This window comes from Streptomyces sp. NPDC089799, from assembly GCF_040684755.1.
Lineage (GTDB): Bacteria > Actinomycetota > Actinomycetes > Streptomycetales > Streptomycetaceae > Streptomyces.
Genome location: NZ_JBFBGR010000002.1, coordinates 1 through 57,671, shown reverse-complemented (window position 1 = coordinate 57,671; position 57,671 = coordinate 1). Strand labels below are relative to the sequence as shown.

45 protein-coding genes, 2 pseudogenes and 1 riboswitch are annotated in these 57,671 nt (G+C 72.8%); of the genes and pseudogenes, 26 read left to right on the top strand and 21 right to left on the bottom strand.

Annotated features, from left to right (window positions below; genetic code table 11):
- The first annotated feature begins 4 nt into the window (after positions 1–4).
- On the top strand, positions 5–910 hold the full coding sequence (locus tag AB0O36_RS01950) for an MBL fold metallo-hydrolase (RefSeq protein ID WP_365102668.1): 906 nt from the start codon (positions 5–7) through the stop codon (positions 908–910).
- 142 nt (positions 911–1,052) lie between these two features.
- On the opposite strand, the gene AB0O36_RS01945 is transcribed toward AB0O36_RS01950, so the two are convergent.
- Both AB0O36_RS01945 and AB0O36_RS01940 read right to left on the bottom strand, forming a co-directional pair.
- Entirely contained in the window at positions 1,053–1,787 is a 735-nt protein-coding gene (locus AB0O36_RS01945) for a class I SAM-dependent methyltransferase (protein WP_365103258.1), read from the bottom strand.
- Between the two features lie 56 nt (positions 1,788–1,843).
- Positions 1,844–2,149, bottom strand: coding sequence for a 4a-hydroxytetrahydrobiopterin dehydratase (locus AB0O36_RS01940; RefSeq protein WP_365102665.1), 306 nt, complete (start codon positions 2,147–2,149; stop codon positions 1,844–1,846).
- A gap of 183 nt (positions 2,150–2,332) precedes the next feature.
- Between AB0O36_RS01940 and AB0O36_RS01935 the strand changes: the two genes are divergently transcribed.
- Positions 2,333–4,282: an FAD-dependent oxidoreductase gene (locus AB0O36_RS01935; protein ID WP_365102662.1), complete on the top strand. Its 1,950-nt coding sequence runs from the start codon at positions 2,333–2,335 to the stop codon at positions 4,280–4,282.
- A gap of 34 nt (positions 4,283–4,316) precedes the next feature.
- On the top strand, positions 4,317–5,153 hold the full coding sequence (locus AB0O36_RS01930; protein WP_365102659.1) for a helix-turn-helix transcriptional regulator: 837 nt from the start codon (positions 4,317–4,319) through the stop codon (positions 5,151–5,153).
- On the opposite strand, the gene AB0O36_RS01925 is transcribed toward AB0O36_RS01930, so the two are convergent.
- Entirely contained in the window at positions 5,139–5,555 is a 417-nt protein-coding gene (locus AB0O36_RS01925; protein ID WP_365102656.1) for a hypothetical protein, read from the bottom strand. The genes AB0O36_RS01930 and AB0O36_RS01925 overlap by 15 nt on opposite strands.
- 1,924 nt (positions 5,556–7,479) lie before the next feature.
- The gene (locus AB0O36_RS01920) at positions 7,480–8,340 is read right to left on the bottom strand and encodes a bifunctional 5,10-methylenetetrahydrofolate dehydrogenase/5,10-methenyltetrahydrofolate cyclohydrolase (protein WP_365102653.1); all 861 of its coding nucleotides are present in this window, start codon (positions 8,338–8,340) and stop codon (positions 7,480–7,482) included.
- A gap of 43 nt (positions 8,341–8,383) precedes the next feature.
- Positions 8,384–8,477, bottom strand: a riboswitch (ZMP/ZTP riboswitch).
- Between the two features lie 201 nt (positions 8,478–8,678).
- On the opposite strand from AB0O36_RS01920, the gene AB0O36_RS01915 reads away from it, so the two are divergent.
- Both AB0O36_RS01915 and AB0O36_RS01910 read left to right on the top strand, forming a co-directional pair.
- On the top strand, positions 8,679–9,452 hold the full coding sequence (locus AB0O36_RS01915) for a class I SAM-dependent methyltransferase (RefSeq protein ID WP_365102650.1): 774 nt from the start codon (positions 8,679–8,681) through the stop codon (positions 9,450–9,452).
- Between the two features lie 266 nt (positions 9,453–9,718).
- Complete coding sequence (locus tag AB0O36_RS01910; protein ID WP_365102648.1) at positions 9,719–11,308, top strand: RNA polymerase sigma factor; 1,590 nt, start codon at positions 9,719–9,721, stop codon at positions 11,306–11,308.
- A gap of 83 nt (positions 11,309–11,391) precedes the next feature.
- On the opposite strand, the gene AB0O36_RS01905 is transcribed toward AB0O36_RS01910, so the two are convergent.
- The 3 genes from AB0O36_RS01905 to AB0O36_RS01895 all read right to left on the bottom strand — a co-directional run bounded on the left by AB0O36_RS01905 (position 11,392) and on the right by AB0O36_RS01895 (position 15,666).
- Positions 11,392–12,807 carry an amino acid permease gene (locus tag AB0O36_RS01905; RefSeq protein ID WP_365102645.1) on the bottom strand — a complete coding sequence of 472 codons (1,416 nt, stop codon included), beginning with the start codon at positions 12,805–12,807 and terminating at the stop codon, positions 11,392–11,394.
- A 109-nt stretch (positions 12,808–12,916) separates the two neighbouring features.
- Positions 12,917–15,016 (bottom strand): phage holin family protein, encoded by a 2,100-nt coding sequence (locus AB0O36_RS01900; protein WP_365102642.1) that lies wholly within the window; start codon positions 15,014–15,016, stop codon positions 12,917–12,919.
- A gap of 245 nt (positions 15,017–15,261) precedes the next feature.
- Entirely contained in the window at positions 15,262–15,666 is a 405-nt protein-coding gene (locus tag AB0O36_RS01895) for a hypothetical protein (protein ID WP_365102640.1), read from the bottom strand.
- A 268-nt stretch (positions 15,667–15,934) separates the two neighbouring features.
- Here AB0O36_RS01895 and AB0O36_RS01890 point away from each other — a divergent pair, with 268 nt between their 5' ends.
- Both AB0O36_RS01890 and AB0O36_RS01885 read left to right on the top strand, forming a co-directional pair.
- On the top strand, positions 15,935–16,711 hold the full coding sequence (locus AB0O36_RS01890; RefSeq protein WP_365102638.1) for an MBL fold metallo-hydrolase: 777 nt from the start codon (positions 15,935–15,937) through the stop codon (positions 16,709–16,711).
- Between the two features lie 7 nt (positions 16,712–16,718).
- Positions 16,719–17,363, top strand: a complete 645-nt coding sequence (locus AB0O36_RS01885) for a VTT domain-containing protein (RefSeq protein WP_365102636.1) — start codon at positions 16,719–16,721, stop codon at positions 17,361–17,363.
- A 159-nt stretch (positions 17,364–17,522) separates the two neighbouring features.
- On the opposite strand, the pseudogene AB0O36_RS01880 reads toward AB0O36_RS01885, so the two are convergent.
- Positions 17,523–20,929 (bottom strand): annotated as a pseudogene (locus AB0O36_RS01880) (BTAD domain-containing putative transcriptional regulator).
- A 198-nt stretch (positions 20,930–21,127) separates the two neighbouring features.
- Here AB0O36_RS01880 and AB0O36_RS01875 point away from each other — a divergent pair.
- The 3 genes from AB0O36_RS01875 to AB0O36_RS01865 all read left to right on the top strand — a co-directional run bounded on the left by AB0O36_RS01875 (position 21,128) and on the right by AB0O36_RS01865 (position 23,650).
- Positions 21,128–22,138: an NADP-dependent oxidoreductase gene (locus AB0O36_RS01875; protein ID WP_365102633.1), complete on the top strand. Its 1,011-nt coding sequence runs from the start codon at positions 21,128–21,130 to the stop codon at positions 22,136–22,138.
- Positions 22,139–22,140: 2 nt separating this feature from the next.
- On the top strand, positions 22,141–22,770 hold the full coding sequence (locus AB0O36_RS01870; RefSeq protein ID WP_365102631.1) for an NAD(P)H oxidoreductase: 630 nt from the start codon (positions 22,141–22,143) through the stop codon (positions 22,768–22,770).
- Between the two features lie 82 nt (positions 22,771–22,852).
- Complete coding sequence (locus AB0O36_RS01865) at positions 22,853–23,650, top strand: hypothetical protein (protein ID WP_365102628.1); 798 nt, start codon at positions 22,853–22,855, stop codon at positions 23,648–23,650.
- Between the two features lie 15 nt (positions 23,651–23,665).
- Here the strand turns inward: AB0O36_RS01865 and AB0O36_RS01860 are convergent, their stop codons facing one another.
- The 3 genes from AB0O36_RS01860 to AB0O36_RS01850 form a co-directional block, all read right to left on the bottom strand.
- Positions 23,666–24,862 (bottom strand): MBL fold metallo-hydrolase, encoded by a 1,197-nt coding sequence (locus tag AB0O36_RS01860; protein ID WP_365102625.1) that lies wholly within the window; start codon positions 24,860–24,862, stop codon positions 23,666–23,668.
- A gap of 48 nt (positions 24,863–24,910) precedes the next feature.
- Complete coding sequence (locus tag AB0O36_RS01855; protein ID WP_365103256.1) at positions 24,911–26,158, bottom strand: aminotransferase class I/II-fold pyridoxal phosphate-dependent enzyme; 1,248 nt, start codon at positions 26,156–26,158, stop codon at positions 24,911–24,913.
- A 78-nt stretch (positions 26,159–26,236) separates the two neighbouring features.
- Positions 26,237–26,821, bottom strand: a complete 585-nt coding sequence (locus AB0O36_RS01850) for a TIGR03086 family metal-binding protein (RefSeq protein ID WP_365103253.1) — start codon at positions 26,819–26,821, stop codon at positions 26,237–26,239.
- 236 nt (positions 26,822–27,057) lie between these two features.
- Between AB0O36_RS01850 and AB0O36_RS01845 the strand changes: the two genes are divergently transcribed.
- Entirely contained in the window at positions 27,058–27,894 is an 837-nt protein-coding gene (locus AB0O36_RS01845) for a methyltransferase domain-containing protein (RefSeq protein WP_365102623.1), read from the top strand.
- A gap of 31 nt (positions 27,895–27,925) precedes the next feature.
- On the opposite strand, the gene AB0O36_RS01840 is transcribed toward AB0O36_RS01845, so the two are convergent.
- The 7 genes and pseudogenes from AB0O36_RS01840 to AB0O36_RS01810 all read right to left on the bottom strand — a co-directional run.
- Positions 27,926–30,370 carry a UvrD-helicase domain-containing protein gene (locus AB0O36_RS01840; protein WP_365102620.1) on the bottom strand — a complete coding sequence of 815 codons (2,445 nt, stop codon included), beginning with the start codon at positions 30,368–30,370 and terminating at the stop codon, positions 27,926–27,928.
- Between the two features lie 113 nt (positions 30,371–30,483).
- Positions 30,484–31,281, bottom strand: a complete 798-nt coding sequence (locus tag AB0O36_RS01835) for an SGNH/GDSL hydrolase family protein (protein ID WP_365102617.1) — start codon at positions 31,279–31,281, stop codon at positions 30,484–30,486.
- Positions 31,268–31,837 carry a PadR family transcriptional regulator gene (locus tag AB0O36_RS01830; RefSeq protein WP_365102614.1) on the bottom strand — a complete coding sequence of 190 codons (570 nt, stop codon included), beginning with the start codon at positions 31,835–31,837 and terminating at the stop codon, positions 31,268–31,270. The genes AB0O36_RS01835 and AB0O36_RS01830 overlap by 14 nt, the downstream gene beginning before the upstream one ends.
- A 73-nt stretch (positions 31,838–31,910) precedes the next feature.
- Positions 31,911–33,869, bottom strand: coding sequence for a DUF5107 domain-containing protein (locus tag AB0O36_RS01825; RefSeq protein ID WP_365102612.1), 1,959 nt, complete (start codon positions 33,867–33,869; stop codon positions 31,911–31,913).
- Between the two features lie 163 nt (positions 33,870–34,032).
- On the bottom strand, positions 34,033–34,515 hold the full coding sequence (locus AB0O36_RS01820) for a RidA family protein (protein WP_365102610.1): 483 nt from the start codon (positions 34,513–34,515) through the stop codon (positions 34,033–34,035).
- A 113-nt stretch (positions 34,516–34,628) separates the two neighbouring features.
- Positions 34,629–36,245, bottom strand: a complete 1,617-nt coding sequence (locus AB0O36_RS01815) for an alpha/beta hydrolase (protein WP_365102608.1) — start codon at positions 36,243–36,245, stop codon at positions 34,629–34,631.
- Positions 36,246–36,395: 150 nt separating this feature from the next.
- A pseudogene (locus tag AB0O36_RS01810) lies at positions 36,396–37,067 on the bottom strand (radical SAM protein); the annotation flags it as partial.
- 200 nt (positions 37,068–37,267) lie between these two features.
- Between AB0O36_RS01810 and AB0O36_RS01805 the strand changes: the two are divergent.
- From AB0O36_RS01805 to AB0O36_RS01780, 6 genes are all read left to right on the top strand, one after another.
- Complete coding sequence (locus AB0O36_RS01805; RefSeq protein ID WP_365102606.1) at positions 37,268–37,711, top strand: SRPBCC family protein; 444 nt, start codon at positions 37,268–37,270, stop codon at positions 37,709–37,711.
- A 185-nt stretch (positions 37,712–37,896) separates the two neighbouring features.
- A complete protein-coding gene (locus AB0O36_RS01800; RefSeq protein ID WP_365102604.1) occupies positions 37,897–38,730 on the top strand; it encodes a M55 family metallopeptidase in 834 nt (277 codons plus the stop codon).
- Complete coding sequence (locus AB0O36_RS01795) at positions 38,723–40,138, top strand: M20/M25/M40 family metallo-hydrolase (RefSeq protein ID WP_365102601.1); 1,416 nt, start codon at positions 38,723–38,725, stop codon at positions 40,136–40,138. Before AB0O36_RS01800 ends, AB0O36_RS01795 begins: the two co-directional genes overlap by 8 nt.
- Positions 40,138–42,330: a prolyl oligopeptidase family serine peptidase gene (locus AB0O36_RS01790; protein WP_365102598.1), complete on the top strand. Its 2,193-nt coding sequence runs from the start codon at positions 40,138–40,140 to the stop codon at positions 42,328–42,330. The genes AB0O36_RS01795 and AB0O36_RS01790 overlap by 1 nt, the downstream gene beginning before the upstream one ends.
- A complete protein-coding gene (locus AB0O36_RS01785) occupies positions 42,331–42,807 on the top strand; it encodes a glycosyltransferase family 4 protein (RefSeq protein WP_365102596.1) in 477 nt (158 codons plus the stop codon). It abuts the gene before it with no gap.
- A gap of 50 nt (positions 42,808–42,857) precedes the next feature.
- A complete protein-coding gene (locus AB0O36_RS01780; RefSeq protein WP_365102593.1) occupies positions 42,858–43,430 on the top strand; it encodes a GNAT family protein in 573 nt (190 codons plus the stop codon).
- On the opposite strand, the gene AB0O36_RS01775 is transcribed toward AB0O36_RS01780, so the two are convergent.
- Positions 43,409–43,690, bottom strand: coding sequence for a pyrimidine/purine nucleoside phosphorylase (locus AB0O36_RS01775; protein ID WP_365102590.1), 282 nt, complete (start codon positions 43,688–43,690; stop codon positions 43,409–43,411). The genes AB0O36_RS01780 and AB0O36_RS01775 overlap by 22 nt on opposite strands.
- 160 nt (positions 43,691–43,850) lie before the next feature.
- Positions 43,851–44,411 carry an adenylosuccinate lyase gene (locus AB0O36_RS01770; RefSeq protein ID WP_365102587.1) on the bottom strand — a complete coding sequence of 187 codons (561 nt, stop codon included), beginning with the start codon at positions 44,409–44,411 and terminating at the stop codon, positions 43,851–43,853.
- Between the two features lie 568 nt (positions 44,412–44,979).
- Between AB0O36_RS01770 and AB0O36_RS01765 the strand changes: the two genes are divergently transcribed.
- The 4 genes from AB0O36_RS01765 to AB0O36_RS01750 all read left to right on the top strand — a co-directional run bounded on the left by AB0O36_RS01765 (position 44,980) and on the right by AB0O36_RS01750 (position 51,803).
- On the top strand, positions 44,980–46,797 hold the full coding sequence (locus AB0O36_RS01765; protein ID WP_365102585.1) for a 3-hydroxybutyryl-CoA dehydrogenase: 1,818 nt from the start codon (positions 44,980–44,982) through the stop codon (positions 46,795–46,797).
- 184 nt (positions 46,798–46,981) lie between these two features.
- Positions 46,982–47,818, top strand: coding sequence for a TetR family transcriptional regulator (locus AB0O36_RS01760; RefSeq protein ID WP_365102582.1), 837 nt, complete (start codon positions 46,982–46,984; stop codon positions 47,816–47,818).
- A gap of 525 nt (positions 47,819–48,343) precedes the next feature.
- Positions 48,344–49,681 carry a crotonyl-CoA carboxylase/reductase gene (gene ccrA, locus AB0O36_RS01755; protein WP_365102580.1) on the top strand — a complete coding sequence of 446 codons (1,338 nt, stop codon included), beginning with the start codon at positions 48,344–48,346 and terminating at the stop codon, positions 49,679–49,681.
- A gap of 61 nt (positions 49,682–49,742) precedes the next feature.
- Complete coding sequence (locus AB0O36_RS01750; protein ID WP_365102577.1) at positions 49,743–51,803, top strand: protein meaA; 2,061 nt, start codon at positions 49,743–49,745, stop codon at positions 51,801–51,803.
- Between the two features lie 14 nt (positions 51,804–51,817).
- Here AB0O36_RS01750 and AB0O36_RS01745 read toward each other — a convergent pair whose 3' ends face one another.
- Entirely contained in the window at positions 51,818–53,035 is a 1,218-nt protein-coding gene (locus AB0O36_RS01745; protein WP_365102574.1) for an RNA-guided endonuclease TnpB family protein, read from the bottom strand.
- Between the two features lie 143 nt (positions 53,036–53,178).
- On the opposite strand from AB0O36_RS01745, the gene AB0O36_RS01740 reads away from it, so the two are divergent.
- The 5 genes from AB0O36_RS01740 to pssA all read left to right on the top strand — a co-directional run bounded on the left by AB0O36_RS01740 (position 53,179) and on the right by pssA (position 57,568).
- Positions 53,179–54,153, top strand: coding sequence for a CoA ester lyase (locus AB0O36_RS01740; RefSeq protein WP_365102572.1), 975 nt, complete (start codon positions 53,179–53,181; stop codon positions 54,151–54,153).
- Between the two features lie 4 nt (positions 54,154–54,157).
- Positions 54,158–54,670 carry a MaoC family dehydratase gene (locus AB0O36_RS01735; RefSeq protein WP_136212900.1) on the top strand — a complete coding sequence of 171 codons (513 nt, stop codon included), beginning with the start codon at positions 54,158–54,160 and terminating at the stop codon, positions 54,668–54,670.
- Between the two features lie 2 nt (positions 54,671–54,672).
- A complete protein-coding gene (locus AB0O36_RS01730) occupies positions 54,673–55,878 on the top strand; it encodes an acyl-CoA dehydrogenase family protein (protein ID WP_365102569.1) in 1,206 nt (401 codons plus the stop codon).
- A 177-nt stretch (positions 55,879–56,055) separates the two neighbouring features.
- Entirely contained in the window at positions 56,056–56,712 is a 657-nt protein-coding gene (locus AB0O36_RS01725; RefSeq protein ID WP_365102566.1) for a phosphatidylserine decarboxylase, read from the top strand.
- Positions 56,713–56,785: 73 nt separating this feature from the next.
- Positions 56,786–57,568 (top strand): CDP-diacylglycerol--serine O-phosphatidyltransferase, encoded by a 783-nt coding sequence (pssA, locus tag AB0O36_RS01720; protein WP_365103250.1) that lies wholly within the window; start codon positions 56,786–56,788, stop codon positions 57,566–57,568.
- Positions 57,569–57,671 lie beyond the last annotated feature (103 nt).

Genomic DNA, 57,671 nt, shown 5'->3' with positions numbered 1-57,671 from the left:
CGGCATGACCAAGGAACACGTACAGCGGATCGTGCTGGGGGACGTCGAGGTCCTCCGGATCACCGAATGGCAGGGGCCGTTCACGGCCGCCCGGGACCTGGTCCCGGACTCCACGGCCGACATGTGGCGGGACAACGAGGACGTGCTGGCGCCGGACCACTGGGACCCGGCGGCCGATCAGGCGGTGGGGGCGCTGCAGAGCTGGGTGTTGCGCAGCGGCGGGCGGACCGTCCTGGTCGACACGGGGGTCGGCAACGGCCGGGAGCGGCCCGGCACGCCGTGGTTCCACCGCCAGGAGGGCGATTTCCTCGGGCTGCTGGCGCGCGCCGGGGTACGGCCGGAGGACGTGGACCTCGTGGTCAACACGCACGTCCACGCCGACCACGTCGGCTGGAACACGAGGGCCGAGGAGGGCGCGTGGGTGCCGTCGTTCCCCCGCGCGCAGTACCTCATCCCGGCCGCCGACGACTTCCACTTCGGCCCGGACAACGGCTACGGCCAGGGCCGGCGGGTGGACGACCGGCTGATCTACGAGGACAGCATCGCGCCCGTCCACCGGGCCGGGCAGGCGGTGCTGTGGGACGGCGAGCACCGGATCGACGAGCACCTGGTGCTGGAGTCCGCACCCGGCCACACCCCCGGATCCTCCGTGTTGCGGGTGGCGTCGGGGGGCGAGCGGGCGGTGTTCGCCGGGGACCTGCTGCACAGTCCGGTGCAGATCCTCGACCCCTCCTGCAACAGCTGCTTCTGCCTTGATCCCGAGCGGGCCGCGGCCAGCCGCCGCCGGATCCTCGAACGGGCCGCGGAGGAGCGGGAGCTGGTGGTACCGGCGCACTTCGGCGGGCCGGGCGCGGTGGAAGTCCGCCGGTCGGGCTCCGGTTTCGCGTTCGGACCGCGGGCGGCGGACTGACCGTACGGCACGCCGGGTGCGGGCGGACCGTACGGGCTGCCCCGTACAGCCTTCCCCGTACGCCATGCCCCGTCCGCCATGCCCCCAACGCCATGCCCCCTACGGCCGGACCCGTATGGCCGGACCGTATGGCCGGACCGGCTCAGGTCCGGACGAAGGACCTCAGCTCGTACGTCGGCTCCCCGCGCGGCGCGTCCGGGTCGGGCAGCGCCTCCAGCCGGGCCGCCAGCTCCGCCGGGGTGATGCCGCGCGGGACGATCCGGGAGGCGTAGCGGCCGGCCAGCAGCGCCTTCGCCGCGCCCCTCGGGGTGCGCCCCTGGCCGCGGCCGGCGAAACGCGCCCGGCCGTGGGGGCGCAGGCCCGCCGCGGCGGCGTGGGCGGCGACCTCGGCCGTCGCGTCCGCGGGCCGCGCGGTCAGGTGCGCGGCCAGCACCTCGTCGATGTCGCTGCCGACGTCGTGCGCCGCGTCCTTGTCGACGGTGGTGACGAACACCCCGCCGGGGCGGAGGACCCGGCCGGCCTCGGCGATCACCTCCGCGGCCGTGCCCGGTTCGCGCAGCAGGTGCAGCAGCCACACGGCGGTGACGGCGTCCAGGGAACCCGTCCGGAACGGCAGCCGGGTCCCGGTGCCCAGCAGCACCGGGACCCCGCGGGCGGCGGCCGTCGCCGCCATGCCGGAGGAGGCGTCCAGGCCGAATACGCGCAGGTCCGGCCGGTGCAACCGGGTGGTGACGATGCCGGTGCCGCAGCCGAGGTCGAGCGCGGTGCGGGTGCCGGGCGGGAGCAGGCCGAGGACCGCGGCGGCCGCCGCTTCGGCCCGCGGGACCCCACCGCGCGTGGCGTCGTAGGCCTCGGCCTCGGCGTCGTAGTCGACCAGCGGCCGGGTGCGCCGCCCGCCCGCCGGCGCCACTCCGGGTACGGGTATCCGCGGCATCAACTCGCCCCGTGCGCAGGGGCGATGTCCTCGACCCGCTGGGCCAGCTCGAAGTCCGTCTCGGTGACCGTGTCGCCCGCGCTGTGGGTGTTCACCGACAGCCGGACGGTGTTGTAGCCGAGGGTCAGGTCGGAGTGGTGGTTCAACTCCTGCTGCACGGCGGCGATGTGGGCGACCAGCGCGCTCGCCTCCATGTGTCCGCCCAGCCGGTAGGTGCGCAGGATGTGGTCGTCCTCGAAGGCCCACCCCGGCAGCTCCCGCAACCGGTCCTCGATCTCCTTCTGCGACAGCGGCTCACTCGGCATCCACCGGCTCCTTCTCCACGGCCGTTTTCATGACGTGTGGTCAAGGTTCGCACAGCGCGGGCCCGAGGGGAGCTTTCGCGCCATAGTGCGCGCGGGTTCTTCTGCTCCTTCCGTGGCCATCGGGCCACCCCTATGCTCCTGCGCCGGACGTGACTGTTACCGGCGGTAATAGAGGGGGCCGACATGGCACGCACGAGGGGTTCCACACAGACCGGCAGTCCCGGCAGCTCCGGCAGTCCTGGCAGCTCCGGGAGCACGGGCGATCGCGAGAGCACGGGCGATTGCGAGAGCACCGGAAGCAGCGCCGGCGGCGGCAGCGGCAGCCCCGGCAACTCCAGGCGTACGTTCCTCGCGGGCACGGCGGGCGCGGCCGGGTCACTGGCCGCCGCCGGCGCCCTGGCGTCCCCGGCCGCCGCCGCGGAGCCCACCGGGTCCGGGCAGTCCGGCCGGTCCGGGGCGGCCGGAGGGTCCGCGGCCCGGCGCGTCGCCGTGCTGGGCGGCGGAGTGGCGGGCCTGACCGCCGCGCACGAGCTCGCGGAGCGCGGCTACGCCGTCACCGTGTACGAGCGCCGCGCACTCGGCGGCAAGGCCCGCAGCATGGACGTACCGGGCAGCGCGCGCGGCGGACGGCGGCCGCTGCCCGCCGAGCACGGCTTCCGCTTCATCCCCGGCATCTACCACAACCTGCCCGAGACGATGCGGCGCATCCCCTTCCCCGGCAACGCGAACGGCGTCTGGGACAACCTGGTCGCCCCGCCCGAGATGATGTTCGCCCGCGCCGCCGGCCGGGAGGACCTGCGCGCCCCCATCCCCTGGCCGGGGCACACCCCCGCCGAACTGACCCTGGACGAGATCCGCCGGATGCTCACCGGCTTCCTGGAGACCCTCGCCCGTCTGCCGCTGCACGAGACGGCGTACTTCGTCGACCGCGCGCTCGTCTTCCTGACCAGCTGCGACGAGCGGCGCGAGGAGGTGTGGGAGCGCACCCCCTGGTGGGAGTTCACCCGGGCCGCCCGGATGTCCACCGAATACCAGCGGATCCTCGCCATCGGCGTCACCCGCAACATCGTCGCCACCAAGGCCGAGGAGGCGTCCACCCGTACCGTCGGAACGCTCGGCGAGGCGTTCGTCTTCAACGCGCTGGGCCGTGGCGCCGACGGCCCGCCCGACCGCATCCTCAACCTCCCCACCAACGAGGCGTGGATCGACCCGTGGGAGGCACACCTCCGTTCCCTGGGCGTCGAGTTCCGGATCGGCTGGACCGTCCGCGAGGTCCGGTACGCCGACGGCCGGGTCAGCGGGGTCACGGTCGAGGACCCGGCCGGGGCCCGGCAGACGGTCATCGCCGACCACTACGTCTCCGCGATGCCGGTCGAACACGCCCGCCGCACCTGGAGCGCGGCCCTGCGCGCCGCGGACCCGATGCTCGGGCGCTGCGATCTGCTGCAGACCGACTGGATGACCGGCATCCAGTTCTACCTGACCGCGCGAGCGCCCCTGGTCCACGGCCACCTCAACTGCATCGACTCACCCTGGTCCCTGACGGCCATCCAGCAGGCCGGGCACTGGCCCGCCCGCGACTTCCGCGCCGACTACGGCGACGGCACGGCGGTGGACTGCCTGTCCGTGGACATCTCGGAGTGGGACAAGCCGGGGATCCTGTACGGGAAAACGGCCAAGCAGTGCACCCGCGAGGAGGTCGCCCGCGAGGTGTGGGCGCAACTGAAGGCGTCCCTCAACGACACGGGACGCACGGTCCTGACGGATTCCACGCTCCACTCGTGGTTCCTGGACCCCGGCGTGGGCGGGCTGGGCACCCCGGACCCGGTCAACGAGGACGAGTTGCTGATCCACCCCGTGGGCACCTTCCACAACCGTCCGACGGCCGGGACCCGCATCCCCAACTTCTTCCTCAGCGGCGACTACGTGGCGGTGGACATCGACCTGGCCACCATGGAGGGCGCCAACGCCTCCGCCCGGGCCGCCGTCAACTCCCTCCTGGACCGGGACGGTTCGACGACCGCGCGCTGCACGATCCGGAAGCTGTACCGCGCACCGGAGGTGGAGGCACTCAAACGGCACGACCGGTGGCGATACCGTCTCGGCCTGCGGAACGCCTTCGACGTGGGCTGACCAGGGCCGACCCGGTTCGGCTAACGTCGCGTCCATGACGACTGCCACCACCGCAGGCCACGCCACCGCAGGCCCCGTCACCACAGGCCCCGTCACCGTGGGCGCCCTGCTCCGCACCTGGCGCGAGCGGCGCGGCATCAGCCAGCTGGAGCTGGCGGGCCGCGCCGATTCGTCCTCCCGCCACATCAGCTTCATCGAAACGGGTCGCTCGCGGCCCAGCGAAGAGATGCTGCTGAAGCTCGCCGACCACCTCGACGTCCCCATGCGCGACCGCAACTCCCTCCTCCTGGCGGCCGGTTACGCACCCCGGTACGCGCACACCCCCCTCGACGACCCGTCGATGGGGACGCTGCGGGAGGGCCTGGAACGACTGCTGTCGGGCTACGAGCCGTACCCGGCCCTGGTCGTGGACGCCACGTACAACGTGATCGCCGCGAACCGCGGCATCCTCATGCTCCTGGACGGCCTGCCCGAGCACCTGCTCACCGCACCGCTGAACGCGATGCGGATCACCCTGCACCCCGAGGGCCTGGCCTCCAGGATCCTCAACATCAAGGAATGGCGCGGACACCTGCTGGCCCAGATGGAACGCCAGATCGCACTGGCCCGCTCGGAACCACTGCGCGCCCTGTACGACGAGGTCGCGGCCTACCCCGTCCCGGACCGCCCGGGCGACGCGGAACCCGCGGAACCGGTCCCGTACTTCGCCCTTCCCTGCGTCATCGAACACGACGGCCAGGTGCTGTCCTTCGTGTCGTCCATCTCCACCTTCAACACCCCGATGGACGTGACCGTCGCCGAGCTGGCCATCGAGACGATGCTCCCGGCCGACCCGGCGACGGTGAAGTACTTGCGGTCACTTGGCGGTTGAGCGCAGCGCGAGCTGCTGCGCGAGGGCGAACCCGGCGACGGTGAGGGCCTGCGCCGGGATCCACACCATCCCCGCCGCGGTCGGCGAGAACCACACGACCAGCGCCACCAGACTGGCCGCGGCCCAGAGGTAGTTGGTCTCCACGACGGCCTTCACCGCGCCCGCGGCCGGCCGGCGCCGCGAAGCGAGCCAGCCGACTCCGGCGGCGTAGACGACGAGCAGCAGCCCGAGCTCGAACAACAGCCCCTCCCCCACCCCGATCAGCTCCCCGACCGGCCCGGCGAAGGCCGCGTACGCAAGCCCGTTGGCCCCGGTGACGACGGCGTCGAGCGCCAGGAACCGCCGCAGCAGGGCACGGGGCTCGGTGGTACGGGCAATACCGTTCAACAGGGTCACGGACATGGGAACCCTCCTAGGGGCCGGAAACCGAATACACACAGGTCAACCCGGGCCCCGAGACCGAGTGCGCGGCCTCGGAACCCGATGCCCCAACAATGCCGCGGGGGCGGGCGGGGGGTCGATTACCTGGCAGGTAATGCGGGGGGGGGCGGGGGGAGGGCTTCGGCGGTTGGCAGGGTTCCGGTGGGAGCGGACCATCGGACGTGGCGGGGTGCGGGTATGCCGAGGCTCCGCCTGGACGGCATCAGGGAGGTGCCCGGGGGCTGCCCGTCAGTCCTCACTGTCCTTCCGTGCCGGCCGCCGGCGTCAAGGGCGCTCCTTCGTCGCGTCGGCAAGCCGATGGCCCGTTGGGCCACCCTTGACCCCGACGACCGTCACGGAACGACAAGGACTGTCGGGCGGCCCCCGGGGGAACGGCATGGAGGGACCCAAGGCCCCATCGACTCTGGCTTCGGCGGGCACGAGCAGCAGCTCCGCTCGGCCAGCCGCCCTCCGGGCGGATGCGGGGTTGCAGTCGTCGGGATGACTGCACGCCAGCGTGTCCAGGGCGCGTCAGATCGCTACGTGCTCCTGTCTCTCAGCGGATCCGGTCCGTCGGGGGCCGAACATAAGCCGCCATCGATCACTACGCGCTTCTGTTGGCAGGCGAATGCGGGCCGTCAGGGGCCGGACACAGGCGGCCATCGATCGCTACGTGCGCATTCGGTGAATGGCGGCCGACAGGCTGTCCGTGGAGACGATCAGACGGGCGGGGGCGACCCGCCATCGATCGCTACGCGCTCCCGCCGGACGGCGAATGCGGGTGGCGGGATCCACCGGCCGTCGGCCACGGCCGCCGGAGGCGGCAGACTGCATGAAACGACGGCCTGTTCGTCACCACGAGCGGTCAGGCGGCCGCCCGGTCTCCCCGACCGCGCGTGCGCCTCCGCCTCGGACGTCAGAAGGCCCCGGCCCGGGTCGGCTTGTCTGCCGCCGTCCCGGCAGCAGCAAACGGCGATCATCTGCGTCATTTCCCCAGCCCCTGGCAGGCCGCATCCGCCGACAGAGCAAAGCGAGTAGCGGTCGCCTGCGCCGCCGTCTGCCGTCTGACATGCACCAGCCCCATCGGCCTGTCGGCCGCCGAGACCGGCTCGAACCACGTAGCGATCGTGGGCGTCTGCCGCCATCTGCATGCATCAGACCCACCGGTCCGTCGGCCGCCGGGGCGGCCCGGACCGTGTAGCGATCGATGGCGGCTTATGTCCGGCCACAGGCGGGCCGGATTCGCCTTCCGGCAGGAGCACGTAGCGATCTGACGCGCCCTGGGCGTCGTTTCGTGCAGTCATCCCCTGAACCGCGATCCTGCTTCCGCCCGGAGGGCGGCTGGCCGAGCGCAAGCCGCTGACCGGCCCGCCGAAGCCAGAGTCGACGGATCCTCGGTCCCCCATGCCGTTCCCCCGGGGGCCGCCCGACAGTCCTTGTCGTTCCGTGACGGACGTCGGGGTCAAGGGTGGCCCAGAGGGCCATCGCCCAACGGGCGACGCGACGAAGGAGCGCGCTTGACGCCGGCGGCCGGCACGGAAGGACAGTGAGGACTGACGGGCAGCCCCCGGGCACCCCCGTGACGCCGCCCAGGCAACGCCCCGGCACACCCACACCCCGCCAGGCCCGATGATCCCGTCCCGACAGAGTCCGGTCGCTGCCCCGACCCCGCCAGGCCCGATGATCCCGTCCCGACAGAGTCCGGTCGCTGCCCCGACCCCGCCAGGCCCGATGATCCCGTCCCGACGGAGTCCGGTCGCTGCCCCGGTCCCGACCGACTGCGTCGGTCTGCCCGGCGGCACGGTGCCGGGGGCGGGTGGGCAACCCCCGACCGGGCCCGGTCGGGCTGGGGGGTGGAGCGGGCCGCAACAGCAGCGCCGTAGCCCCCTCCCGCCCGTCGCGCCGGTCAGACCGCCAGGTTCGCCTGGGTTTCTGCCGCCGTTACCGTCTGCTCCAGCAGGACCGCGATCGTCATCGGGCCCACGCCGCCGGGGACCGGGGTGATCAGGGAGGCTCGTTCGGCTGCGGAGGGGAAGTGGACGTCGCCGACGTTGCCCTCGTTGTAGCCGGCGTCCAGGACGACCGCGCCCGGCTTGATGTCCTCGCCGCGGATGAAGTCGGCCTTGCCGACGGCCGCCACCAGGACGTCCGCCTGGCGCACGATCGAGGAGAGGTCCTGCGTGCGCGAGTGACAGTAGGTGACCGTGGCGTTGCGCTCCAGGAGCAGCATGCCCGCCGGCTTGCCCAGGATCGCGCTGCGGCCCACGACCACCGCGTGCTTGCCGGTCAGGTCGACCTCGTACTCCTCCAGCAGCCGCATGATGCCGCCGGGGGTGCACGAGACGAATCCCGGCAGGCCGAAGCCCATGGCGGCGAAGGAGTGCATGGTGACGCCGTCCACGTCCTTGCCCGGGGCGATGGCCTCGAAGGCGGCGCGCTCGTCGATGTGGTGCGGCACCGGGTGCTGGAGCAGGATGCCGCTGATCTCCGGGTCCTCGGAGAGGCCCGTGATCACCGCCACGAGCTCCTCGGTGGTGGTTTCGGCCGGGAGCGCCACGTGCCGGGAGGTGATGCCGGCCTTGGCGCAACGGTTCTGCTTCATGCGGACGTAGGTCACGGACGCCGGGTCCTCGCCGACCAGCACGGTGGCCAGGCAGGGGGCCTTCCCGGTGCGCTCGGTGACGGCGGCGGCGCGGGCGGCGGTCTGCTCGGTGATACGGCGGGCGAGGGCGGTGCCGTCCATGAGGCGGGCGGTGGCAGTCGTCATGGGGTCTCCTGAACGTCGCTGCGGTTTCGCGGTACGCGGTTCGCGGTTTCGCCCAGGCGCGCGGCAGTCGACGTACGGTCGTACGCCGGGCCGCTCCCCGGTGGTGATCCACCCGAACGCCAGTCACGGCCCGGCGCCCACTGTAGTCGAGTCGCCGGGCCGGACCGGCGGGCGGGCCGTCCCCGGCCCCGCCCCGGGCCCGTGCCCGCCCCTCTCCCGCCCGCGCCCAACCCCGCCCCCGGCCGGCCCCCGGCCCGCGCCCGTCCCCCCTCCCCGTCCCTCCCCCGCCGGTCCGATAAGCGGTGGAAAGCGGGTATCCCGGCTGGGACGATCAAGACATGACGCGCACATTCGACGATCTCGTGGCGGAAGCCGAGTCGGTCTCGGTGGACGGATGGGACTTCTCCTGGCTGGACGGGCGGGCGACGGAGCAGCGTCCGTCGTGGGGCTACCAGCGGATGCTCGGCGAGCGGCTGCGCGGTGTGCGGTCGGTCCTCGACATCCAGACCGGCGGCGGTGAGGTGCTGGCCGGCGCGCTGGCCGGCGCCGGTCCGCTGCCCCCGCTGATGGCCGCCACGGAGTCCTGGCCGCCCAATGTCGAGCGGGCCACCCGGCTGCTCCACCCGCTGGGCGCGGTGGTGGTCGCCGACGCCGACGAACCGCCGCTGCCGTTCGGCGACGGCGCCTTCGAGCTGGTGGTCAGCCGGCATCCGGTGACCGTCTGGTGGGACGAGATCGCCCGGGTGCTGAGACCCGGGGGTACGTACCTCTCCCAGCAGGTGGGGCCGTCCAGCGTGTTCGAGCTGGTCGAGTACTTCCTCGGCCCGCAGCCGGAAGAGGTCCGGCGGGCCCGGCACCCCGACGACGCGGTTGCCGGGGCCGAGGGGGCCGGGCTGGTCGTCACCGATCTGCGCTCGGAGCGGCTGCGTACCGAGTTCCACGACATCGGGGCCGTGGTCTACTTCCTGCGGAAGGTGATCTGGATGGTTCCCGGTTTCACGGTCGGTGCCCATCGGGACCGGCTGCGTGAGCTGCACGAGCGGATCGAGGCCGAAGGTCCGTTCGTGGCGCACACCGCGCGCTTCCTCATCGAGGCCCGCAAGACCGGCTGAAACCCGGCCCGGCGGGCCACCGCGGGTCTCTCCGGCGCAGGCCGGGGGGCTGTTTCGGGGCGTACGCGCCCTGGCGCGCACGCCGTGGCGCACACAGCGTGGCGCAGGTCACTCAATTCCGCGCGTAACGAATCGACTCGGGCGGCCGATGAACCGACAGGTGTCCTCGCGCGGCACCGGAATACCGACCCTGGTGGGGACGTTTCCGGAAGTCCGCGCGATGATGTCCCGCCCGTCCTTTATCTGTTCGCAACGAGAGGCTCCTTGTGTCGCTCAGCCCGTCCCGTACGTTCCCTCCGGAGATCGCCGAATCCGAGGCCCTGGTCGCGCTCGTCGAGCGTGGCCGCGAGCAGGGTCACATCAACGGTGACGACGTGCGCCTGGCCTTCGAGGCCGGCCGCATCCCGGTGGACCAGTGGAAGCGGGTCCTGCGCAGCCTGAACCAGGTCCTGGACGAGGAGGGTGTGGCCCTGCACGTCAGCGCCGCGCCCGCCGCCAAGACGGCCGCGAAGAAGCCCCGCAAGGCCGCGGCGGCTCCGGCCCGCACCACGGTGAAGAAGACCGCCGCCCCGCCGCGCCCGATCGGCGCGCGCAAGACGTCGGTCGCTGCTCCGGCTTCCGCTGCGGCGATATCGGCTCAGCCGACCGCGGCCGCCGCCGGGTCCGTCACCGAGGAGGCCGCTGCCACCGCCTCCGTCGCCGCCGAACCGAAGAAGCGCGCGACGAAGAAGACCACGACCGCGAAGAAGACCACCGCCAAGAAGACGGCGGCGAAGAAGACCGCCAAGGACGCCGACACCGACGAGGCCGTCGACGTCGAGAACGACGAGCTGTTCGAGAACCTCGACGAAGAGACCGAGGAGGAGCCGGCCAAGGGCGCCCAGGGCTTCGTGCTGTCCGACGATGACGACGACGACGCCCCGGCGCAGACGGTCATGGTGGCCGGTGCCACCGCCGACCCGGTCAAGGACTACCTGAAGCTGATCGGCAAGGTGCCCCTGCTCAACGCCGAGCAGGAGGTCGAGCTCGCCAAGCGCATCGAGGCCGGCCTGTTCTCCGAGTACAAGCTCGAAGAGGAGGAGGACCTCAAGCCCGCGTACCGGCGCGAGCTGGAGATCCTGGTCGAGGACGGCCGCCGGGCCAAGAACCACCTGCTGGAGGCCAACCTCCGTCTCGTGGTCTCGCTGGCCAAGCGCTACACCGGCCGCGGCATGCTCTTCCTGGACCTGATCCAGGAGGGCAACGTCGGTCTGATCCGCGCGGTGGAGAAGTTCGACTACACCAAGGGCTTCAAGTTCTCGACCTACGCGACCTGGTGGATCCGGCAGGCGATCACCCGCGCCATGGCCGACCAGTCCCGCACCATCCGCATCCCGGTGCACATGGTCGAGATCATCAACAAGCTCGCCCGTGTACAGCGCCAGATGCTGCAGGACCTCGGCCGTGAGCCCACTCCGGAGGAGCTGGGCAAGGAGCTCGACATGACCCCGGAGAAGGTCATCGAGGTCCAGAAGTACGGCCGTGAGCCGATCTCCCTGCACACCCCGCTGGGTGAGGAGGGCGACAGCGAGTTCGGTGACCTCATCGAGGACTCCGAGGCGGTCGTGCCGGCCGACGCGGTGTCCTTCACCTTCCTCCAGGAGCAGCTCCAGTCGATCCTGGGGACGCTCTCGGAGCGCGAGGCGGGCGTGGTCTCCATGCGCTACGGCCTGAACGACGGCCAGCCGAAGACGCTGGACGAGATCGGCCGGGTCTACGGCGTCACCCGTGAGCGGATCCGCCAGATCGAGTCCAAGACCATGTCGAAGCTGCGCCACCCGTCGCGTTCGCAGGTGCTGCGCGACTACCTCGACTGATCACCGGGCCTCCGGCTCATCGAGGCGAAAGCCCCGCGGGTACTCCCGCGGGGCTTTCCGCCGTTCAGGCTCCGGGAGCGCGCTCAGGCGCGCCGGGCTTCGTCGCGCTGGGCTTCGGCCCGCTTGCGGCGGGCGGCCATCAGCGCGTATACCGGCACTCCCGCGAAGAGGAAGAGCACGCCCTGGTAGACGGCCGCGTAGCCGGATCCCGCCACCAGCCACATCGAGAACCCGAGGGCCAGCACGGCGAGCACGCCGTCCCGGACCAGGCGGCCCCGGTCCACGCGGTCGGTCTGTCCGGCGGCGAGGAAGTGGATCTGTGCGGCGGCGGACAGCAGGTAGGGGACGGTGGCCGTGAAGGTGGTGACCAGGACCAGGACCTCGAAGACGCGCTGTGAGCCGGCCGTGTAGTTGTAGACGGTGAGCGCCGAGGCGAACAGCACCGTGACGATCACGCCCGTGACGGGGACGCCCCGCCGCCGGGTCTCGAAGGCCTTGGGGAAGAGGCCGTCGCGGGCGGCCGCGTACGGGGTCTGCGCGCTGAGCAGGGTCCAGCCGTTGAGCGCGCCGATCATCGAGACCACCGCCGCGACGGCCACCACGGTGCCGCCCCAGGTGCCGCCGAACATGGCGTTGACGGCGTCCGTGAAGGGCGCGGTCGAGCCGGCCAGCCTGTCGTGCGCGACCAGGCCGAAGACGGACAGGGTCCCCAGCAGGTAGACGAGGGTGGCGCCGGCCGTGCCGAGGACGGTGGCCCGGCCGACGTTGCGGCGGGGGTCCTTGACCTCGCCGGCGCTGACCGCCGCCGACTCCACGCCCAGGTAGCTGAACAGCAGGATCGCGGCGGAGGCGGAGACCGCGCCGGTGGCGGTGTGGCCGTCGGCGAGGAAGGGGCCCAGGTTCGCCGGGTCGAAGAAGAAGAGGCCGCCCACGGCCACCAGCAGCAGCGGGGCGAACTTCAGGACGGTGGCCACCACCTGGACGGCGCCGACGTACTTGGTCCCGGCCAGGTTCGCGGCCGCGGGCAGCCACTGCACGGCGAGGGCGGACAGGCACATCGCGAGCTTGTGCTCGCCGATGGCCGGGAAGAGGACCGCGAGGTAGCCGACGGCCGCGACGGCCAGGGCCGCGTTCGACACCCAGGCGGTGACCCAGTAGCTCCAGGCGGAGAGGAAGCCGGCGAAGTCGCCGAACGCCTCGCGGGCGTAGACGTACGGGCCGCCGGTGCGCGGGTGGCGCTCGGCGAGCCGGCCGAAGACCAGCGCGAGGGCGAGGGCGCCGGCGGAGAGGATTCCGAAGGCGACCAGGCTGATCGTCCCGAAGGGGGCGACGGAGGCCGGCAGCATGAAGATGCCGCCGCCGATGATGTTGCCCATGACCAGGCACGTGGCGATGGGGAGCCCGAAACGCGGCGCCTGGCCGGCGGGCTTCGCGGAAGGGGACGGGGCCGGAGCGAGAGCGGAGGGCGACGCCGGGGCTTTGCGGGTGGTGGTGCTCACAGGTGGTGCGCCTCAGGGGTTTCGAGGGTGTCACGGGGCCACGGGCGAACGGGTGTTTCACATCGTGGACGGTCGCCACATCGTGCGGCACCGCGGGAACTGCACCAAATCAGCGTTCTTCGTCCGGCGCGAGGGCGTGAACGATGGGAAAGGTTCCGCCCTGAGGGGCCTCCGGCCGGTGATCCTCCGGGGCCGTCCGCAGCCAGCCGCGCAGTACCCCGTGCACCTGTTCGGCGCCCACCAGGGACGCCGGGGGCGGGGCCAGCACCGTCGGCCACATCAGGAAGGGGTGCGTCTGCTCGCCGCCGAGGCCGCCGTGCGAGCCGATCTGCTCCTCGAAGGCGTGCACCTCGCCGGTGGCCGGGTCGTACATCGAATTGACCATGATGTCGGCGGCGTGCGGGAAGGTGTCGGTACGCCGTACCGCGTCCGCCGCACCCGGCCCGTACGCGGCGAGCAGCGCCTCCGCCGCGCCGGGCTCGTCCAGCGCGGCCTCCGCACCGTCGGGTCCCAGCACCGTTCCGTCGACCAGCAGGAACCCGATGCCGGGGTGGTTGGCCAGGGTGGCCAGCAGGGCCGGGTGGGCCCGGTCGATCTCCTCCCGGGTGGCCCGGCCCGGCAGGTCGGGGAAGGAGACCAGGCCGAGGTTCCCGGAGGCCAGCACCACCGGGTCGGACCCCCGTTCCTCCCGGTCGCGGACGGCCTCCGGTTCCTCCTCCACCGGCCGGTGCAGGGCGGCCCGGACGGCGGCCCGGGCCTCGGCGCCGCTGCGGGTGCGCCCGGCCCGGCGGGACACCGGCAGTCCGCAGCCGGCCCGCACCAGGTCCTTCAGGGACAGCCCGTAGCGGCCGAGGAACGTTTCCCCGGGACTCTGCCCGTGGTCCGACAGGAGCACGATCCCGTAGTCGCGGGGGGCGTGCTCGGCGACCCGGGCGAGCAGTGACAGGCTCCGGTCGAGCCGGGCCAGCACCCGGTCGGTGTCCCGGCCGCGGGGCCCGGAGTGGTGTGCGACCTCGTCGTAGGCGACCAGGTCGGCGTAGACGGCGGTGCGTCCGGCCAGCATGTCGCCGATCACCGCGGCCACCACGACGTCCCGTTCGACCACGGTGGCGAAGGCCCGGACGAAGGGGTACGACCCGCCGCGCGACACCCGCGGGCCGCCGTCCCCGGCCCACCGGGCCCGCAGTGACTGACCGATCTCGCGGAACACCTCGGCGACGAAGGACACGGCGGTGCGGACGGCGTTGGCCGGGTCGGAGAAGTACGCGAAGTAGCCCGCGCGGGACCGGTTGGCCCGGCCGCGCCGGGCGGCGACGGACAGGACGAGGGCGAGCTGGTGGGCGCCGCCGCCGAACAGGTTGCCGCGGCTGGCGCCGTCGGGGGCCAGCAGTCCGGCGTGCCCGGTGCGCTCGGCGGCGCGCCGCTGCAGTTCGGCGGCGCTGGTGGGCCGGTTGCAGACCATCACCGTGCCGCTCTCCTTCTCGTACCAGCGGAAGGCGGGCACGTCGAAGTTGGAGCCGTGCAGCAGGCCGAGCTGGCTGGCGCCGGTCTGGCTGGACCAGTCGGTGCGCCAGGCGGTGAGCTCGTGGCTGTGGTCCAGCCAGCCGGCCACGGTCGGCATCAGCCCGATGGCCGCCGCGTGCCGGAGCACCTCGTACCCGACGCCGTCCAGCTGGAGGAAGACCAGGCCCGGGGCGGGCAGGCCGGAGCCGCCGGGCCGGTCCTGCGGGCCGCGGCGGCGCCGGCGGCGGGCGGCCAGCCGGTAGAGCCGCCTGCGGTACGCCTCGTCGTCGCGGACGGCGAGGGCGGTGGAGGTGGCCGAGGCGACCGCGGACATGACGGCGGCCACCACGACGGCGGTCTCCGGGGCCGCCTCTCCGCGGCCGTCGGGGATCAGGTCGAGGGCGAGCAGCAGCAGCGAGCCGTTGAGGAAGAACACGAGCAGGCCGAGGACCAGGGCCGGCACGAGCAGCAGGGCCCGTACGATCAGCGGCCACACCAGGGCGGTGAGCAGGCCGAAGGCTCCGGCACCCAGGGCCGCGGTCAGCGCGATCTCGGTGAGGCTGTCCCCGCTGCCGGGCTGGTCGGCCTGCAGTCGGAAGTCCGGCAGGACGGCGGCCAGCACCAGCATGGTGAGGGTCGAGACCGCCCAGACCACCAGGACCCGCAGCACCGCGCGGCTCGTGGTCCGCCAACGCCCGTGGAGCACGCCGCACCCGCCTCACGTCCCGGCCCGCACCCCGTCCGCGGGCCCCCTTCCCAGCGTCGCACAGGGCTGCCGGGCGGACCGGCCGACACGGAGGGGGCGGCCGGGGTTCGAACAGGGCGCGAACGGAGCACGGGCGGCGGTCGCCGGCGGCGGGGAGGGGAAGGGGTGGGCGGGTCGGGGAGGGCGGGGCCGGGGGCCCGGGGCACGGGGCGGGGCAGGCGCGTGCCGGACCCGGGCGGCGGGGCTCAGGTGCCGTCGTAGCCCGCGGTGGGCATGGACAGCCGGCGGTGGACCTCGGCCTTCATCGCCGAGGTGTAGGAGGGTTCGTCGAGGCCGGCGGTCTCCAGGCGCACCCCGCGCCGCTCGCACTCGGCGGTGAACTCCTCCACGGACCTCAGGGCCCTGCGCAGCACGCGCTGGTTGGGGGCCACGAACAGGTCGACCCGGCCCTCGTCGACATCGCTCCACAGGGCGCAGTGGTCGGCGCGCATGCCGTAGAAGAGCAGCTGCCTCGTGACGACGTAACCCTGGTCGGCGGCCCAGCGGGCGCACATGGCCTGCTGGCTCCGGGTGTCGACCACGAAGGGGTCTGCGTCCAGTTGTTCGAGCGGGACCAGGCTGGCGATCGCGGCCACCCGCAGCTCATCCATGCCGCCCGACCCTACTCCGATCGGCCCCCCGCGAGGAGGGGGTGATCAGCCACTACGACGTATGTCATACGGGCCGCTCATATGTATTGCCCGTGGTTCGTGGCCACTGCCCCGGGGGTGTCCTCCGTGAGTGTCCTCCGTGAGTGTCCTCCGTGGGTGTCCTCCGTGGGTGTCCTGCGGCGGTGTCCTCCGGCGAGCCTGGCCCGATCCGGAAGACACCCCCTAGGCTCGGTGGGGAGAGTTCCCGTCCGCCGGAGGGAGGGGCCGCGTGCCGGTCGAGATCACCTGGTGGGGTCATGCCACGTGTACGGTCGAGGACTCCGGGGTACGGCTGCTGACCGACCCGCTGTTCGCCGGGCGGCTGGCCCATCTGCGGCGCCGCCGCGGTGCCCTGCCGCCCCCCGAGGCCGCCGAGGCGGACGTCGTCCTCGTGTCCCATCTGCACGCCGACCACATGCACCTCCCCTCGCTCGCCCGGCTCGCACCGGGCACCCGGCTGCTGGTGCCGGACGGGGCGCGCCGGGCGGTGCCGGGTCTGGCCCGGATCGCGGGCCGGCGGGAGCTGGCGGTGACCGAGGTGGTGGCGGGTCAGGAGGTCTCCGTCCGGGACGGCGTGCGCGTACGGGCGGTCAGCGCGCGGCACGACGGACGGCGGCTGCCCTTCGGCCCGCACCGGTCGCCCGCGCTCGGGTACGTCGTCCACGGCGCGGCGGCCACCTACTTCGCCGGGGACACCGGGCTGTTCCCGGCGATGGCGGAGGAGGTGGGCCCGGTGGACGTGGCGCTGCTGCCGGTGGGCGGCTGGGGCCCCTACCTGGGGCCTGGGCACCTGGACGCGGCGCGGGCCGCGGACGCGCTGGCCTCGCTGGCACCGGCCGCGGCGGTGCCGGTGCACTACGGCACGTACTGGCCGATCGGGATGGACGCGGTGCGTCCGCACGAATTCCACGCACCGGGAGAGGAGTTCGTCCGGCACGCGGCGCGGCTGGCGCCGAAGGTGGCGGTACGGCTGCCGGGGCACGGGGAGCGGGTGAGCGTCCCGTGACCGACCGGTGACGATCCTTCAGGAACTCGTGCAGCAGGCACAGCAGGCACCGAACGTGCAGCAGGTGCCGCCGGAGTCCACCCGGCAGGCGGTCGGCTATCCGACGCTGTTCCTGCTGGTGGCCCTCGGGGCGCTGGTCCCGGTGATCCCGACGGGGGCGCTGGTGAGTTCGGCGGCCGTGGTGGCGCTGCACCAGTCGCTGCCCGCGGTCTCGGTGACGCTGGTGTTCGTCGTGGCGGCGCTGGCCGCGTTCGTCGGGGACACGACGCTGTACTGGCTGGGGCAGCGGGGCGTGCGCTCCCGCAACGGTTCGCGCCGCCTGTCCGCACTGCGCGCGCGGGCCACGCCGGAACGGCTGGCGCAGGCGCAACGGCAGCTGGACGAACGCGGGGTGACCGTCCTGGTGCTGTCCCGGCTGGTGCCGGCCGGGCGGATCCCGGTGATGCTGGCCTGCCTGCTGGCGGAACTGCCCCTGCGGCGCTTCGTACGGGGCGACGCTCCGGCGTGCCTGGCCTGGGCGGCGGTGTACGGGCTGATCGGCATCCTGGGCGGGGCGCTGTTCCCGGAGCCCTGGCAGGGGGTGGCGGCGGCGATCGCCCTGACCCTGCTGATCAGCGGCGCGCCGGCGGTCTGGCGCCGGATCCGGCGGTAGGCGGCGGGGCGGGGGCGGCGGCCGGGGCGCGGGGCCGTACGCGCCGGTGGGCCGGTGCGCCCCCGCCCCGGACGCGGCCGAGGCCGGGTGCCCGCCCTTTTCCGCCCGCCGTCCGGGCGCTCTCGGCTCCCCGCGTTCCGTGCCCGTGCGGGCCGCGCGTCAGCCGGAACCCGGCCCGTCCGCGGGGTCGAGGGGCACGGGCGGGGGCAGGGGCAGGGGTGAGGCCGGGGTCGGTGCGCGGCCCCGGTCGAAGGCCGCGGCGAAGGCGGGCCCGCCGAGGGCCGCGCGGGTGCGGTCGGCCGCCCGGTCGACGTCCGTCCGCTCCGCCTCCGGCAGCGGCGTCCCGACCGACTCGCGCAGCGCCGCCGCGGCCCCGAGCAGCCGCGCCGCGTCCTCGTGCCTGCCGCCGGCCGACCGGGCGCCGGCCAGTCCCTCGTACGCCAGGGCCAGCGCCCGCGGGTCACCGGTGCGGCGGGCCGCCGCGAGGCCCTCCCCGTGCAGGGCCTCCGCGCGTTCGGTCTCGCCGCGCTGCTCGGCCACGTACCCCAGCTGTGCGAGGACCAGGGCGGCTCCGGTGTGGACCTGCATCCGCCGGTTCCAGGCCAGCCACGGCCCGAGCAGGGCCTCGGCCGTCTCCAGGTCGCCCCGCCGCCGGGCGCCGAGGGCGAGCCCGATCTCGGCGAACTGCTCGGCCGACCGGTGCGACTGTTCCGCGGCCAGCCGCCGGGCCCGCTCGTGGAACTCGGTGGCCGTCGCGTCGTCGCCGGTGAGCAGGGCGATGCGGCCCTGCCGGGCCAGCCGGAAGGAGGCGTGGGTCCACATCTCCAGCTCCTGCGCCCCGCGCACCCCCTCGCCGTGCAGGCGGGCGGCCGACTCGTAGTCCCCGGCGATCTCGGCGAGCACACCGAGGAGCTCGGACGCCTGCAACCGGCCCCACTGGTCGCCCAGTTCACCGAACAGGCGGGCGCTGTGCCCGGCGTGACGGCGCAGACCCTCCAGGTCACCCCGGTACATCGCCCGGGTGCCGAGCATGCCGACGGCGGCCGCCTCGCCCCAGCGGTCGCCGAGCCGGCGGAACTCCTCCGGGAGCCGGTCCGGGGCGCCGGCGTCCGGGTTCTCGCCGAAGCCGCAGCGGGCGTAGGCGAGCAGCCAGCGGCTCCGCGGACCGGCGTCGTCGTGGGCCTCCGTGAGCCGTACGTCGTCGCCGGTGAGGAGGGTGAACGCGGCGCGGTGGGCCCGCGCGCTCGCCGCTCCTCCGGAGTCCGGTCCGGGGGGCGGCCCGTCGGCGGCGTCCAGCGCCCGGCCGAGGGAGCGCACCGCCTCACCGAGCCGTCCGCGCAGGAACCAGTACCAGGTCAGCGCGTTGGCCAGGCGGAGGCCCTGCTCCGGGGCGCGGCCGGGGCCCGGGCCGGTGACGTGGTCCAGGGCGGCGCGCAGGTTGGGCGTCTCGGCGTCGAGCACGGCCAGCCGGCGCCGCTGGCCGTGCCCGTGCAGCCCGGCGGCGGCGCGTTCGGCGAGCTCGATGTGGTGCCGGGCGTGGCGGTCGCGGGCGGTGCCCGTCTCGCCGGCTTCGTCGAGCCGTTCCAGCCCGTAGGCGACCACCGATTCGAGCATGCGGTACCGGACGTCCCCGCCGGACCCGGCCCCGCCGGACCCGTCCTCGTACGCCGCGACGACCAGGGACCGGTCGACCAGCCGGGCGACCAGCTCCGGCACGCCCTCACCCAGGTCCACGCCGGCACCCGGGTCCACGCCGGCACCCGAGCCCTCGTCCGTGCCCCGGCCCTCCCCGACGCCCGTGCAGACCGATTCGGCGGACTCCAGGGTGAACCCGCCGGAGAACACGGCCAGTCGGCGCAGTACGGCGCGCTCGGCGGCCGGCAGCAGCTCCCAGCTCCAGTCGATCATCGCGCGGAGGGTGCGCTGGCGGGCCGGGGCGTCCCTGCGCACCTGGCTGAGCAGGCGGAACCGGTCGTGGAGCCGGTCGGCGAGCGCGTGCACGCCCAGGGCGCGGACGCGGGACGCGGCGAGTTCCAGGGCGAGCGGGATGCCGTCCAGGCGGCGGCAGATCAGCTCGACGGCCTCGTGGTTGTCGGGGGTGACGGCGAAGCCGGGGGCGGCGGCCGCGGCCCTGGCGGCGAACAGTTCCACCGCCTCGGCGCCGGCCAGCGGAGGCACTCCGTGCAGCATCTCGCCGGACACGGCCAGCGGCTCCTGGCTGGTGGCGAGGACCCGCAGGCCGGGGGCCCGCCGGAGCAGTCGGCCGACGAGCGGTGCGACGGAGTCGAGGACGTGTTCGCAGTTGTCGAGGACGAGCAGCGTACGGCGGACCGCGAGCGCATCCGCGAGCACCTCCGCCAGCATGCCGTCGGCCGCCGCACTGCCGGTCGGGGCGACCGGGGAGCCGCCGGGCGGGCCGCCCCGGGCGCCCGTCCCGGGAGGACCACCGGGACCGCCCTGGCCCGGGCCCTCCTCGCGGATGCCCAGGGCCGCGGCCACCGTCTCCGCGACCTCGCCCTTGGTCCCGGCGAGTTCCACGAGCCAGACCCCGTCCGGGAACGCCGCGCCGTCCAGGAGCCGCCGGCCGGCTTCCAGTGCCAGCCGGGTCTTGCCGACGCCGCCCGGTCCGGTCAGGGTGACGAGCCGGCCCGCGTCGAGGAGGGCGCACACCCCGTCGACGGCCTCCTGCCGCCCCACCAGGGTGCTCACCGGCGCGGGCAGGTTCGTACGGGGCCGGGCGCCCGCCCGTCCCGGTGTCATGCCGGTGTCCTCGGCCGGAGCCGGTGCGCTGCCTCCGCGCGGGGCCGCGGCCGCCCGGCCGAGCACCGGGTCCCGGCGGAGCATCGCCGTGTGGAGCGCGGTGAGTTCGGGCTCCGGGTCCGGCCGAGTTCGTCGGCGTACCGGCGGCGCAGGTCCGCGTACGCGTCCAGCGCCTCGTTCGCCCGGCCCGCCCCGTACAGGGCGCGCATGTGGGCCCCGCGGATCCGGCCGCGCAGCGGATGCGCCGCGACCAGGGCGCTCAACTCGTCCGCGAGAACGGCATGTTCGCCGAGCTCCAGCCGTGCCTCCGCCAAATCCTCGTGGGCGGTGAGCCGTTGCTCTTCCAGGCGGGCCGTCTCCGCCTGGACGAACGCGGCATCGCGCAGGTCGGCGTACGCCTCTCCGCGCCACAGCCCCAGCGCCTCCCGCAGCAGCGCGGCCCGCTCCCGCGGCCCGGCGGCGGCCCGTGCGCGGTCGGTCAGCCCGGCGAAGCGCTCCGCGTCCACGGCCTCAGCGCCGGCACGCAGCACGTATCCCGCCGGTCCGTGGGCGACCAGGGCCCGCCCGCCCTCCTCGGCCGCCGCCAGCACGCGGCGGAGGTGGGAGACCTTGGTCTGCAGGGTGTTGGCGGGATTGCCGGGGAGGTCCTCCCCCCAGAGGTCGTCGACCAGCCGGTCCGCGGCGACCGGGCGCCCGTGGTGCACCAGCAGGGCGGCGAGGAGCGCCCGCACCTTCGCCTCGGGCACCGCGACGGGACGGCCGTCGTCCGTACGCACCGCCACCGGTCCCAGCACCTCGAATCGCATGTGATCACGGTAACCCGCCGTCGTCGCACGCCCGTTCGGGAGCCTGGCTCCGGCTGACCCACGAACCCGCGTGCGTGCACGCACGGATCCCGCGGCCGGACTCACGGACCTCCGTGCGCGGACCGTCGGTAAGCCGTGCGCGGTGCCCCGCATCGTTCTTCTCGTCCGGTTCGGACCACTACGAAAGGCACCGCAGCCATGACCACCTCCCGTGAGATCCGCCTCGCCGCCCGCCCCGTGGGCGAGCCCGGCCCCGAACACTTCGCCCTCTCGACCACCGAGGTCCCCGAGCCCGCCGAGGGGCAGATCCTGGTCCGCAACACCTGGATGTCGGTGGACCCGTACATGCGGGGCCGGATGAACGACGGACCGTCCTACGTCCCGCCGTTCGAGATCGGCGCCGCCCTGGACGGCAGCGCGATCGGCGAAGTGATCGCCTCCCGCGCCGCGGGCGTGCCGGTCGGCGCGACCGTCTCCCACTTCCTCGGCTGGCGCGAGTACGCCGTCCTGGACGCGGCGGCGGCCACCGTCGTGGACACCGCCCTGGCGCCGGCCCGGGCGTACCTCGGCGCACTCGGCGCCACCGGCCTGACCGCGTACGCGGCGCTCACCCGGACCGCCCCGGTCCGCGAGGGCGACGTCGTCTTCGTCTCGGCCGCCGCCGGTGCCGTCGGCAGCGTCGCCGGGCAGCTCGCCCGCCGGCTGGGAGCCTCCCGGGTCATCGGCTCGGCCGGCGGCCCGCAGAAGACCCGCGCGCTGCTCGACGGCTTCGGCTACGACGCGGCGATCGACTACCGGGCCGGCGACCTGCCGGCGCAGCTCGCCCAGGCGGCGCCCGAAGGGATCGACGTCTACCTGGACGCCGTCGGCGGCGACCACCTCCAGGCGGCGATCGGGGCCGTGCGCGGTGGCGGCCGGATCGCCCTGGTCGGGGCCGTCAGCGGGTACAACAGCACCACCCCCGCCCCCGGTCCGGACAACCTGCTCGTGGCCGCCGCCCGGGAGGTCACGCTGCGCGGGATGCTCGTCACCAACCACTTCGACCTGTTCCCCGAGTGGATCGGCAAGGCGGCGGGCTGGCTCGCCGAGGGCACCCTGCGGACCCGGGAGACCGTGGTCGAGGGCATCGAGCAGGCTCCCGAAGCCCTGCTGGGCGTGCTGCGCGGCGCCAACACCGGCAAGATGCTGGTCCGTCTGGGGGGCGAGTGACCGTGAGCGCCCCGACTCCCACCCGTACGCGCGCCCTGCTGGTCGTGGCGCACCCCCGCCCGGACTCCCTCACCGCCGCCCTCGCCGGGCGGGCCCGGGCCCGGCTGGTCGCCGACGGCCACGAGGTCGACGTACTCGACCTGTACGCCGAGGACTTCGACCCGCGGATGACCCCGGCCGACGAGCCGGACTGGGCCGACCCGGGCAAGTCGTACTCGCCCGAGGTCCGGTCCCACATGGCGCGGCTCGATGCCGCCGACACGATCGTCGTGGTCTTCCCGCTCTGGTGGTTCGGGCTGCCGGCCATCCTCAAGGGGTGGATCGACCGGGTCTGGAACCACGGCTTCGCGTACGGCGACGGGGGCGGGGGCGGGGGCGGCAGCAGCCCGTCCCGGCTCGCCGGCAAGCGGCTGCTGTGGCTCGCCGTGGCCGCGTACGGGGAGCGGCAGTTCGCCGCACGGGGCTGGGAGGAGACGGTCTCCCGCCTCCTCCGGACGGGAATCGCCGCCTACTGCGGGATCGAGGACGCCACCGTCGGCTTCGTGTACGACTCGCTCACCGCGGGCGAGACGGCCCTCAAGGCCGGGGAGGAGATCCTGGACGGCTTCGTGCGGGCCGGTGAAAGGCACTGACCGGTAAGGGAGTCGGATCGCCGACGGGGGGTGAGTACGTGTACTCATGCAGGCCGTTCTCACCCCCCGGCACGATGCCTGCATGAGATCGAGATCCCTTCCGAAGCTCTTGCCTGCGGCCCTGCTCGGCTGCCTGCTCCTGTCCGCCTGCGGCACCAAGACCGGCACCGGCACCGGCACCGGCACCGAGCAGGTCTCGGCGGGCAGCGCCGTCTCGGCGTCTCCCACGGCGGCCGCTCCGCAGAGCGGCGACCAGCAGGAGATGCGGTTCCTCGACCTGAGCATGCGCACCCTGAAGATCTGCGCTCCGGACACGCCGCAGCCCAGCGCCACGGGCGAGCCGCCCAAGCCCGGGGAACTGCCCGGATGGGACGGTCCCGGCACACCGGGGTACGGGCCCGGCCGGACTCCGCCGGGTGTTCCGGACGCCAACGGAGACATACGGGTCCCCGTCTCGGAACTTCCGCCGCCGCCGTCCTCGAAGCCGACCCCCTCCCCCCGGCCCGAGCAACTCCAGGAGGTCCCGCTGGATGCCCTTGAGACGTGCGAGGGCCGCGAGCACGCGAAACGCATCGTCGAAGCGTTCGAGAACACGGGGGCGACCGGCCACGACGCGATGCACCGGAAGCTGACGGGCCTCGACTACCCGACGGCACGGATCCACCGGATGCCGGAGCACGCGGGCTCACCCCGGGTACGCATCGATCTTCGTTTCATGGCCGGGTACCTGGGCCTGGAGGTCACCGGCACGGGCACCGGAGTGACCGTCGAACCGTTCGGCATCCCGGACAACGCGGGTGCGGCGGACGAGGACGAGAACCAGCGCGAGTACGTGACCTCGGTGATCCGGAAGGCGACCCCGGACGGCCCCGCCTCCTGACCGGAACGACTCGCCTCACAGCAACGCCGAAGCCCCGATCGGAAGGTCCCACAGGTCCGCCCGGTCCAGGCCGGCCCGCGCCCAGGCCGCCCGTACCCGCAGCAGCGGCTCCAGGACCGGTTCGGCCGAGAGCACGAAGGTGCCCCAGTGCATCGGCGCCATCCGCCGCGCACCGAGATCCTGGCAGGCCCGCACGGCCTCTTCCGGGTCCGCGTGGACGTCCCGCAGCCACCAGCGCGGCGCGTACGCGCCGATCGGCATCAGCGCCAGGTCGATCCCCGGGTGCCGGCGGCCGATCTCCCGGAACCAGTGCCCGTAGCCGGTGTCCCCGGCGAAGTAGACCCTGGTGCCCGTCCCCGCCCGGTCGGTGAGCACCCAGCCGCCCCACAGCGACCGGCAGGTGTCGATGAGGGTGCGCTTGGACCAGTGGTGCGCGGGGACGAAGTCGAAGCGGACGCCGCGCAGTTCCACCGCCTCCCACCAGTCCAGTTCGGTGACCGTGGTGAACCCCCGGCGCCGGCACCAGCGGGCCAGGCCGGCCGGCACGAAGAGCGGGGTGTTCCGGGGGAGCCGCTTGAGCGTGGGCGCGTCCAGGTGGTCGTAGTGGTTGTGGCTGATCAGGACGGCGTCGACCGGCGGCAGGTCCTCCCAGCGGACCCCGACCGGGGTCATCCGGGCCGGGGTCCCGAGGATCCGCCGGGACCAGACCGGGTCGGTCAGGACGGTCAGGCCGCCGATCCGGACCACCCAGCTGGCGTGCCCCGCCCAGGTGACGGCCACCGTGCCGGGGCGGGCCTCCGGCAGCGGGCCCGGCTCGTACGGCAGGTCGGGGATCCCGTGGAGGCCCTCCGGAGCCGGCCTCAGGGCCCCTTCGCGGGCGAGCCGCGCGAACTCCCGCATGCCGGGCAGCGGGGTGGTCAGCCGGTCCGCGAACGACCGCGGCCACATCCGTACCTCGGCGAGGGCCCGGACCACGCCGTGGGCGGGGGCCGTACGGCCCGGGACCGCGGGCCGGCGCGGTCCCCCATCGGCTCCCTCGCCGGCTCCCCCGTCCGGTCCCCCATCGGCTCCGGCGTCGGGTTCGGCGCCCGGTTCGGCGCCCGGTTCGGCAGCGGGCTCCGTGTCGGGGCCGTCAGGGCCCCGGCCACCCGTCGTGCCCGGACGTACCGCCGCACGGCGCAGTGTGTCGGGCCTGTCCGCCTGGTCCGTCATCTGCATGGCTCCGTTCACCGGGTGACTGGACCACCGGGCGCGGCGGTCTCACAGCTGCGCGTCGACCAGGTGCGACGGGTCCGCCAGTTCGGCCAGCACCCCCGTGAGCGTCCCCAGCGCCTGGCGCACGTACGGCAGGGCGAGCGGGTCGCGTGCCGTCAGTGCGGCCAGCCGCTCCTCCTCCGTGGCGCCCAGGAGGGGTGCGGTGGCCAGCCGGAAGCGCGGCGCGCCCAGTTCGTCGGCGAACCGCTGTCCGCCGGGCGCCGAACCGCCCAGACGGGTGCCGAGCCAGTCCTCCAGCTCCATGGCGTCGGTCACGCCGCGCCGGGCCAGCCCCGCGCGCAGCGGGGTCAGGTCGGCGTACAGGTGGCGCCCGGCCTGCGGGGGCCTGGCCAGCGCACCCGCGGCCAGCAGCCGCCGGTGCGCCTCGGCGGCCACCGCGCCGTGCAGGGCGGCCTCGGCCCGGGCCCGTACGGCCACCGCCTCCGGCTCGTCCAGGGCGTGGGCCGCGGCCGCGGCGACCGGTCCGGCCGTCACGGCCCCGGTCGCGGTGAGCACGTCCAGGGTGCGGGCCCGCAGCAGGGCGCCCCGCGGGCCGGCGGGGAACCGGGCCACGGCCGCCGGCCAGCGGGCCGGCAGCAGCGACCCGGCCAGGTCGACCAGCACCACGACCTGCCCGGGGACCATCTCCGCCGGGCTGACCAGCAGGGTCTCCTGCGGCCGGTGCAGGGTGTCCCGCCAGGTCTCGTCGCTGACCACGAGCAGGCCCTCGGACTGCGCCGCCTCGCACGCCTCGTGCAGCAGTTCGGGCGGGGCCACCGTGCCGGTGGGGTCGTCGGCCGTGCTGAGCAGCAGCAGCCGGGGATCGCCACCCTCGGCCCGGGCCCGCCGTACGGTCTCCAGCAGTGCCCACGGATCCGGTACGCCGCCGCACTCGGCGGGGGTCGGCACGTGGTGGGCGCGGTGCCCGAGCAGCCGCACCTGCGGGGTCCACCAGGCGGGGGAGGGGCGGGGCAGCAGCACGTCGCCGCCGGCCGCGGCGAGCAGGGCGAGCAGCAGCGCGGGCGCGCCGGGCCCGGCGGCGATCTCGTCCGGGGCGCTGGGCAGGCCGCGGCGTTCCCAGTAGCGGCAGGCGGCCTCCCGGACCGCCGGACCGCCGCCGGGGGGCTCGGCCGGGGCGGTGCCGGCGGCCGCGGCCAGTACGGCCCGCAGTTCGGGGAGGACGGGCAGTCCCGGCTCGGGCGCGGGCGGACCGTAACGGACGGGCCCGCGGCCTTCCGGTGCCGTGCGCTGCATCCCCTCCACCGCCTCCGCCTCCTCACCCTCCGGCATGCCCGGCTTTGCCTTGACTTGCCCTTTATAAGGCCAACCGCCCTACGGCGCCCTCCCGACCATTCCGAGCAGCCGGGTCTGGGCGTCCGCTCCGGGCGGGACCTCGACCGGGGCGGCGAAGAGTCCGCTGGCCGCCAGCCCGTCCGCGTACGGCATGACTTCCTTGATCGCGAACTCGACGAGGTCGTCCGGCAGCCGGTCGTCCGCGCCGATGCCCCGGCAGAGGTCCCAGGTGTGCACCACGCAGTCGGCGGTCAGCTCCGAGCAGTACGCCGACCCGAGCGCGGGCCCGTAGGACAGCTTGACGGTCCGGTCCAGCGACCCCGGCGCGGCGAACGCGGCCCGCGCGGCGGCCGCGGCCCGGTCCCAGGCGCCCACCGGGTCGGCGCCGAGCAGGTCCCCGGAGAGCTCGTCCCCCACGTCCGCGACGGTGCGGCCCTCGGTGACGAGCGGAGGTGTCCAGAGCTGCTCCCCGGTGACGTGGTTGACCAGGTCCCGCACGCTCCACTCGGTGCACGGCGTGGGCGCGTCCCACTGGTCCTCGCGGATCGCGTGCACCCGCTCGCCGAACAGGTCCAGGGCCTTGGCGTGCCACTGGAGCAACGAGTCCGTCCGGCCGTCTCCCATGGAACCCACCGTCCTCTCCGTCTCCTGCACCCGCTCCCGCGGCACCCGCCCCTTGCGGCCCACTCTCCTCGCCTCCCCCAAACCCTGCCAGCGACACCCGCGATCCCCTTGCCCCACAAGAACTCTGTCCACATCTCAATACACGTATCTCACATTCCGACAAGATCCTCTACGGTGGTCTCAGGCCGCAGACCTCAGGTCGCAAGCCTTCGACGAAGACGAAGAGGAGTGACGCGATGAACCACGCAGACAGCCAGGGCGCACCCGCCCGCGAGACCGCCGTCTACACGCACGGGCACCATGACTCGGTGCTGCGTTCGCACCGCTGGCGCACCGCACGGAACTCCGCCGCCTACCTGATCGGCGAGCTGCGGCCGGGCATGTCCGTCCTGGACGTCGGCTGCGGCCCCGGCACGATCACCGCGGACCTGGCCGAACTGGTCGCCCCCGGCCGGGTGGTGGCGGTGGACGCCGCCGGGAGCGTGGTCGAGCAGGCGGAGGCGTACGCGGCGGAGCGCGGGATCGACGGCATCGAGTTCGGTGTGGCGGACGTGCACGCGCTGGACTTCCCGGACGACACCTTCGACGTGGTGCACGCCCACCAGGTGCTGCAGCACGTGGGCGACCCGGTGCGGGCGCTGCGGGAGATGCGCCGGGTGTGCCGGCCGGGCGGCATCGTGGCGGTCCGGGACGCGGACTACGCGGCGATGACCTGGTACCCGGCGCAGCCCGGGCTGGACGACTGGCTGGACCTGTACGAGCGGGTCGCCCGGTCCAACGGGGGCGAGCCGGACGCGGGCCGGCGGCTGAAGGCCTGGGCGCGGGAAGCCGGCTTCGAGGACGTCCGCTCCTCGGCCGACACGTGGTGCTACGCCACTCCGGACGAGATCGCCTGGTGGTCGGAGCTGTGGGCGGACCGTACGACGGCCTCGTCGTACGCGGCCGTCGCGGTGGACGGCGGCCACGCCACGCCCGGGCAGCTGGAAGCGGCGGCTGCAGCGTGGCGCGCCTGGGGCGCCCACCCCGACGCCTGGTTCTCGGTCCTGAACGGCGAGGTCCTGGCCCGCGCCTGACCCGGAACCGGGCGCCGGCCCCGGCCGTGCATCAGCGCAGGCCGTTGACCCGCAGCGGAAGGCCGGGGCACTGCCGGCCCGCCTCCCGGAGTTCGGCCTTCAGCAGCTCCCTGAGCTCGTCGACGGGCTTGCTCGCTCCGAGCAGGGCGAGGAAGTCCTTCAGGGACCAGTCGATGAGCGCACCCTGCCGGGAGAGGTAGAGGCCGACGCCGGTGATGCCGAAGGCGTCCGGGTAGTCGAGCAGGGTGTAGCCGGCGAGCTGGTGGATCTCCTCCCGGCCGATCCGGCGGGGGTAGAGGGTGGCCTTGCAGTCCAGCAGGAGCCCGTCGAGGACGAAGTCGCCGTCCGCGCCGCCGAGGTCCGCCGCGCCCTCGGGGACGGGAGCGCAGGTGATCGCCTCGGGCGGCAGCTGCCGGAAGCGTTCGAAGAGGGGCCGGGCCAGGCGCATCTGGGCTGCGGCGTCCTCCACGGCATAGCCGGGCACGCGGGCCAGCAGGCCGTCCAGGGTGACCTCCTGGCGCAGTCCGGCGAACATGCTCGTGGCCTCGACGCCGCCTTCCCGGTAGACGCGTTCGAACTGGGCCGCGACGTAGCAGAGGCGGGTCAGTTCGTCCTCCTCCGTCCCGTCGGGGTGACGGAGGCAGGCGGCGATGCGCTCCAGGAGTTCCCGGCCGGCCACGCCGAGGCTCTTGCGGGCCGCCCCGCGCGGGGCGGCCCCGAGCAGCAACTCGTTCTCGTCCTGCACCAACAGCACACCGCCCGTCACCGCCCCGCCGAGCGGGGAACCCAGCGACAGCCGCAGCCGGTAGTCGATCACGTGCCCGAGGCAGGGCCAGTTCGGCGAGCGGACGTCCAGCGGCTGCACGGCCTGGGGCAGACCGGCGACACGGCGCAGGTAGTCGTCCCGGACGGCCTGCGCTCCGGGCAGGTGGCGGGCCATGAAGCGGGAGACGGGTGCGCCCGGGTAGGCGAGCTGCCTGGTCAGCGGCAGGGCGATCAGCCCGGCGTTCAGCGTGCCGCTCCGGTCGGCGAGGGCGGCGAGCTGCTGCTCGTGCCGGTCCAGCCACGACAGTCCCGCCATGTCCAGGGTGTCGCCGGCCCGGGTGACCGCCACGTAGGCCAGCCGGGCTTCGTCGAGGCGGATCGGCTGCGGTACGTCGTGCTGGTCCGGCACCGGCGGGTGGAAGCCGGGCCCGATCCGCACCCGCGCCCACTCCCGGCCCTTGGCCTTGTGCACGGTGGAGACGATCACCCTGCCCTCCCCCCTGGGGGCGAGCCGGTCCACGGCTCGGATGATCGCTTCCGGCCCGTAGGTGTCCACCAGCTTCACCAGGGTGCGCAGATCGGCCGCCGCACGGTCGTGCTCGACGTACTCCTGCACCTCCTCCCAGGTCCTGAACAGGAACAACTCGGCGTGCGAGGTGCCCCTGCCCTCCTGCAGCTGCTGCGCGGCCCGGGCGACACGGCGCAGGGCCTCGCCCCCGCCGCACAGCTCCACCGGCACTCCGCGCTGCTGGTGGGAGACGATCTCCGCGACCGCGTCGTTGTTGCCGCGGACCAGCACCGCGTCCGCCTCCGGAAGCTGCGCCAGGCGCGAGGCCTTCGCCTCGAACCCGGCCAGGCGCATGTCCGAACCGGCGTGCTCCAGCCAGCGGTTGGCCTGCTCCGCGACGGCCGGGCCGAACCGGAAGGACTGGGTCAGCCGCAACTGCGCCGCGGGGAACCCGGACATGACGTCCTTGGCGAACCGCCATGCGTAGATCTGCTGGGCGGGGTCGCCGACGCACACCCGCTGCGCCTGCTGGTCGAGGAAGATTTCCTCCAGGACGGGGTTGGTGTCCTGCGCCTCGTCGAGCAGCACGAACTCTCCCGGCAGCACCGGCCGGGTCAGCGCCCACATCTTCAGGTAGTGGTCGTGCTCGAACCGCAGGCTGCCCTGCGGTGACCGGATGTCCTCCCACGCCCTGCGGGCGTAGGGGTGCAGCACCGCCGCCAGATGGTCCTGTTCGTCGGGAGCCAGTCCGTTGACCGGTTCGAGATGACGGCCCATGACCGACTCGGCCGTGGAGTAGCAGAAGCGCCGGACCATGCCCATCACCAGCCGGGCCTGATGGTTGATCTTGATGATGCGGCCGTTGACGACCAGGTCGCGGCGCAGGCCCAGGCGGCGGGCGGTCTCGGCCGGGGGCAGGTGCGCGGACTTCCGGATGCGGTCGGCGTACCGGCGCCCGACGGCCCGGTAGGCGAACGAATGGGCGGTACGGCACTCCACGTTGGGGCCGAACACGCTCTTCGCGTGATCGGCGATCTCCCGGTTGAAGGAGACGTACACCCCGCGCCGCCTCCCGGCGGCGGACCCCATCAGCACCAGGGTCGAGGTCTTCCCCGTACCGGCCCCGGCAACCAGCGCGAGGTCCGCGCCGGTGCCGAACGCGTCGCAGGCGGCTTGCTGTTCGTCCGTCGGCTTGAAGGCCACAGCGTGTCCTCTCCGGGCATCGCGGCTCCGTCGACCACTCCACAGAGCGTGGACGCATGATCCACCCACGGTCAACTCCGCCGGGAGAAGTTGACTACGGACGGAACCCGCTGCTATCCGGCAGTGACCGGCAGGAGGCCCGGGCGCCGGGCCGTGCGCTCCTCGCCGGACGAGCGGCCGCGCAGCCGCCGCCCCAGCCAGGGACCGAGGAAGGCGGCGGCCCAGCGCGCCTCGGCCGCGGCCGCCCGCAGGCCGGCGGGCGCGGGAACGGGCGGCGGGGGCAGCGGGCGCGTCCAGGCGTCGCTGCTGCCGGGCAGGCCGAGCGCGTCGGCCAGGGCGTCCGCGATCCGCTGGTGTCCGAGCGGGCTCGCGTGCAGCCGGTCGGGGCTCCACAGCCGGGGGTCGGTGACGGCCGGGTACGGGGCCGTGTCGGCCACGACGGTGCCGTGCCGCTCCGCCGCCTGCCGGATGCGCCCGTTCAGGGCGTGCACGCGGCCGGCCAGCGGGCGGGCCAGCGGGACCAGTCGCGTCATGTCCGGGAAGGTCGCGGTGACGACCCGGGCGCCCTGCCCGGTGAGCGCGGCGAACATCGCCTCCAGATGACCGGCGACCTCGTCGGCGTCGAAGGAGGGACGGAGCACGTCGTTGACCCCGGCGACGACGGTGACCAGGTCGGGCCGGAGGGCGAGCGCGGCGTCGAGCTGGCCCGTACGGACCTGCCCGGCGAGCCGCCCCCGCACGGCGAGGTTGGCGTACCTCAGGCCGGGGCTGTGCACCGCGAGCCGCTCGGCGAACCGGTCGGCGAAGCCCCGCAGCCCGACGGTGTCGTCCCCGTCCCCCAGCCCCTCCGTCTGGCTGTCGCCCAGGGCGACGTACCGCAGGTACCGCTGCTGCCGCTCAGTCTCCGGCACGGGCCGACCGCCTCTCCTTCAGGACCGCGGCGACCCGCTCGCACCACTCCTGGTTGCCCCGTTCGAAGGCGAGGCCGCGCAGACAGGTCAGGTAGGGGCCGACGCGTTCGCCGCGGCGCAGGAACTCGTCCTCGTCGAGCCCGCCGCGGAACTTCCGCAGCAGGCCGTCGAAGAGTTCGGCCTTGGCACGGGCGAAGGCGGCCCGTTCCTCCAGCCGGTCGACGACCGCTCCGGGGTCGATGAGATCGGATGCCTGGACCATGACGGCCAGATCGTCCCGGAGGACCGACGGCTTGGCGGACTTCGCGGCGAACTGCTCCAGCTCGGCGGTCCCGGCATCCGTCACACGGAACATCCGCTTGTTGGGGCGGGTGTCCTGGACCACCTCCCGCCCGGCCACCAGCCCGTCCGCCTCCAGCTTGGCCAGCTCGGCGTAGAGCTGCTGGGGCAGGGCGTGCCAGAAGTTGGCCACGCCCAGGTCGAAGGACTTGGCCAGCTGGTAGCCGCTGAGCTCCTCGTCGAGCAGTGCCGCGAGCACGGCATGCCGCAGGGCCATGGAAGGGCCTCCGTTCCGTCTGCTCCCTCCATCATACTCAAAAACCTGACTATTCAGATCCTTGAATAAAAACTCACGGCCTCATACGGAAGTCGTAGCGGGCCGGGACCGGTCGGTCCGTCAGGCCGGCCCACACCTCGCCGAGCACCTCGTCGCCCTCCCGCAGGTCCGGGACCTCGATCCCGTCCTCGAACAGCCGCCGGGCGGCGACGACATGGCCCTCTGCCGCCAGCAGCTGCGCCGCGAGCAGCCGGAACCGGCCCTCTTCCCGCAAGGAGGGCCTGAGGCGTTCCCAGACGGACCGCGCCTCGGCGACCCGGTCCACCGCCAGTTGCGCGGCCAGCGCCTCCTTCCCCAGCGCCGACTCCGCCGCCGTCCAGGCCGCCGTGCCCGGGCTCTCGGCCATCAGGTCCGCGAACGCCTGCGCGTACCGCTCGGCGGCCCGGCCGGCGTTCCCCGACAGCGCGTCCGCCGCCGCCAGACAGCGCAGCAGCGGCCAGCGCGACGGGGCCTGCGGCAGCCCGCGTTCCCAGCTGCGGACCGCCTGGGCGATGTCCCCGGCGTGCCACTGCGCCACACCGAGGTGGTACTCGGTCAGCGGGTCGGCCGGAGCGGTCTCCAGCATGTCCCGCCAGTGCGGGGCGACCAGGGTCGGCCCGGGCGGTACCGCCTCCGCCGCCGGAAAGGCACCGGTGCGCCACAACTCCAGCCAGGGCCCCTCCGGTTCGCCGAGCATCGCCTCCTCGAACGGGGTACCGGGCAGCTCGATCCCGCCGCACAGCACCTCCAGGGCCCCCCACCCGGAGCCGGCCGCCAGCCGCTCCCCCGGTTCCCGGTCGGCACAGGGCAGCCAGGCCGCGTACGCCGCCTCCACCCGCTCCCGGGGCAGGACCGCGGCCAGCGCCCGTTCCGCCGCACCGCGCGCCGCCCCCCAGTCGGGTCCGTGCACCACGTCCGGGTCGGCCTCCAGCGGCCCGTACGCCTCCATCCAGCTGAACTCCTCGCCCGGGTCCAGCCGTACGTGCTCCAGCTGGGTGCGCGCCAGGCCCGCCTGGATCTCGGCGTACCCGGAGGTGCCGGGCTCGGTCAGCCACTCCTGCCACCGCCGCCCACCCGGGCTCGCCCCCCACACGAACAGCTTCCGCCCGCGCAGCCGCGCCGTCGAGGTCTGCACCAGTCCCCGACCGTCACCGTCAAGAGCGGCGATCCACGGCCGGGTCCCTTCCGCCAGTTCATAGAAGAAATCCGCAGGGAATTCACTCCGCAGCGGATAGGTCCGGTCCGCACCGGCCGCCTCGGGAACGGGAATCCGCCGCAAGTCGCGCTCGTACCCGAAATGCCACGCCTCGTCGGCCGGCGCGAGCACACGCGTGCCGTTGTCCTCCGGAACCGCAGTGTTGGACCACCAGTACACCGGCACGGGCCGCTCGTGCGGATTCCGCACCCGGACGCCGACGTACAAGAACTCGGAGCCGTCCGGAAGCCAGAGGTCCACCTGGAACGGAAGGTCCCGCAACCGCTCCCACTCCCACAACCGCAGCATGTCGCCCCCGTCCGGCGCGGCCACGACCGCGGCGTGCAGAGGCGCGCAGGAGAGGGTGGTATGGCCGGTCGCACCGACGTTCCACTCGATGCCACCGGAGAACCACGCGCCGTTGAGGGCGAAGGCCGCCGGCTGGAACACCGGGTTGCGATAGAGCAGTTCACGCCCCGTGGACCGCTGCACCAGCGAATGCACCCGCCCACCGAGCCCGGGCAGGACGGTCACGGCCACATGCTCGTTCTCCAACACGACCGCATCGATCGCGGTGTCGGCCCGCTCCCGCCCGTACCCGTCACGAAGCCGTACGGGAAGCAGCGAGCGGAGCGGCTCGTAACCGATCTGCCGGGCCATGTCCCGCGGCAGACCGGCCTTGCTGCGCTCGTCGAGCTCATGCGCGTCGCCCGGGACACCGAGCGGCGGCAACGGGTTCTCCGCACCGAGCGGGGCGGCGGGGAGGGTGACGGTGGTGCGACGGACGGTAGTGGCCATGGAGGCATGGAACACGCCACGGCGGCCGGTCCACAGCGGTTTTGCGGAATCGAGGGCTTCGGCACCCCGCCGGGGCTGCGGACCGGCAGACCGGGGCTCCGCCCCAGCCCCCGCACGGCCCGTTCGACCGCACGGACGAAAGCACCTGCGCACATCGCGGCCGTCAAACCGGCAGGACCGCGAATGCCTCGATCTCCAGCAGGAGTTCAGGCCGGAACAGGGCTGCGACCTGGACCGCCGACGACGCCGGGAGGCGATCGGCCGGGATGACCGCGTCACGGGCGGCGCGGACCGCCGGGAGGTGGTCGACATCGGTGACGTAGTACGTCAGCTTGACGACGTCGGCGAACGTCGCGCCGGCCGCCGCCAGGCACCGGCTGAGGTTCTCGAAGACCTGCCGGGCCTGGGCGGCGGGGTCACCGGCTCCCACCACGGCACCCTTCTCGTCCAGGGCGCACTGCCCGGAGACGGCGATGAACCGGCCCGTTCCCCAGGCGACATGGCTGTATCCGGTGCCCGGGGCGACGCCCTCCGGAGCGGAGATCCGGGTGATGCGATCGGTCGTGCCAGTCGTGTCGGCCGCGTAGGTCGTGTCGGTCGTGTCGGTCGTGTCGGTCGTGTCGGTCGTGTCGGTCGTGTCGGTCATGTGGCCGATTTTGGCAGGCCGTTCGGCCGACCGCCCGCAGTCGGCGGGTAACGACTGCGGGCGGCTCGAAGGACGACTCGGCAAGCAACTGAGCCGGCGACTCAGCGGCCTGCTCAGCCCCGGAAGCCGAGCAGCCCGTGGAGGGCTGCGCCACCGGAGGAGGCGGGGAGGGCGCGGGTGGAGGGGGTGGGCTCCGGCGCGGGCGGGGCCGCGCACGTGGCGTCGGCCGCGCGGCCGGTGCGGAGGTACGCTGCCACCTTCTCGTCCAGGCACTTGTTGCCGCTCAGCGCCACGCCGTGGTTCCCGCCGCCTTGTTCGACCAGCAGCGAAGACCCCGCGAGCTTCTCGCGCATGCTCACCGCGCCCTCGTACGGCGTGGCCGCGTCCTCCGTCGCCTGGACCAGCAGAGCAGGCGGAAGCGCGGTGTTGGCGACGTCCGGCGCCTCCAGCGGCGCGGCCGGCCAGAACGCGCACGGGGCGTTGTACCAGGCGTTGTTCCAGGTCATGAACGGGGCCTTGGCGTGGGTCCGCCACATGTCCGCACGCCAGGTGTTCCAGTCCTTCGGCCACGCCGAGTCTCGGCACTGGACCGCCGTGTAGACGCTGTAGCTGTTGCCCGCCGCCGGGTCGACCGCGCCGAAGCGTTCGTAGGCGGCGACCAGCGGCTTCTCGTCGCCGCGCAGCGTGTGAGCGGCGAACGCTTCGGCCAGGCTGGGCCAGTAGCCGTTGTAGTAGCCGCCCGGCATGTAGGTGTCCTCCAGCTCGGAGGGGCCCACCTTGCCGCCGGCAGGAGCAGTGCGCAGCGCTTCCCGCATCGCGTACCAGCGGGATTCGACCTCGGTCGGGTCGCTGCCCAGCCGATACGTGGCGTTGTGCTTGGCCACCCAGGCCATGAACGCCTTGTGACGGGCGTCGAAGGCCACGTCCTGCGCCAGGTTGTCCTCGTACCAGACGCCGGAGGGGTCGACCACCGAGTCCAGGACCAGCCGGTGGACGCGCTGCGGGTACAGCTTGGCGTAGACGGCGCCCAGGTAGGTGCCGTACGAGTAGCCGAAGTAGCTGATCTTCGGCGTGCCCAGGGCCTGCCGGAGCAGTTCGAGGTCATGGGCGGCGGCGACGGTGCCGATGTACGGGAGCACGTCGGCGTGCCGGGTGGCGCAGGACTGGGCGAACGCCCGGACGCGGTCCAGGTTGGCCCGTTCGTCGGCCTCGCGGTACGGGACCGAGTCCGGCCGGACGGGGGTGAAGTGGCCGGGGCCGCAGTCGAGGGCCGGTTCGCTCTTGCCCACTCCGCGGGGGTCGAATCCGATGACGTCGTACTGCGCGGCGAGGTCCGCGGGCAGTGCGGAGGCGACGTACCCGGCCAGGCTGCGGCCACTGCCGCCGGGCCCGCCGGGGTTGACCAGCAGCGGCCCCTGGGAGGCGGCGGCGGTGTGCGGCACCCGGGTGAGGGCCAGGGAGATCTTCCGGCCGGCCGGCTGGTCGTGGTCGAGCGGGACGCTCAGGGAGGCGCACTGCAGGGTGGGGTACTTCGTGGTGGGGCAATCGGTCCAGCGCAACCCGGCGGCGGCCCCCGCCCGAGCGGCAGCCCCCGAAGGTGCGCCGGCGGCGACTGGGGCGGCACCGGCAACCGGCGCGGCCGCCAAGGCGGTCGCCGCGGCCGCCGCGGCGGTGGCGGTGGAGAGCAGGACGGCGGCGCGCTTCGTGAGGGCGTTCTTGGGCATCTGCATCTTCGGTTCTCCCGGCAGAGGGTTCTGGGCGGAATCGTCCCGGAACACGCAACCGGAAAGTGGGATTTCGCCCAGGCCGGTGGCCCGATCTGGCCCGATCTGATGACTTCGGGTCACCAGGAGTGACTTCGGTCCGGCGTTCCGCCCGGCTCAGAGCAGCCTGAGCTGGGTGGGGCCGTCCGGGCGGGGTCCGGCCGGCCGCTCGGGCGGCTCAGCCCCGGAGCCCCGCCCGCGCCCGCCGGGCCCGATGCCGAATTCCGCTGCCGGTTCGTGGACTTGGCGGGTGATCCGGCGCTGGTACCAGGTCGGCGCGTACGACCCGCCCGCGTACATCCGTTCGTACCGCGGGACCAGCAGCGGGTGGTGCCGGGCCAGCCAGGCCATGAACCACTCACGGGCGCCGGGCCGCAGATGGAGTACCAGGGGGGTGGCGCCGGCCCCGGCGATCGCGCGCACGGTGGCGCGCAGCTGCTCGGGCGTGTCGCCGAGGAAGGGGATCACCGGAGCCATCAGCACCCCGCAGTCGATGCCGTGCTCTCCGAGGGTCCGGACGACGTCCAGCCGGCGCGCCGGCGGGGGCGTGCCGGGTTCCACGGTGCGCCACAGGGTGGGGTCGGTGAAACCGACGGAGACGGAGATGCCCACGTCGGTGACCTCGGCGGCCTGCCGGAGCAGGTCCAGGTCGCGCAGGATCACCGTGCCCTTGGTGAGGACGGAGAAGGGGTTGGCGTGGTCGCGGAGCGCCTCGATGATGCCGGGCATCAGGCCGTAGCGGCCTTCGGCCCTCTGGTAGCAGTCCACATTGGTACCCATGGCGATGTACAGAACAAACGTTCCCGTGATCGCCTCTCCTCCTACGCTCGCCCCCATCGAAGGGGACCCGCGCGCCCCCACCCGAAGGCAGCGGCTGCGGCCCGGGCGCCGTGGGCACGGCCCCACAGCCGGACCCGATTTGGGCCGCCGCCCCGGAGGGTGATTGGCTTGCCGCCGCAAGAGCGTTCACGACTGCTGGAGGAACAGGTATGGCGCAGGTCGAGGCCACCACGGAGCGGATCATCGCGGCCGACGCGGAGACGGTGTTCGACACGCTCGCGGACTACGGCAACTCCCGCGGCAAGCTGCTCCCCGAGCACTTCAGCGAGTACGAGGTGCGCGAGGGCGGCGACGGCGAGGGCACCCTGGTGCACTGGAAGCTGCAGGCCACCAGCAAGCGCGTCCGCGACTGCCTGCTGGAGGTCACCGAACCCTCCGACGGGCAGCTGGTCGAGAAGGACCGCAATTCCTCGATGGTCACCACCTGGACGGTCACCCCGGCGGGCGAGGGCAAGTCCCGGGCCGTCGTGACCACCGTCTGGAACGGTGCCGGCGGCATCGGCGGCTTCTTCGAGCGCACCTTCGCCCCCAAGGGCCTCGGCCGGATCTACGACACCCTGCTCGCCAACCTGGCCGAGGAAGTCGAGAAGTAGGGCGGGGCGTCCCGGCGGGCGGGGCGTCCCGGCGGGGGCGGGGCCGCGCCCTCCTCACCGGTTCGAGTGGATTTCGCGGCCCGGCCGGTCCGGGCCGCACGCCACGCCGTCGGCGGCCTGGGCGGCGTACGTCGTGCTGGATAGGGTGGAGCGCAGACACCACCGCGACGCGCGACGGGGGCCCGATGAAGATCCTCATCTCCGCTGACATGGAGGGCGCCACCGGCGTCACCTGGCCCGCCGACGTGCTGCCCGGCACTCCCCAGTGGGAACGCTGCCGGGGCATGTTCACCTCCGACGTCCATGCGGCCGCGCAGGGATTCTTCGACGGCGGTGCCGACCAGGTGCTGATCAACGAGGCGCACTGGTCCATGCGCAACCTGCTGCTCGAACAGCTCGACGAGCGCGTCGAAATGATCACCGGGCGGCACAAGACCCTCTCCATGGTCGAGGGCGTCCAGCACGGCGACGTCGACGGCATCGCCTTCGTCGGCTACCACACCGGCGCCGGCACCGAAGGCGTCCTGGCGCACACCTACCTCGCCAACTCCATCACCGGAGTGTGGGTGAACGGGGTCCGCGCCAGTGAGGGCCTGCTCAACTCGCACGTGGTCGCCGAGTACGGAGTGCCTGTCGTCCTGGTCACCGGCGACGACCTGACCTGCGCCGACGCCGCCGGGTACGCGCCCCGCGCCCGGACCGTCGCCGTCAAGGACCACGTCTCCCGCTACGCCGCCGTCTGCCGGCCGCCGGCCCGGACCGCAGCCGACATCCGGGCCGCCGCCAAGGAGGCGTCCGCACTCGCGGTCCGGTACGAGCCGGTGTCCGGCGGGCCGTTCACCGTGGAGCTGGAGTTCGACGCCGAGCACCTGTCGCTGTCGGCCACCGTGGTCCCGGGCGTCGACCGGACCGGCGAACGCCGGGTCGCGTACACCAGCGGGACGATGTATGAGGGGATCCGCACCTTCAAGGCGGTCACGACGATCGTCTCGTCCGCCGTGGAGGAGCAATATGGCTGACATGCACACCGCTCCGGAGACCCCGGAAACCCAGGAATCACAGGAACCCCAGGCCCACGAAGCCCGCGCCGCCTCACCCGCCGCCGCCTCGCCCGTGGACGCCACCGCCCTCCACGAGGTCGTCGAGTTCACCTCGGGCCTGATCCGCATCGACACCACCAACCGGGGCGGCGGCGACTGCCGCGAACGCCCCGCCGCCGAGTACGCGGCCGAGCGGCTGGCCGGGGCCGGGCTGGAGCCCGTACTGCTGGAGCGCACTCCGGGCCGCACCAACGTCGTCGCCCGGATCGAGGGCACCGATCCCTCCGCCCCGGCCCTGCTGGTCCACGGCCACCTCGACGTGGTTCCGGCCGAGGCGGCGGACTGGAGCACCGACCCGTTCTCCGGCGAGGTCCGCGACGGAGTGGTCTGGGGCCGCGGCGCCGTCGACATGAAGAACATGGACGCGATGGTGCTGGCCGTCGTACGGGCCTGGGCCCGGCACGGTGTCCGGCCGCGCCGGGACATCGTGATCGCCTTCACCGCCGACGAGGAGGACAGCGCCGTCGACGGCTCCGGCTTCCTCGCCGACGAGCACCCGCTCCTCTTCGACGGCTGCACCGAGGGCATCAGCGAGTCCGGGGCCTTCACGGTGCACACCGCCCCCGGCCGGGCGCTCTACCCGATCGCCGCCGGGGAACGCGGCACGGCCTGGCTCAAGCTCACCGCGCACGGCACCGCCGGACACGGGTCCAAGCCGAACCGCGCCAACGCGGTCACCCGGCTGGCGGCGGCCGTGGCCCGGATCGGCGCGTACGAATGGCCGGTCCGGCTGACCGACACCGTCACCGCCTGCATCACCGAACTCGCCGCGCTGGAAGGGCTGTCGGTGAATCCTCGGGCCCGCGGATTCGATCTGGACGAAGTCCTCGGGAAGCTCGGACCGGCCGCCGTGCTGGTCGAGGCGACCGTCCGCAACAGCGCCAACCCGACCATGATGAGCGCCGGTTACAAACTGAACGTGGTGCCCGGCCAGGCCACCGCCTACGTGGACGGCCGGATGCTGCCGGGCGGCGAGCAGGAGTTCATCAGCACCCTGAACGCGCTCACCGGGCCGGACGTGCACTGGGAGTTCCACCACCGCGAGGTGGCGCTCGAAGCACCGGTCGACGGCCGTACGTACGCGGTCCTGCGGGAGTCCGTCGAACACTTCGACCCGGCCGGACACGTGGTGCCCTTCTGCATGGCCGGCGGCACCGACGCCAAGCAGTTCTCCCGGCTCGGCATCACCGGCTACGGCTTCTCCCCGCTGAAGCTGCCGCCGGGCTTCGACTACTGGTCGCTGTTCCACGGCGTGGACGAGCGGGTGCCCGTCGACGCACTGCACTTCGGGGTCCACGTCCTCGACCGCGCCCTGCGGGCGCTGTGATGGACGCCCCGGCCCCCTCGGCAGATCCGATCTCCAACTCGACGGAACCCTACGGGTGCTGGCCGTCCCCGATCGATGCCTCCCTGGCCGCCTCGCTGGACGGGCGGCCCGAGTACGTCGGCACCGTCGGCGACGAGGTGTGGTGGACGGAACCCCGGCCGTCCGAGGGCGGCCGCCGCACGCTGGTCCGGCTGAGGGACGGCGGGGGCGCCGCGGAGGCCGTGCTGCCGGCGCCGTGGAACGTGCGCAGCCGGGTGGTCGAGTACGGCGGGCGGCCCTGGACCGCGGCGTGGGGCGAGCGCGGCCCACTGGTGGTCTTCTGCCACTTCGCCGACCAGCGGCTGTACCTCCACGAGCCGGACGCCGGCGCGTACGGAACGGATGCCGACGGGCCGGACGGGGGCGGCAAGGACCCCAGACCGCTGACCCCGGCCGGACCGGCGGGCCGGGGGCTGCGCTGGGCCGACCCCGTCCTGCGCGACGGTGAAGTCTGGTGCGTGCTGGAGGAGTTCACCGGCCCCTCCCCCACCGACGTACGCCGCGTCCTGGCTGCCGTACCGCTGGACGGATCGGCGGCCACGGACCGGTCACGGGTGCGGGAACTGACCGACGACCGGCACCGCTTCTGCACCGGCCCGCGGCTGTCCCCCGACGGGCGGCGGGCCGCCTGGCTGGCGTGGGACCACCCGCGGATGCCGTGGGACGGCACGGAACTCAAGCTCGCCGAGGTCACCGCCGACGGATCGCTGACCGGCGTCCGCACGGTGCTCGGCGGACCCGAGGAGTCCGTCTGCCAGACCGAATGGGCCGCGGACGGAAGCCTGTTGGCGGTGAGCGACCGCAGCGGCTGGTGGAACCCGTACCGCGTGGACCCCGGCACCGGTGGCGCCGTGAACCTCTGCCCGCGGGACGAGGAGTTCGGCGGACCGCTGTGGAAGACCGGGCTGGCCTGGCTGGCGCCCCTCCCCGCCGGTCCGGTGGCCGTCCTGCACGGCCTCGGGGCATCGGCGCTCGGTACGCTCGACCCCGACACCGGCGACCTCGTCGACGTCTCCGGACCGTGGACGGCGTGGCAGCCGACCCTGGCGGTGTGCGGCTCCCGCGTGTACGGGGTCGCGGCGAGCCCGCGCAGCGGGTACGAGGTGGTCGAGCTGGACACCGCCACCGGCCGGGCCCGGGCGGTCGGCGCGCACGCAGTGGACGGGGTGGACCGGGAGGACCCGGCGAACCGGGTGGACCGGACGGACCCGGCTCGCCGGACGGACCGGGTGGACCGGACGGACCGGGTGGACCCGTCCTACTACCCCGAACCCCAGAGCCGCACCTTCCTCGGCCCGGACGACCGGGAGATCCACGCGCACGTCTACCCGCCGCACCACCCGGCCCGCCGCGCCCCCGCCGACGAACTCCCGCCCTACGTGGTCTGGGCGCACGGCGGCCCCACCGACCACGTGCCTCCCGTACTGGACCTGCACATCGCGTACTTCACCTCGCGCGGCATCGGCGTGGTGGAGGTCAACTACGGCGGCTCGACCGGCTACGGCCGCGCCTACCGGGAGCGGCTGCGCGAGCAGTGGGGCGTGGTCGACGTCGAGGACTGCGCGGCGGTGGCCCGCGCCCTGGCGGCGGAGGGTACGGCCGACCCGGACCGGCTGGCGATCCGGGGCGGCAGCGCGGGCGGCTGGACGGCGGCGGCCTCGCTGGCCGCCACCGACCTGTACGCGTGCGGCACGATCATCTATCCGGTACTGGACCTCCAGGGCTTCGCCGAGGAGACCCACGACCTGGAGTCCCGCTACATCGACGGCCTGGCCGGGCCGCCGGACACCCTGGCCGTCCGCAACCGGGAACGGTCCCCGGCGGCCCGCGCCGACCGCATCACCGCCCCGTTCGTGCTGCTCCAGGGGCTGGACGACGCGGTCTGCCCGCCGGCCCAGGCGGAACGCTTCCTCCGCGCCCTGCGGGGCCGCGCGGTCCCGCACGCGTACATCCCCTTCCCGGGCGAGGGCCACGGCTTCCGGCAGGCAGCCACGATGGTCCGTGCCCTGGAAGCCGAACTCTCCCTGTACGTACAGGCGTTCGGACTCGACCGCGACGACGTGGAACAGCTGGACCTGGGAACGGGAACGGGAACGAACAAGGGCACAGACACAGGCCCGGGCGGCTCCTCCCCACCCCTTCCGGGCGCGTGAATGCGGGTCGCCATCGTGGCGGACTCACTGCGGACAGGTGGTTCCGAGCGCCACATGATCGGCCTGGCCGCGGGGCCGGCCGGTCTCGGACACCAGGTCGGCGTCGTCCGCTCCGCAGGCGGTGACCTGCGTGCGCAGCTCGACGGGATCGGAGTCCCGGTGGTCGTGCTGGGCCGCCGTGCGGTCCGTCGCAGGCTCAGCCCGCTGCCGACGGTCAGGCTGTGGCGGCAACTGCGCCGGATGCGCCCCGATGTGGTCCATGCGCATCAGGTCGCCGGTGCCCTGGCCGCCTTGGTCGCCGGGGCGGCGCTGTCCGTGCCGGTGGTGGTGACCGAGCACACCATGGCGACGTGGCACGGACGGTGGGCCCGGCACTGGCGCAGACGGCTCTATCGGTACGCCGCCCGCTGCATCGCGGTTTCGCAGCCGATCGGTCGTGAGCGGCGATACTTCCGGACCCTCTACGACTTCCGCTGACCAACGCTCGGAGCGGCTCTCCGCGGGCGGCCCCGGCCTACGCTGGCCGGATGATCCATTCCGATGCGAAGGCGGAGTACGTGTGCACCGGGCCCCGGGTGGGCCTGCGTCCCTTCCGCCCCGAAGACGGCCCGGAGTTCACGAGGCGTGCGCGCGAGAGCCGGGAACTGCACCACCCGTGGCTGTTCCCGCCCACCGCACAAGCCGAGTACGAGCCCTACGCGAGCCGCCTGACCGGTGAGGACCCGGGCCGGGCCGGCTTCCTCGTGTGCGAACGGGACGGCGGCGCCATCGCCGGCTTCATCAACATCAACAACATCGTGCGGGGCGCGTTCCTGTGCGGCGCCCTGGGCTACGGCGCCTTCGCGCACGCGGCGGGCCGCGGCCTGATGGCGGAGGGCCTGGACCTGCTGATCGGCCATGCCTTCGGGGGCATGGCCCTCCACCGCCTGGAGGCGAACGTCCAGCCGGGGAACACCGCGTCGATCGCCCTGGTCCGCGGCCGGGGCTTCCGCCTGGAGGGGCTGTCCCCTGACTTCCTCTTCATCGACGGCGCCTGGCGCGACCACGAACGCTGGGCGATCACGCATACGGACACACGTCAGCGGTATTCGCAGAGATAGGCGGTCTCCACCTCGACCTTGAGCTGGAACGTGCTGTCGCCCGGGACGTCGAAGCGCTGCCCGGCCGTGAAGGTCTCCCACGTGTCGGCGCCGGGCAGCCTGACGATCAGGGCGCCGCTGACCACGTGCATGATTTCCCGGGCGGCTGTGCCGAACTCGTACTCGCCGGGTGCCATGACGCCAATGGTCGCCGGGCCCTCGGTCCCGGTGAAAGCGATCGACTTGACCGTACCGTCGAAGTATTCGTTGACCTTGAACATGGCCGTCCTCACTGGGGAAATCGATTTCCGGCGATCATAGCGGCCGGAATTCGACGGTCGCGGTGCAGCGCCACCATGTGGAATCGGGTGCGGAGTCACGGTACGAAATCCCGGTCCGGACTCCCGGTCCGGACTCCCGGTCCGGACTTCCGGTCCGGACTCACCGTGCGGAAGCCAGGGCCTTCAGGGCATCGGTCGCCACGACGGCGAGCCGCGGATGGGACTGGGCCCGGACGAGCAGCGCGCGGGCCCGCCCGTCACCGAGCGCCCCGAGCCCCTCGACGCACGCCAGGGCCACCCGCCCGTACGGATCGTGCGGGGTGAGCCGCCGGTCCAGGGTGGTCATCAGCGCCGGTACGGATTCCGGGGCGCGGAGGGCGACGAGGAGCCGTACGGGCTCCAGGGCGTAGGCGACGCGCAGTTCGTTCGTGGCGAGGGCCGCGGCGGCGCGGGCGGTGCGCGGGTCACCGAGCGCGGCGAGCGCCTCGGCCGCCGCCGCGCAGCGGGGTGGGTCGCGGTGGTTGAGGAGGAGCACCAGCGCCTCGAAGGCGCGGCGGTCCCCGGCGAGCCCGAGCCGGTACGCGGCGAGTTCCCGTGCCCACAGGGGCAGCGCACCCGAAGTGAGCGCGTCGGCCAGCTCGTCGGTGCCGGCCGCCACCAGCCGCGCGTACTCCCCCGCCGCCCCGCCGGCTTCGCCCCGCAGGCGATCGAGCACAGTCATCGGCCCAGCCTAGGGGGCGGGGCGCCGGGTCCGCCGCCGTTCCGGCACACCGCCCGCTCGGGCGCATCGTGCAGATCACATCTCCCTTGGTCTGGCCAAGCAGTTACCCACCGGTTAATCTCGCAGCAACGTGTCCTCGGGTCCGACAGCATCGGCTCGGGGACCGGTTTCGGGCGTGGCCTGGTGACGCAGCCCCGCTCGTGTTGGTCGGTTCGGCATGTTGTGCGGCCCGCGCCCCGGGACAGGGCTCGGCCGATTCCACCGGTTCGCCGTTTTCACCGTGTTCGTCGCGTTCACCGTGTTCGTAACGTTCGTCGCGTTCACCGTGTTCGGCGATCCGTGTTCCACCGCGCTGTGCGAAGCGCGGTACCCCGCGGAGCATCCGCATCCGCCCGTATCCGCGGGCGCGGCCACGGCGCTGCCCTGCCCCGCCGTGGGCCCTTTCGCACACCCTGCGCTCCACGCACAGCCGTACTCCTTGCACCGCGTACCCCGTGCACCCGGCGCGCCCGTGCCCGCTCCGCGACCCCTCAGCCGTCACCCCTTTCACCCTCACTGGAGTCCCGCGATGGACCGTCCGTCCACGTCCAGTTCCGCCCAGTCCGCCCCGTCCGCCCTCCAGACCGTCGCCGTCGTCGGCCTCGGCACCATGGGCACCGGCATCGCCGAGGTCCTCACCCGGGCCGGCCACGAAGTGATCGGCATCGACGTCAGCGAGGCCGCCGGCCGTGCCTGCGTCGACGCCCTCGGGGCCGCCACCGCCCGGTCCGTCGCCAAGGAGCGGCTGACCGAGCAGGAGCGGCAGAGCGTCCTGGCCCGGCTGCGCACCTTCACCGACCTCCAGGCGGCCGTGCACGCCGACCTCGTCATCGAGGTGGTCCCCGAGGACTACGCGATCAAGCAGCGGGTCTTCCGGGACCTGGACGCGATCGTCCGGCCCGACACCATCCTGGCCACCGGCACCAACGCACTGTCCGTGACCCGGCTCGCCGCCGAGTCGCAGCACCCGGAGCGGGTCCTCGGCCTGCACTTCTTCAACCCCGCGCCGGCCATGAAGCTGGTCGAGGTGGTCTCCTCGGTCCTCACCGCCCCGCCGGCCGTCGAGGCCGTCACCGAGCTCGCCCGCGCCCTGGGGAAGGAGCCGGTCGCGGTCGGCGACCGGCCCGGCTTCGTCGCCGACGGGCTGCTCTTCGGCTACCTCAACCAGGCCGCGGCCATGTACGAGTCGAAGTACGCCTCCCGCGAGGACATCGACGCGGCCATGCGGCTCGGCTGCGGCCTGCCCATGGGACCGCTGGCGCTGCTCGACCTGATCGGCGTGGACACCGCGCGCACCGTCCTGGAGGCCATGTACGCCGCCTCCGGTGACCGGCTGCACGCCCCGGCGCCGATCCTCGGCCACCTCACCGAGGCCGGGCTGACCGGCCGCAAGGCGGGGCGCGGCTTCTACTCGTACGAGCAGCCGGGCAGCGGGACCTTGGTGCGGGACGCGCACACCCCGCTGGAGGGGGCCTCCGCGACGGCCGGCCGCGCGGTGTCCTCCGTCGGCGTGGCCGGCTCCGGCACCATGGCGAGCGGGATCGCGCAGGTCTTCGCGCAGGCCGGTTACGACGTGGTGCTGGCGGCCCGGAGCGAGGAGAAGGCGGCGGCCGCGAAGGCGGCGATCGGCAAGTCCCTGGGCCGGGCCGTGGCCAAGGGCCGGCTGACCCAGGAGGCCGCCGACACGACGCTGGCGCGGATCACCCCGGCCGGGTCGCTGGATGCCTTCGCCGAGGTCGACCTGGCGGTCGAGGCGGTCGCGGAGGACCTGGCGGTCAAGCAGGAGCTGTTCGCGGCCCTGGACAAGATCTGCAGGCCGGGCGCGGTGCTGGCCACGACCACCTCCTCCCTCCCGGTGATCGCCTGTGCCCGCGCGACCTCGCGTCCGCAGGACGTGATCGGCATGCACTTCTTCAACCCGGCGCCTGCGATGAAGCTGGTCGAGGTGGTGCGTACGGTGCTGACCGCCGACGACGTCCACGCGACGGTCCGCGAGGTCTGCACGAAGGTCCGCAAGCACGCCGTGGACTGCGGCGACCGGGCCGGGTTCATCGTGAACGCGCTGCTGTTCCCGTACCTGAACAACGCGATCAAGATGGTGGAGACCCACTACGCCTCGGTCGAGGAGATCGACGCCGCGATGAAGCTGGGTGGCGGCTACCCGATGGGCCCCTTCGAGCTCCTCGACGTGGTCGGCCTGGACGTCTCCCTGGCCATCGAGAAGGTCCTCCACAAGGAGTTCCGCGACCCCGGCCTGGCGCCGTCCCCGCTGCTGGAACACCTGGTGGCGGCGGGCTGCCTGGGCCGGAAGACCGGTCGCGGATTCCGTGAGTACGCCCGGCGGTAACGCCGGCGGACACCCACGGGCACATGAGCCGGATGCGTGGGGAGGGCTGCTCGGCCCCGCCGGACCCTCACGGCGCGGGAACCCTCCCGAGCACAGTGCGGGCCCTCCCCCGCATCCATCCCATCCCGTGGACCCCTCCGGACCTCAGGCGCGCTCTCCGGCACGCATGCAGTACGTTCGCACTATGTCCCAGCCCGCCAAGACCCAGGCCCGCCCCGTCGCGGCCTCCTCCGACGCCCCGGAGAGCGCCGCCGGCACCCGGGCCGCCGCACAGCGGCTCAAGATGCGCCGTGAGCTCGCCGCCGCGGCGATGGAGCTGTTCGCGACGAAGGGGTACGAGGCGACGACCGTAGACGAGATCGCCGCGACCGCCGGGGTCGCCCGGCGCACGTTCTTCCGGCATTTCCGGTCCAAGGAAGAGGCGATCTTCCCGGACCACGACGACACCCTGATCCGGGCCGAGGCGGTGCTGGACGCCGCCCCCGCGCACGAGCACCCGCTCGACACGGTCTGCCGGGGGATCAAGGAAGTCATGAAGATGTACGCCGCCTCCCCGGCGGTGTCGGTGGAGCGGTACCGGCTGACCCGTGAGGTGCCGGCGCTGCGGGAGCGCGAGATCGCCTCGGTGGCCCGCTACGAGCGGCTGTTCACCCGCTACCTGCTGGCCCATTTCGACGAGCAGGACCACCACGACGGCAACGACGACCCGCTGCTGGCCGAGGTGGCCGCGTCGGCCGTGGTCACGGCCCACAACCACGTGCTGCGGCGCTGGCTGCGGGCCGGCGGCCAGGGGGACGTGGAGGCCGAGCTGGACCACGCCTTCGCGATCGTCCGGAAGACCTTCGGCACCGGGATCGGCGCGGGCCGCACCCCGGGCGTGGCGCAGGCCGCCCCCGTGGCCGGGCCGGGCCCGTCGGCCGCCGTGCGCTCCGAGGGCGAGGTGCTGGTGGCGGTGGCTCGGACGGACGCCCCGCTCGACGAGGTCATGCGGACCATCGAGGACGCCCTGAAGAACAGGTAGCCGGCCGGAGGCCGGCCGTGCCGGGTGACCCGTGGTGGCGGGTGACCGCGGCCGTGCCGGGTGACCGGTATCCGAGACGCCCGCGCGATGCTCGTCACATCCGCCGCAGCGGCCGCCCCCCGATCCGGGGGGCGGCCGCTGTCGTATGTCCAGCTTGCCCCTACTCGCGGGTAACTCTGATCGATCATCGCTCATCTGCGCAGGTCAATCGGCAAATGAGAGAAAGTTTTGGCACGCGGTGCCTTGTCGAGTGACACGCGGTGCCATACGTTGAAGCCGTCCGGATGTCCCCGCGGTCCACAGCCCCACCCGGCGAGGAACGCGCCCCGGACGCCTGCGTCACAGGCACCTCCCGCGCCCCACCACAGGCGCCGCCACAGCACCACCACCCGCATCACGCGCCGTATCGAGCACCACATCGAACACCGCATGACGCACACGCCGAACCGACGGCACACCCACCACTTCCACCGCACCGCGATTCCCTCAGCGCACCCTCATCCAGCGCTCGCAGGAGGCAAAACCGTGAAGGACATCCTGGACGCGATCCAGTCGCAGGCCGCGACGGCCGACGACTTCGCGGCCCTGCCGCTCCCCGACTCGTACCGCGCGATCACCGTGCACAAGGACGAGACGGAGATGTTCGACGGGCTCACCACCCGTGAGAAGGACCCCCGCAAGTCCCTCCACCTCGACCAGGTCCCGGTCCCCGAACTCGGCCCGGGCGAGGCCCTGGTGGCCGTCATGGCCTCCTCGGTCAACTACAACTCCGTGTGGACCTCGATCTTCGAGCCGCTGTCCACCTTCGGCTTCCTGGAGCGCTACGGCCGGCTCAGCGAGCTCACCAAGCGCCACGACCTGCCGTACCACATCATCGGCTCCGACCTGGCGGGCGTCGTCCTGCGCACCGGCCCCGGCGTGAACAGCTGGAAGCCCGGCGACGAGGTCGTCGCGCACTGCCTCTCCGTCGAGCTGGAGTCCTCCGACGGCCACAACGACACGATGCTCGACCCCGAGCAGCGCATCTGGGGCTTCGAGACCAACTTCGGCGGCCTGGCGGAGATAGCACTCGTCAAGTCCAACCAGCTGATGCCGAAGCCGGCCCACCTCAGCTGGGAGGAGGCCGCCTCCCCCGGCCTGGTCAACTCCACCGCCTACCGCCAGCTGGTCTCCAAGAACGGCGCCGGCATGAAGCAGGGCGACAACGTCCTGATCTGGGGCGCCAGCGGCGGCCTCGGCTCCTACGCCACCCAGTTCGCCCTGGCCGGCGGCGCCAACCCGATCTGCGTCGTCTCCTCCCCCGAGAAGGCCGACATCTGCCGGTCCATGGGTGCCGAGGCGGTCATCGACCGCAACGCCGAGGGGTACAGGTTCTGGAAGGACGAGCAGACCCAGGACCCCAAGGAGTGGAAGCGCTTCGGCAAGCGCATCCGCGAGCTGACCGGCGGCGAGGACATCGACATCGTCTTCGAGCACCCGGGCCGCGAGACCTTCGGCGCCTCCGTCTTCGTCACCCGCAAGGGCGGCACCATCACCACCTGCGCCTCGACCTCGGGCTACATGCACGAGTACGACAACCGCTACCTGTGGATGTCGCTCAAGCGGATCATCGGCTCGCACTTCGCGAACTACCGCGAGGCCTGGGAGGCCAACCGCCTGATCGCCAAGGGCAAGATCCACCCCACCCTGTCGAAGGTCTACTCGCTGGAGGAGACCGGCCAGGCGGCCTACGACGTCCACCGCAACCTCCACCAGGGCAAGGTCGGCGTGCTGTGCCTGGCCCCCGAGGAGGGCCTGGGCGTCCGCGACCCCGAGATGCGCGCCAAGCACATCGACGCGATCAACCGCTTCCGCAACATCTGAGATCCGCCGGCATCCGCCGGAACCGCTGAGATCCGTCTGAGGGCCAAAGGGAACGCCTGAGATGACAGAGCGCCAGAAGGACCGTCCGTGGCTCATGCGGACGTACGCCGGCCACTCCACGGCCGAGGCGTCCAACGAGCTGTACCGCCGCAACCTCGCCAAGGGCCAGACCGGCCTGTCGGTCGCGTTCGACCTGCCGACGCAGACCGGCTACGACCCCGACCACGTCCTCGCCCGCGGCGAGGTCGGCCGGGTCGGGGTCCCGGTCTCCCACCTGGGTGACATGCGGCGGCTGTTCCAGGACATACCCCTGGAGCAGATGAACACCTCGATGACGATCAACGCCACCGCCATGTGGCTGCTGGCGCTCTACCAGGTGGCCGCCGAGGAGCAGGGGGCGGACGTCTCCAGGCTCCAGGGCACCACCCAGAACGACATCGTCAAGGAGTACCTCTCGCGCGGGACGCACGTCTTCCCGCCGGGACCCTCCCTCCGGCTGACCACCGACATGATCGCGTACACGGTCAACAACATCCCGAAGTGGAACCCGATCAACATCTGCAGTTACCACCTGCAGGAGGCGGGGGCCACTCCGGTCCAGGAGATCTCGTACGCGATGTCCACCGCCATCGCGGTGCTGGACTCGGTCCGCGATTCGGGGCAGGTGCCGCAGGAGCGGTTCGGCGAGGTGGTCGCCCGGATCTCCTTCTTCGTGAACGCGGGCGTCCGCTTCATCGAGGAGATGTGCAAGATGCGCGCCTTCGGCCGCATCTGGGACAAGGTCACCAAGGAGCGCTACGGGATCGAGGACGCCAAGCAGCGCCGCTTCCGCTACGGCGTCCAGGTCAACTCGCTCGGGCTCACCGAGGCCCAGCCGGAGAACAACGTCCAGCGGATCGTCCTGGAGATGCTGGCGGTCACCCTCTCCAAGGACGCCCGTGCCCGTGCGGTGCAGCTGCCGGCCTGGAACGAGGCGCTGGGCCTGCCCCGGCCCTGGGACCAGCAGTGGTCGCTGCGCATCCAGCAGGTCCTCGCCCACGAGAGCGACCTGCTGGAGTACGAGGACATCTTCGCGGGGTCCCACGTCATCGAGGCCAAAGTCGACTCCCTGGTCGCCGACTGCCTGGCCGAGATCGACCGGATCCAGGAGATGGGCGGGGCGATGGCGGCCGTGGAGTCCGGCTACCTGAAGTCGCAGCTGGTCTCCTCGCACGCCGAACGGCGGGCCCGGATCGAGGCCGGCGAGGACAAGATCGTCGGCGTGAACTGCTTCCAGCAGACCGAGGAGAACCCGCTCACCGCCGACCTCGACGGGGCCATCATGACCGTCGACCCCGCGGTGGAGGCGTTCACCGTCGAGCGGATCACCCGCTGGCGGGCCGAGCGCCAGGAGTCCTCGGACCGGCAGGGGAACGGCGACCCGTTCGTCTTCCCGACCGCCGGGCAGGCCCTGGACCGGCTGAAGGAGGCCGCCGCCGGCACCGAGAACCTCATGGAGGCCACCCTGGAGTGCGCCCGCGCGGGTGTCACCACCGGCGAGTGGGCGAGCGCGCTGCGCGAGGTGTTCGGCGAGTTCCGGGCGCCGACCGGGGTCTCCTCGGCCCCGGTCGCGGTGACCGCCGAGCCGGGCACCCCGCTGGCCGAAGTCCGTGAGAAGGTCATCCGGACCGCGGAGGAGCTGGGCGCCGGGCGGCTGCGCCTGCTGGTCGGCAAGCCGGGTCTGGACGGGCACTCCAACGGTGCCGAGCAGATCGCCGTACGGGCCCGGGACGCGGGCTTCGAGGTGGTCTACCAGGGCATCCGGCTGACCCCGGAACAGATCTCGTCGGCGGCACTGGCCGAGGACGTGCACTGCGTGGGACTGTCCATCCTGTCCGGCTCGCACAGCGCGCTCGTGCCGGACGTGCTGGAACGCCTCCGCACCGCGGGGGCGGCCGATCTGCCCGTCATCGTCGGCGGCATCATCCCGAACGCCGACGCCGAGGAACTCAAGGCCGCCGGTGTCGCCGCCGTCTTCACCCCGAAGGACTTCGGTATCACGGAGATCATCGGCCGTATCGTCGACGAGATCCGCAAAGCGAACAAGCTCAACCCCCTCATCAGCACGGAGGTCCCCGCTTGACTTCCTCCCCTTCCCTAACGGGAGGGGAGCCCCACCTTCACGGGTGAGGATTCCTGATTCACCACGGACCGCCCCGACCGAGAGGAGGACTCCCGATGAGGTCTTACACCCGCTCCACAGGCAGCAACCGCCAGCCCGGCGGCCAGAAGATTCACAGCGGCGTTCCCATCCCGGTCATGGGCGGTTCCACAGCTGTGGCACGTCCACTCACGGACGTTGAGGGGCAGATCGCCGACCAGGGCTCCGCAGGCCGAGCACAGCTTGGAACTGGGAAACCACCTGTCCACGGTGATGAGCTGCCGTCCGTACCAGGAGCTCTTGTACTCCAGCATGCACCGCAGCTCATGCCACGCGGCATCGCTGATGGCACGGGCCAACCTGTGGTTTTGCAGCAGGCCGCGGACGCTCAGGTCCTCGATCACGAGCGTTTGGTTTTCACGCACGAGTCGAGTCGTCAGCTGATGCAGGAAGTCCCGACGGCAATCGGCGATCCGCGCATGGATCTTCGCAACCCGTGCACATGCCTTCGCCCGGTTTCTGCTGCCCTTCTCCTTCCGCGACAGTGCCCGCTGGGCACGCGCCAGGCGCTCCCGGTTTCTGCGTTCGTGCTTCGGGTTGGTGATCTTCTCCCCGGTGGACAAGGTCACCAGGGCCGTCAGGCCGGCGTCGATCCCGACTGCCGCCGCGGTCGCGGGCAGGGGTGCCGGGACGTCCTCGCAAAGCAGGGACACGAACCAACGGTCGGCGCTGTCCCGAGACACCGTGACGGTCGACGGCTCCACCCCGGACGGCAGAGGCCGGGACCATACGATTTCCAGCGGCTCCGCCATCTTGGCGAGTGTCAGGCGGCCGTCGCTGTAGCGGAACGCGCTGCGCGTGTACTCCGCCGAGGCCCGAGACCTCCGCTTCGACTTGAATCGCGGGTGCTTCGCCCGCTTGTTCCAGAACGCCGAGAACGCCTGCTGCAGGTGCCGCAACGTCTGCTGGAGCGGAACCGAGGACACCTCGGCAAGGTAGGCCAGCTCAACCGTCTTCTTCCAGGCCGTGAGCATGGCCGAGGTCTGCCCGTAGCTCACTCGCTCCTGGGCCACCGTCCACGCCTCGGACCTGGCAGCAAGGGCAAGGTTGTATACCTTCCGTACGCAGCCGAACGTCCGCGACAGCTCAGCCGCCTGCACGTCGGTTGGGTAGAAGCGGTACTTGAACGCCCGCTTCACCTGAGAAGCCTCCACATGCCGGAAGCTAGAGGCGGCCAAGAACCGAACACAAGCCCAGGTCACAGCATCACGCAGCGGCACCCCCGTCGTTGGGTTCCCGCCCAAGGATGCGATTCCGCCCCGGCTGAAGCCGAATGTTCCACCCAAGGAGATTTCAGATGACCACGCCCACGTCCCCGGTGAACCGGCTGCGTCCGCGCCGCTCCTGCCTCGCGGTGCCCGGGTCCAACCCGCGGTTCCTGGAGAAGGCCCAGGGCCTGCCGGCCGACCAGGTCTTCCTGGACCTGGAGGACGCCTGCGCCCCGCTGGCCAAGCCCGAGGCCCGGCACACCATCGTGAAGTTCCTGAACGAGGGTGACTGGACCGGCAAGACCCGCGTGGTGCGCGTCAACGACTGGACCACCCACTGGACCTACCGGGACGTGGTGACCGTCGTCGAGGGCGCGGGCCAGAACCTGGACTGCATCATGCTCCCGAAGGTGCAGAACGCGGAGCAGGTCGTGGCGCTCGACCTGCTGCTGACCCAGATCGAGAAGACGATGGGCTTCGAGGTCGGCAAGATCGGCATCGAGGCGCAGATCGAGAACGCCCAGGGCCTGAACAACGTCAACGCGATCGCGCAGGCCTCCCCGCGCCTGGAGACGATCATCTTCGGCCCGGCCGACTTCATGGCCTCCATCAACATGAAGTCCCTGGTCGTCGGCGAGCAGCCGCCCGGCTACCCGGCGGACGCCTACCACTTCATCCTGATGAAGATCCTGATGGCGGCCCGCGCCAACGACCTCCAGGCGATCGACGGCCCCTACCTCCAGATCAAGAACGTCGACGGCTACAAGGCGGTCGCCCAGCGCGCCGCCGCCCTCGGCTTCGACGGCAAGTGGGTGCTGCACCCGGGCCAGGTCGAGGCGGCCAACGAGGTCTTCTCCCCGTCGCAGGCCGACTACGACCACGCCGAGCTGATCCTGGACGCGTACGACTGGTGCACGTCCGAGGCGGGCGGCAAGAAGGGCTCGGCGATGCTCGGCGACGAGATGATCGACGAGGCCAGCCGCAAGATGGCGCTGGTCATCGCCGGCAAGGGCCGGGCGGCCGGCATGCAGCGCACGTCGAAGTTCGAGATCCCGGAGGCGTAACCCCATGCAGTTCGGACGCACGTACGAAGAGTTCGAGGTCGGGGCCGTCTACAAGCACTGGCCCGGGAAGACCGTCACCGAGTACGACGATCACCTCTTCTGTCTGCTCACGATGAACCACCACCCGCTCCACATGGACGCGAACTACGCCGAGAACACCACGGACTTCGGCAAGAACGTGGTCGTGGGCAACTACATCTACTCGCTGCTGCTCGGCATGTCCGTGCCGGACGTCTCCGGGAAGGCCATCGCCAACCTGGAGATCGAGTCGCTGCGGCACGTGGCGCCGACCTTCCACGGCGACACGATCTACGGCGAGACCACGGTCCTGGACAAGACCCCGTCGAAGTCCAAGAACGACCGCGGGATCGTGTACGTGGAGACCAAGGGCTACAAGCAGGACGGCACCCTGGTCTGCGTCTTCCGGCGCAAGGTGATGGTCCCGACCGAGACGTACATCAAGGAGCGCGGCGGCGAGCAGCCCGGCCGCCCCCAGCTCAAGGAACAGGGGAAGTAGTCATGGCCCGACTCGCCCAGACCGCCGGCCTGACCGAGGTCCAGCAGGAGATCGTCAAGACCGTCCGGGAATTCGTCGACAAGGAGATCATCCCGGTCGCGACCGAGCTGGAGCACCGCGACGAGTACCCGCAGCAGATCGTCGACGGCCTGAAGGAGCTCGGCCTCTTCGGGCTGATGATCCCCGAGGAGTACGGCGGCCTGGGCGAGTCGCTGCTCACCTACGCGCTGTGCGTGGAGGAGATAGCCCGCGGCTGGATGTCGGTCTCCGGCATCATCAACACGCACTTCATCGTCGCGTACATGCTCAAGCAGCACGGCACCCAGGAGCAGAAGGACCACTTCCTGCCCCGGATGGCGCTGGGCGAGGTGCGGGGCGCGTTCTCGATGTCCGAGCCGGGGCTGGGCTCCGATGTGTCGGCGATCACGTCGAAGGCGGTCAAGGACGGCGACGAGTACGTCCTGAACGGCCAGAAGATGTGGCTGACGAACGGCGGCTCCTCCACCCTGGTGGCGGTCCTGGTCCGGAGTGACGAAGGACACCCGGAGGGCACCGCCCCGCACAAGTCGATGACGACCTTCCTGGTGGAGAAGGAGGCCGGCTTCGGTGAGGTGCGCCCGGGCCTGACCATCCCCGGCAAGATCGACAAGATGGGCTACAAGGGCGTCGACACGACCGAGCTCATCATGGACGGACTGCGCATTCCGGCCAATCGGGTGCTGGGCGGGGTCACCGGTCGAGGGTTTTACCAAATGATGGACGGCGTGGAGGTCGGCCGCGTCAACGTGGCGGCGCGCGGCTGCGGAGTCGCCCAGCGCGCCTTTGAGCTGGGTGTCGGATATGCCCAACAGCGTCACACTTTCGGCAAGCCGATCGCCCAGCACCAGGCCATCCAGTTCAAGCTGGCCGAGATGGCTACCAAGGTCGAGGCCGCTCATGCCATGATGGTCAACGCAGCACGCAAAAAGGACTCCGGGGAACGAAACGACCTCGAAGCAGGGATGGCGAAGTACCTCGCCTCCGAGTACTGCAAGGAGGTGGTGGAGGACGCCTTCCGCATCCACGGCGGCTACGGCTTCTCGAAGGAGTACGAGATCGAGAGGCTGTACCGGGAGGCGCCGATGCTGCTCATCGGTGAAGGTACCGCCGAGATCCAGAAAATGATCATTGGGCGACGCCTGCTGGAGGAGTACCGGGTCCAGAGCTGAATGTCCTGATTCGCTCCCGTTTGGGAGCGAAAAGGGTCACATCCAGTCACCGGCTTGAAGGACTCGACTCGGCTTCTGGCTTGCCCAGTTGTTGTGCGCAACCGATAGCATTCCAGTAAAGCCGCCGTCCCGTCCCCCCGTTTGCGGCGCGGCAATCACCCGCTACGAAGGTCATCCATGCCCCACAGCCAAACCTCTGCACCTCGCGACAGCCTCCTCGGTGTACGCCTCGCGCGCGGAGCATCGCCGTGGCTTCTGCCGACCGTCGCCACCGCGGCGCTCAGCCTCACCCGGGCCCGCAAGTCCGGACGCTGGGCCGCGGCGGCCGTGCCCACCACCGCTCTCGCGGCGGGCATGCTGTGGTTCTTCCGCGACCCCGAGCGAGAGATCGCCCAGGGCCGGGTCATCTCGCCCGCCGACGGTGTGGTGCAGAGCATCATGCCGTGGAAGGACGGCCGGACCCGGGTCGCGATCTTCATGAGCCCGCTGAACGTCCACGTCAACCGCGCGCCCCTGGCGGGCACGGTGACGTCCGTGGAGCACATCCCCGGCGGGTTCGTCCCGGCGTTCAACAAGGAGAGCGAGAACAACGAGCGCGTTGTCTGGCACTTCGACACCGAGCTCGGCGACATCGAGATGGTCCAGATCGCCGGCGCGGTCGCCCGTCGCATCGTGCCCTACGTGCCGGCCGGCACCAAGGTGGAGCAGGGCGAACGGATCGGTCTGATCCGCTTCGGCTCGCGCGTCGACATCTACCTCCCCGAGGGCGTCGAGGTCGCGGTCGAGGTCGGTCAGGCCACGACCGCGGGGGTGACTCGCATTGACCGTGACTGATCCATCACGCACCAAACCGAAGGACGACTGGGTCCCCGAGGTGGCGGCGGACGACGAGGCCGACGGCGAGGAGATGCCCCTCTCGCTGCGGCTGTCGATAGCGGACACCCTCACCCTCGGGAACGCCACCTGCGGGTTCATGGCGGTGTACTTCACCACCACCGGGATCCTGATCCCGCACCTCACCGGCAGTGACGAGTCGGGCATGGCGCGTCACAGCGCCGCGACCGCCGTCATACTGATGCTGCTCGCCGCGGTCTTCGACCTGTTCGACGGCCTCGTGGCCCGCAAGCTGCGCAGCTCGCCGATGGGCGCGGAACTGGACAACCTGTCCGACCTGATCAGCTTCGGTCTCGCCCCGGCCTACTTCGTACTCGTGTACGGGATGGTCGCGGACGACGCCCACCAGCGGGTGTCGGCCCTGGCGGCGATCGTGGTGCTGCTGGCGGTCGTCCTCAGGCTCGCGAGATTCAGCTGCGTGACGATGAAGGACGGCATGTTCCAGGGCATGCCGAGCCCCTTCGGCGCCCTGACGGTCGTCTCGATCGTGCTGCTGGAGCTGCCGTTCGTGCCGACCCTGCTGGCGATCGTCGGCGTGGCGTGGCTGATGGTCAGCCGGGTCGAGTACCCGAAGCCGCGGGGCGTGCTGGCCGTGGCGATGCTGAGCTGGATCGTCAGCGCGATGGGCCTGCTGGCCGCGTGGGCGTTCGACGCCCCGGGCGGCCAGCTGCTGCTCCAGACGGGCTGCGCCCTGCAGATCGTCCTGGCGGCGACCATCCCGCTCTTCGCCACCACCCGCCGGGTCAACACCTTCCGGCACAACCGCCGCGAGGCACGGGCGGCACAGCTGCCGTAGCGGCGGCGCGGCGCCCGGACACGCATGCCGGTGGGCCCCGGATAACCCATGGGTATACGGGGCCCACCGGCGGTTGGGGGGGGTTGTGGGGGTGGGGGTGGGT

Bases quoted from the DNA above. Each gene is read 5' to 3' on its own strand.
- AB0O36_RS01950 (WP_365102668.1), top strand. From the start codon at position 5: ATGACCAAGGAACACGTACAGCGGATCGTGCTGGGGGACGTCGAGGTC.
- AB0O36_RS01940 (WP_365102665.1), bottom strand. From the start codon at position 2,149: ATGCCGAGTGAGCCGCTGTCGCAGAAGGAGATCGAGGACCGGTTGCGG.
- AB0O36_RS01935 (WP_365102662.1), top strand. From the start codon at position 2,333: ATGGCACGCACGAGGGGTTCCACACAGACCGGCAGTCCCGGCAGCTCC.
- AB0O36_RS01930 (WP_365102659.1), top strand. From the start codon at position 4,317: ATGACGACTGCCACCACCGCAGGCCACGCCACCGCAGGCCCCGTCACC.
- AB0O36_RS01925 (WP_365102656.1), bottom strand. From the start codon at position 5,555: ATGTCCGTGACCCTGTTGAACGGTATTGCCCGTACCACCGAGCCCCGT.
- AB0O36_RS01920 (WP_365102653.1), bottom strand. From the start codon at position 8,340: ATGACGACTGCCACCGCCCGCCTCATGGACGGCACCGCCCTCGCCCGC.
- AB0O36_RS01915 (WP_365102650.1), top strand. From the start codon at position 8,679: ATGACGCGCACATTCGACGATCTCGTGGCGGAAGCCGAGTCGGTCTCG.
- AB0O36_RS01895 (WP_365102640.1), bottom strand. From the start codon at position 15,666: ATGGATGAGCTGCGGGTGGCCGCGATCGCCAGCCTGGTCCCGCTCGAA.
- AB0O36_RS01875 (WP_365102633.1), top strand. From the start codon at position 21,128: ATGACCACCTCCCGTGAGATCCGCCTCGCCGCCCGCCCCGTGGGCGAG.
- AB0O36_RS01865 (WP_365102628.1), top strand. From the start codon at position 22,853: ATGAGATCGAGATCCCTTCCGAAGCTCTTGCCTGCGGCCCTGCTCGGC.
- AB0O36_RS01860 (WP_365102625.1), bottom strand. From the start codon at position 24,862: ATGACGGACCAGGCGGACAGGCCCGACACACTGCGCCGTGCGGCGGTA.
- AB0O36_RS01855 (WP_365103256.1), bottom strand. From the start codon at position 26,158: ATGCAGCGCACGGCACCGGAAGGCCGCGGGCCCGTCCGTTACGGTCCG.
- AB0O36_RS01850 (WP_365103253.1), bottom strand. From the start codon at position 26,821: ATGGGAGACGGCCGGACGGACTCGTTGCTCCAGTGGCACGCCAAGGCC.
- AB0O36_RS01845 (WP_365102623.1), top strand. From the start codon at position 27,058: ATGAACCACGCAGACAGCCAGGGCGCACCCGCCCGCGAGACCGCCGTC.
- AB0O36_RS01830 (WP_365102614.1), bottom strand. From the start codon at position 31,837: ATGGCCCTGCGGCATGCCGTGCTCGCGGCACTGCTCGACGAGGAGCTC.
- AB0O36_RS01825 (WP_365102612.1), bottom strand. From the start codon at position 33,869: ATGGCCACTACCGTCCGTCGCACCACCGTCACCCTCCCCGCCGCCCCG.
- AB0O36_RS01820 (WP_365102610.1), bottom strand. From the start codon at position 34,515: ATGACCGACACGACCGACACGACCGACACGACCGACACGACCGACACG.
- AB0O36_RS01815 (WP_365102608.1), bottom strand. From the start codon at position 36,245: ATGCAGATGCCCAAGAACGCCCTCACGAAGCGCGCCGCCGTCCTGCTC.
- AB0O36_RS01805 (WP_365102606.1), top strand. From the start codon at position 37,268: ATGGCGCAGGTCGAGGCCACCACGGAGCGGATCATCGCGGCCGACGCG.
- AB0O36_RS01800 (WP_365102604.1), top strand. From the start codon at position 37,897: ATGAAGATCCTCATCTCCGCTGACATGGAGGGCGCCACCGGCGTCACC.
- AB0O36_RS01795 (WP_365102601.1), top strand. From the start codon at position 38,723: ATGGCTGACATGCACACCGCTCCGGAGACCCCGGAAACCCAGGAATCA.
- AB0O36_RS01790 (WP_365102598.1), top strand. From the start codon at position 40,138: ATGGACGCCCCGGCCCCCTCGGCAGATCCGATCTCCAACTCGACGGAA.
- AB0O36_RS01785 (WP_365102596.1), top strand. From the start codon at position 42,331: ATGCGGGTCGCCATCGTGGCGGACTCACTGCGGACAGGTGGTTCCGAG.
- AB0O36_RS01780 (WP_365102593.1), top strand. From the start codon at position 42,858: ATGATCCATTCCGATGCGAAGGCGGAGTACGTGTGCACCGGGCCCCGG.
- AB0O36_RS01775 (WP_365102590.1), bottom strand. From the start codon at position 43,690: ATGTTCAAGGTCAACGAATACTTCGACGGTACGGTCAAGTCGATCGCT.
- AB0O36_RS01770 (WP_365102587.1), bottom strand. From the start codon at position 44,411: ATGACTGTGCTCGATCGCCTGCGGGGCGAAGCCGGCGGGGCGGCGGGG.
- AB0O36_RS01765 (WP_365102585.1), top strand. From the start codon at position 44,980: ATGGACCGTCCGTCCACGTCCAGTTCCGCCCAGTCCGCCCCGTCCGCC.
- AB0O36_RS01760 (WP_365102582.1), top strand. From the start codon at position 46,982: ATGTCCCAGCCCGCCAAGACCCAGGCCCGCCCCGTCGCGGCCTCCTCC.
- AB0O36_RS01750 (WP_365102577.1), top strand. From the start codon at position 49,743: ATGACAGAGCGCCAGAAGGACCGTCCGTGGCTCATGCGGACGTACGCC.
- AB0O36_RS01740 (WP_365102572.1), top strand. From the start codon at position 53,179: ATGACCACGCCCACGTCCCCGGTGAACCGGCTGCGTCCGCGCCGCTCC.
- AB0O36_RS01735 (WP_136212900.1), top strand. From the start codon at position 54,158: ATGCAGTTCGGACGCACGTACGAAGAGTTCGAGGTCGGGGCCGTCTAC.
- AB0O36_RS01730 (WP_365102569.1), top strand. From the start codon at position 54,673: ATGGCCCGACTCGCCCAGACCGCCGGCCTGACCGAGGTCCAGCAGGAG.
- AB0O36_RS01725 (WP_365102566.1), top strand. From the start codon at position 56,056: ATGCCCCACAGCCAAACCTCTGCACCTCGCGACAGCCTCCTCGGTGTA.
- pssA (WP_365103250.1), top strand. From the start codon at position 56,786: ATGCCCCTCTCGCTGCGGCTGTCGATAGCGGACACCCTCACCCTCGGG.